Source organism: Roseibium sp. ROS1 (assembly GCF_054658215.1).
The window spans coordinates 913980-970246 of sequence record NZ_BAAGIG010000001.1; the positions used below are offsets into that span (position 1 = coordinate 913980).

52 protein-coding genes and 3 tRNA genes (2 of these 55 cut by a window edge) are annotated in these 56267 nt (G+C 59.4%); 28 read left to right on the forward strand and 27 right to left on the reverse strand.

The genetic code is table 11. The annotated features are described in order from the left end of the window. Both carB and ACYQ6M_RS04050 read right to left on the reverse strand, forming a co-directional pair. A protein-coding gene (gene carB, locus ACYQ6M_RS04045; RefSeq protein WP_055655706.1) for a carbamoyl-phosphate synthase large subunit crosses the window boundary here: on the reverse strand, positions 1-258 show its start. It extends 3105 nt beyond the left edge of the window; only the first 258 of its 3363 coding nucleotides appear in the window; the start codon lies at positions 256-258; its stop codon lies off the left edge, out of view. A 171-nt stretch (positions 259-429) separates the two neighbouring features. Beyond that, positions 430-708: a helix-turn-helix domain-containing protein gene (locus ACYQ6M_RS04050; protein WP_022997958.1), complete on the reverse strand. Its 279-nt coding sequence runs from the start codon at positions 706-708 to the stop codon at positions 430-432. 870 nt (positions 709-1578) lie between these two features. Between ACYQ6M_RS04050 and ACYQ6M_RS04055 the strand changes: the two genes are divergently transcribed. Continuing rightward, on the forward strand, positions 1579-2016 hold the full coding sequence (locus ACYQ6M_RS04055; RefSeq protein ID WP_022997956.1) for a MerR family transcriptional regulator: 438 nt from the start codon (positions 1579-1581) through the stop codon (positions 2014-2016). 151 nt (positions 2017-2167) lie between these two features. Here ACYQ6M_RS04055 and carA read toward each other — a convergent pair whose 3' ends face one another. Continuing rightward, complete coding sequence (gene carA, locus ACYQ6M_RS04060; RefSeq protein ID WP_031268189.1) at positions 2168-3352, reverse strand: glutamine-hydrolyzing carbamoyl-phosphate synthase small subunit; 1185 nt, start codon at positions 3350-3352, stop codon at positions 2168-2170. A 245-nt stretch (positions 3353-3597) separates the two neighbouring features. Between carA and ACYQ6M_RS04065 the strand changes: the two genes are divergently transcribed. From ACYQ6M_RS04065 to ACYQ6M_RS04080, 4 genes are all read left to right on the forward strand, one after another. Continuing rightward, positions 3598-4092 carry a GatB/YqeY domain-containing protein gene (locus ACYQ6M_RS04065; RefSeq protein WP_051990208.1) on the forward strand — a complete coding sequence of 165 codons (495 nt, stop codon included), beginning with the start codon at positions 3598-3600 and terminating at the stop codon, positions 4090-4092. Positions 4093-4266: 174 nt separating this feature from the next. Continuing rightward, positions 4267-6213: a DNA primase gene (gene dnaG, locus ACYQ6M_RS04070; RefSeq protein WP_460072276.1), complete on the forward strand. Its 1947-nt coding sequence runs from the start codon at positions 4267-4269 to the stop codon at positions 6211-6213. A 536-nt stretch (positions 6214-6749) separates the two neighbouring features. Further along, entirely contained in the window at positions 6750-8738 is a 1989-nt protein-coding gene (gene rpoD / locus ACYQ6M_RS04075) for an RNA polymerase sigma factor RpoD (protein ID WP_031268185.1), read from the forward strand. A 106-nt stretch (positions 8739-8844) separates the two neighbouring features. After that, positions 8845-10131, forward strand: a complete 1287-nt coding sequence (locus tag ACYQ6M_RS04080) for a DUF930 domain-containing protein (RefSeq protein ID WP_460072278.1) — start codon at positions 8845-8847, stop codon at positions 10129-10131. Between the two features lie 20 nt (positions 10132-10151). Here the strand turns inward: ACYQ6M_RS04080 and ACYQ6M_RS04085 are convergent, their stop codons facing one another. Together ACYQ6M_RS04085 and ACYQ6M_RS04090 are read right to left on the reverse strand one after the other, a co-directional pair. Beyond that, positions 10152-11135: a hypothetical protein gene (locus ACYQ6M_RS04085; RefSeq protein WP_460072280.1), complete on the reverse strand. Its 984-nt coding sequence runs from the start codon at positions 11133-11135 to the stop codon at positions 10152-10154. Between the two features lie 56 nt (positions 11136-11191). Then, the gene (locus ACYQ6M_RS04090) at positions 11192-12292 is read right to left on the reverse strand and encodes a PAAR domain-containing protein (protein WP_460072282.1); all 1101 of its coding nucleotides are present in this window, start codon (positions 12290-12292) and stop codon (positions 11192-11194) included. A gap of 250 nt (positions 12293-12542) precedes the next feature. Here ACYQ6M_RS04090 and ACYQ6M_RS04095 point away from each other — a divergent pair, with 250 nt between their 5' ends. Further along, complete coding sequence (locus tag ACYQ6M_RS04095; RefSeq protein WP_022997948.1) at positions 12543-14018, forward strand: MFS transporter; 1476 nt, start codon at positions 12543-12545, stop codon at positions 14016-14018. Between the two features lie 9 nt (positions 14019-14027). Here the strand turns inward: ACYQ6M_RS04095 and ACYQ6M_RS04100 are convergent, their stop codons facing one another. The 5 genes from ACYQ6M_RS04100 to ACYQ6M_RS04120 form a co-directional block, all read right to left on the reverse strand. Further along, positions 14028-15497, reverse strand: a complete 1470-nt coding sequence (locus ACYQ6M_RS04100; protein ID WP_460072284.1) for an MFS transporter — start codon at positions 15495-15497, stop codon at positions 14028-14030. 170 nt (positions 15498-15667) lie between these two features. Then, a complete protein-coding gene (locus ACYQ6M_RS04105) occupies positions 15668-16222 on the reverse strand; it encodes an RNA 2'-phosphotransferase (RefSeq protein WP_460072286.1) in 555 nt (184 codons plus the stop codon). Between the two features lie 164 nt (positions 16223-16386). Further along, on the reverse strand, positions 16387-17541 hold the full coding sequence (locus ACYQ6M_RS04110; RefSeq protein WP_152505854.1) for a slipin family protein: 1155 nt from the start codon (positions 17539-17541) through the stop codon (positions 16387-16389). A gap of 393 nt (positions 17542-17934) precedes the next feature. Continuing rightward, positions 17935-17998, reverse strand: a tRNA-Lys gene (locus tag ACYQ6M_RS04115). Between the two features lies 1 nt (position 17999). Continuing rightward, a tRNA-Thr gene (locus ACYQ6M_RS04120) sits at positions 18000-18074 on the reverse strand. Positions 18075-18444: 370 nt separating this feature from the next. On the opposite strand from ACYQ6M_RS04120, the gene ACYQ6M_RS04125 reads away from it, so the two are divergent. From ACYQ6M_RS04125 to ACYQ6M_RS04140, 4 genes are all read left to right on the forward strand, one after another. After that, a complete protein-coding gene (locus tag ACYQ6M_RS04125) occupies positions 18445-18885 on the forward strand; it encodes a ketosteroid isomerase-related protein (RefSeq protein WP_022997944.1) in 441 nt (146 codons plus the stop codon). Positions 18886-19148: 263 nt separating this feature from the next. Beyond that, positions 19149-19751, forward strand: coding sequence for a TetR/AcrR family transcriptional regulator (locus ACYQ6M_RS04130; protein WP_055655691.1), 603 nt, complete (start codon positions 19149-19151; stop codon positions 19749-19751). A 2-nt stretch (positions 19752-19753) separates the two neighbouring features. Next, positions 19754-20635 (forward strand): SDR family oxidoreductase, encoded by an 882-nt coding sequence (locus tag ACYQ6M_RS04135; RefSeq protein WP_460072289.1) that lies wholly within the window; start codon positions 19754-19756, stop codon positions 20633-20635. After that, the gene (locus ACYQ6M_RS04140) at positions 20632-21321 is read left to right on the forward strand and encodes an SDR family NAD(P)-dependent oxidoreductase (RefSeq protein ID WP_460072291.1); all 690 of its coding nucleotides are present in this window, start codon (positions 20632-20634) and stop codon (positions 21319-21321) included. Before ACYQ6M_RS04135 ends, ACYQ6M_RS04140 begins: the two co-directional genes overlap by 4 nt. A 57-nt stretch (positions 21322-21378) precedes the next feature. Here the strand turns inward: ACYQ6M_RS04140 and metK are convergent, their stop codons facing one another. The 3 genes from metK to ACYQ6M_RS04155 form a co-directional block, all read right to left on the reverse strand. Beyond that, positions 21379-22566 carry a methionine adenosyltransferase gene (metK, locus tag ACYQ6M_RS04145; RefSeq protein WP_062487810.1) on the reverse strand — a complete coding sequence of 396 codons (1188 nt, stop codon included), beginning with the start codon at positions 22564-22566 and terminating at the stop codon, positions 21379-21381. An 85-nt stretch (positions 22567-22651) separates the two neighbouring features. After that, positions 22652-24343, reverse strand: a complete 1692-nt coding sequence (locus tag ACYQ6M_RS04150; protein WP_460072293.1) for a glycine/sarcosine N-methyltransferase — start codon at positions 24341-24343, stop codon at positions 22652-22654. A 477-nt stretch (positions 24344-24820) separates the two neighbouring features. Further along, on the reverse strand, positions 24821-25612 hold the full coding sequence (locus ACYQ6M_RS04155) for a crotonase/enoyl-CoA hydratase family protein (protein ID WP_460072295.1): 792 nt from the start codon (positions 25610-25612) through the stop codon (positions 24821-24823). A gap of 86 nt (positions 25613-25698) precedes the next feature. On the opposite strand from ACYQ6M_RS04155, the gene ACYQ6M_RS04160 reads away from it, so the two are divergent. Then, entirely contained in the window at positions 25699-26286 is a 588-nt protein-coding gene (locus ACYQ6M_RS04160; RefSeq protein ID WP_460072297.1) for a TetR/AcrR family transcriptional regulator, read from the forward strand. Between the two features lie 91 nt (positions 26287-26377). Here the strand turns inward: ACYQ6M_RS04160 and ACYQ6M_RS04165 are convergent, their stop codons facing one another. After that, positions 26378-27103 (reverse strand): GntR family transcriptional regulator, encoded by a 726-nt coding sequence (locus ACYQ6M_RS04165; protein ID WP_055655682.1) that lies wholly within the window; start codon positions 27101-27103, stop codon positions 26378-26380. A gap of 132 nt (positions 27104-27235) precedes the next feature. On the opposite strand from ACYQ6M_RS04165, the gene dctP (ACYQ6M_RS04170) reads away from it, so the two are divergent. The 6 genes from dctP (ACYQ6M_RS04170) to ACYQ6M_RS04195 all read left to right on the forward strand — a co-directional run bounded on the left by dctP (ACYQ6M_RS04170) (position 27236) and on the right by ACYQ6M_RS04195 (position 32889). Then, positions 27236-28258: a TRAP transporter substrate-binding protein DctP gene (dctP, locus tag ACYQ6M_RS04170; protein ID WP_022997935.1), complete on the forward strand. Its 1023-nt coding sequence runs from the start codon at positions 27236-27238 to the stop codon at positions 28256-28258. Between the two features lie 157 nt (positions 28259-28415). Then, the gene (locus ACYQ6M_RS04175; protein WP_031268181.1) at positions 28416-28937 is read left to right on the forward strand and encodes a TRAP transporter small permease subunit; all 522 of its coding nucleotides are present in this window, start codon (positions 28416-28418) and stop codon (positions 28935-28937) included. Further along, positions 28927-30243, forward strand: coding sequence for a TRAP transporter large permease (locus ACYQ6M_RS04180; protein ID WP_460072300.1), 1317 nt, complete (start codon positions 28927-28929; stop codon positions 30241-30243). Before ACYQ6M_RS04175 ends, ACYQ6M_RS04180 begins: the two co-directional genes overlap by 11 nt. Positions 30244-30253: 10 nt before the next feature. Beyond that, positions 30254-30418: a hypothetical protein gene (locus ACYQ6M_RS04185; protein ID WP_460072302.1), complete on the forward strand. Its 165-nt coding sequence runs from the start codon at positions 30254-30256 to the stop codon at positions 30416-30418. 4 nt (positions 30419-30422) lie between these two features. Next, positions 30423-32156: an L-arabinonate dehydratase gene (gene araD / locus ACYQ6M_RS04190; RefSeq protein WP_460072304.1), complete on the forward strand. Its 1734-nt coding sequence runs from the start codon at positions 30423-30425 to the stop codon at positions 32154-32156. A gap of 7 nt (positions 32157-32163) precedes the next feature. Then, the gene (locus ACYQ6M_RS04195) at positions 32164-32889 is read left to right on the forward strand and encodes a ribonuclease activity regulator RraA (RefSeq protein ID WP_460072306.1); all 726 of its coding nucleotides are present in this window, start codon (positions 32164-32166) and stop codon (positions 32887-32889) included. A gap of 274 nt (positions 32890-33163) precedes the next feature. Here the strand turns inward: ACYQ6M_RS04195 and ACYQ6M_RS04200 are convergent, their stop codons facing one another. From ACYQ6M_RS04200 to ACYQ6M_RS04220, 5 genes are all read right to left on the reverse strand, one after another. Next, positions 33164-35056, reverse strand: coding sequence for a bifunctional sugar phosphate isomerase/epimerase/4-hydroxyphenylpyruvate dioxygenase family protein (locus ACYQ6M_RS04200; protein WP_460072308.1), 1893 nt, complete (start codon positions 35054-35056; stop codon positions 33164-33166). Between the two features lie 17 nt (positions 35057-35073). Beyond that, the gene (locus tag ACYQ6M_RS04205) at positions 35074-36348 is read right to left on the reverse strand and encodes a TRAP transporter large permease (protein ID WP_460072310.1); all 1275 of its coding nucleotides are present in this window, start codon (positions 36346-36348) and stop codon (positions 35074-35076) included. After that, positions 36345-36878: a TRAP transporter small permease gene (locus ACYQ6M_RS04210; protein ID WP_075284281.1), complete on the reverse strand. Its 534-nt coding sequence runs from the start codon at positions 36876-36878 to the stop codon at positions 36345-36347. The genes ACYQ6M_RS04205 and ACYQ6M_RS04210 overlap by 4 nt, the downstream gene beginning before the upstream one ends. A 121-nt stretch (positions 36879-36999) precedes the next feature. Continuing rightward, the gene (gene dctP, locus ACYQ6M_RS04215; protein WP_031268177.1) at positions 37000-38007 is read right to left on the reverse strand and encodes a TRAP transporter substrate-binding protein DctP; all 1008 of its coding nucleotides are present in this window, start codon (positions 38005-38007) and stop codon (positions 37000-37002) included. 73 nt (positions 38008-38080) lie between these two features. Beyond that, on the reverse strand, positions 38081-38989 hold the full coding sequence (locus ACYQ6M_RS04220) for a shikimate dehydrogenase (protein ID WP_228929728.1): 909 nt from the start codon (positions 38987-38989) through the stop codon (positions 38081-38083). A 147-nt stretch (positions 38990-39136) separates the two neighbouring features. Between ACYQ6M_RS04220 and ACYQ6M_RS04225 the strand changes: the two genes are divergently transcribed. The 4 genes from ACYQ6M_RS04225 to ACYQ6M_RS04240 all read left to right on the forward strand — a co-directional run bounded on the left by ACYQ6M_RS04225 (position 39137) and on the right by ACYQ6M_RS04240 (position 42216). Continuing rightward, complete coding sequence (locus ACYQ6M_RS04225; protein WP_022997922.1) at positions 39137-39802, forward strand: TetR/AcrR family transcriptional regulator; 666 nt, start codon at positions 39137-39139, stop codon at positions 39800-39802. Positions 39803-39946: 144 nt separating this feature from the next. After that, on the forward strand, positions 39947-40279 hold the full coding sequence (locus tag ACYQ6M_RS04230) for an ArsR/SmtB family transcription factor (RefSeq protein WP_075284283.1): 333 nt from the start codon (positions 39947-39949) through the stop codon (positions 40277-40279). Continuing rightward, positions 40272-41381, forward strand: coding sequence for a permease (locus ACYQ6M_RS04235; RefSeq protein ID WP_460072313.1), 1110 nt, complete (start codon positions 40272-40274; stop codon positions 41379-41381). The genes ACYQ6M_RS04230 and ACYQ6M_RS04235 overlap by 8 nt, the downstream gene beginning before the upstream one ends. Before the next feature lie 10 nt (positions 41382-41391). Beyond that, positions 41392-42216, forward strand: coding sequence for a transglutaminase-like domain-containing protein (locus ACYQ6M_RS04240; RefSeq protein ID WP_460072315.1), 825 nt, complete (start codon positions 41392-41394; stop codon positions 42214-42216). A 22-nt stretch (positions 42217-42238) separates the two neighbouring features. Here the strand turns inward: ACYQ6M_RS04240 and ACYQ6M_RS04245 are convergent, their stop codons facing one another. Beyond that, positions 42239-42913, reverse strand: coding sequence for a dimethylsulfonioproprionate lyase family protein (locus ACYQ6M_RS04245; RefSeq protein ID WP_031268172.1), 675 nt, complete (start codon positions 42911-42913; stop codon positions 42239-42241). A 194-nt stretch (positions 42914-43107) separates the two neighbouring features. On the opposite strand from ACYQ6M_RS04245, the gene ACYQ6M_RS04250 reads away from it, so the two are divergent. Then, positions 43108-44205, forward strand: a complete 1098-nt coding sequence (locus ACYQ6M_RS04250; RefSeq protein ID WP_229004564.1) for an NAD(P)/FAD-dependent oxidoreductase — start codon at positions 43108-43110, stop codon at positions 44203-44205. Positions 44206-44267: 62 nt separating this feature from the next. Here the strand turns inward: ACYQ6M_RS04250 and ACYQ6M_RS04255 are convergent, their stop codons facing one another. Then, positions 44268-44768 (reverse strand): cytochrome b, encoded by a 501-nt coding sequence (locus ACYQ6M_RS04255; RefSeq protein WP_460072318.1) that lies wholly within the window; start codon positions 44766-44768, stop codon positions 44268-44270. Positions 44769-44944: 176 nt separating this feature from the next. Between ACYQ6M_RS04255 and ACYQ6M_RS04260 the strand changes: the two genes are divergently transcribed. Then, entirely contained in the window at positions 44945-45532 is a 588-nt protein-coding gene (locus ACYQ6M_RS04260) for a GNAT family N-acetyltransferase (RefSeq protein ID WP_460072320.1), read from the forward strand. 97 nt (positions 45533-45629) lie between these two features. Here the strand turns inward: ACYQ6M_RS04260 and ACYQ6M_RS04265 are convergent, their stop codons facing one another. Continuing rightward, positions 45630-46367, reverse strand: coding sequence for an SIMPL domain-containing protein (locus ACYQ6M_RS04265; protein ID WP_460072322.1), 738 nt, complete (start codon positions 46365-46367; stop codon positions 45630-45632). Positions 46368-46517: 150 nt separating this feature from the next. Continuing rightward, on the reverse strand, positions 46518-47585 hold the full coding sequence (locus ACYQ6M_RS04270; protein ID WP_296601101.1) for an AI-2E family transporter: 1068 nt from the start codon (positions 47583-47585) through the stop codon (positions 46518-46520). Positions 47586-47842: 257 nt separating this feature from the next. On the opposite strand from ACYQ6M_RS04270, the gene ACYQ6M_RS04275 reads away from it, so the two are divergent. The 5 genes from ACYQ6M_RS04275 (at position 47843) to ACYQ6M_RS04295 (ending at position 51336) form a co-directional block, all read left to right on the forward strand. Further along, positions 47843-47919: transfer RNA gene (locus tag ACYQ6M_RS04275), tRNA-Ile, on the forward strand. A gap of 73 nt (positions 47920-47992) precedes the next feature. Continuing rightward, positions 47993-48262 carry an autotransporter outer membrane beta-barrel domain-containing protein gene (locus tag ACYQ6M_RS04280; protein ID WP_460072324.1) on the forward strand — a complete coding sequence of 90 codons (270 nt, stop codon included), beginning with the start codon at positions 47993-47995 and terminating at the stop codon, positions 48260-48262. A gap of 193 nt (positions 48263-48455) precedes the next feature. Next, positions 48456-49319, forward strand: coding sequence for a glycosyltransferase family 2 protein (locus ACYQ6M_RS04285; protein WP_460072326.1), 864 nt, complete (start codon positions 48456-48458; stop codon positions 49317-49319). A gap of 62 nt (positions 49320-49381) precedes the next feature. After that, positions 49382-50509 (forward strand): hypothetical protein, encoded by a 1128-nt coding sequence (locus tag ACYQ6M_RS04290; RefSeq protein ID WP_460072328.1) that lies wholly within the window; start codon positions 49382-49384, stop codon positions 50507-50509. A gap of 5 nt (positions 50510-50514) precedes the next feature. Then, positions 50515-51336 carry a hypothetical protein gene (locus ACYQ6M_RS04295; RefSeq protein ID WP_460072329.1) on the forward strand — a complete coding sequence of 274 codons (822 nt, stop codon included), beginning with the start codon at positions 50515-50517 and terminating at the stop codon, positions 51334-51336. Here ACYQ6M_RS04295 and ACYQ6M_RS04300 read toward each other — a convergent pair. The 4 genes in view from ACYQ6M_RS04300 to ACYQ6M_RS04315 are tightly spaced (at most 47 nt apart) and all read right to left on the reverse strand, a layout consistent with a single transcriptional unit that may run on beyond the window. Next, positions 51327-51776: a hypothetical protein gene (locus ACYQ6M_RS04300; protein ID WP_460072331.1), complete on the reverse strand. Its 450-nt coding sequence runs from the start codon at positions 51774-51776 to the stop codon at positions 51327-51329. The genes ACYQ6M_RS04295 and ACYQ6M_RS04300 overlap by 10 nt on opposite strands. Positions 51777-51779: 3 nt before the next feature. Beyond that, positions 51780-53963, reverse strand: a complete 2184-nt coding sequence (locus tag ACYQ6M_RS04305; protein WP_460072333.1) for a glycosyltransferase family protein — start codon at positions 53961-53963, stop codon at positions 51780-51782. Between the two features lie 47 nt (positions 53964-54010). Further along, the gene (locus tag ACYQ6M_RS04310) at positions 54011-55987 is read right to left on the reverse strand and encodes a caspase family protein (protein WP_206906949.1); all 1977 of its coding nucleotides are present in this window, start codon (positions 55985-55987) and stop codon (positions 54011-54013) included. A gap of 20 nt (positions 55988-56007) precedes the next feature. Next, positions 56008-56267: the 3' end of a hypothetical protein gene (locus ACYQ6M_RS04315; protein WP_077292291.1), read on the reverse strand. 334 nt of this gene lie beyond the right edge of the window; 260 of the gene's 594 nt are visible here — the last part of the coding sequence; the start codon falls outside the window, past its right edge — the gene reads right to left on this strand; its stop codon occupies positions 56008-56010.

Below are 56267 nucleotides of genomic sequence, written 5' to 3' on the forward strand. Positions count from 1 at the left end.
AAGCGCATCCGGGCGTTCCTTCTCGATGATCTTGGCCACCAGCTCGGGAGTGATCGGCTCGATGTAGGTCGCGTCAGCCAGGTCCGGGTCGGTCATGATCGTCGCCGGATTCGAGTTGACCAGGATGATGCGATACCCTTCCTCGCGCAGCGCCTTGCAGGCCTGGGTGCCCGAATAATCGAATTCACATGCCTGGCCGATGACAATCGGACCGGCACCAATAATCAGGATGGAAGAGATATCTGTGCGTTTTGGCATCTCGGCTCGCAGCTCGCAGCGGCCTTTCCGGACAGCGGGCTCGCTATTCGGTCTGGCTCGGACATGAGGGTATGACTATGTTGGCTGAGCGCGTCTTATAGGGAAAAGCTGCGCAGGAGGGAACCCCGCCAGGGCGTGAAAGTCGACCTTTTGCGAGCTAAAATCACGACTTTATTCCGGCTTGGCAATTTCGGCGGGTAACGGGATCGTTGTCTGGCCGTCAAAGTCGCCGATCCCTTCCGACAATGCATAGCAGGCAAGGCGGATGGATTTGGGAATTTCAACGGGTCGCCCGTCGCGATTTCCCTTTTCGTAATACTGGATCATGCGCTTCTTCAGGCCCAGACGGTCTGCCGCATCCTTCTGCTTGAGCCCGAGTGCTCGCCGCCAATGGCGGAATTGCTGCGGGGTCATGCCGGGCATGGTGTCTTTGGATTTTGAATCGGCCATTTCGTCTTATTCCAGAATACCTTGGTTGCGGGCATCCCCTTGCGGGTTCGCTCGTCCGGTACTTCTGACAAAAATAACCTTGCTCATCGCTTGTCAATCGAGAAGTGCACAATGTGCTCTTTTGCGTCGATGGAGGTGGTTGAATTTGATGGTAAAATTGACCGTGTGGACAAAAAATTGATATACTTGTTCGGTGCCGTAACGGTTGGTCAAATAAGTGATAAGCTTAGATTTTTCCTTATCTTTTCATGAGGAGTAAGGCGGAATTGATATTCGCGCATAGCGGGTATTGTTGCGTATGTAGCGTTCATTTTCGTCTCGCGGATCACGATTCGTGAACTTTTTTGCCTACATAGTATCTAAGGGAATTTCACTAATTGTAATAATCCTCAGGGTTAGGAGTAAGCGAACTAAGTAATTTTCCCTTGGTCGTTGCCGTGAGGTAAAGAAAATTTATTGTGGATTTATATATTCAAGAAAAGTCTAGTTCTTATATTCAGATTATCGATAATTAATATTTGTTCGTGTTTTGGCTAAAGTGCCCCTGAATAAACATTCGTAGTTGCGTGTCCTTTCTCGTAGGTTTTTAGTTTTAGTTTTCGCATAACTGAAACTTCCGTAAAAACTGGGCAATATTCCTAAATTTGGCGTAGATTTTAACTGTCGATCCGGTGTATTAGACTACTGCTTAGTCTCCTATGAGTTTGGCGTTGGGAGCTTCTGAAGCGAAGAGCATTGCGCTTCAAGCTGCGGGGGCTGTAATTGCGGTGCTAGTGGGACCTGATGAACCGGAGGTGGGACCGGCGAGTCGGGAGCGCAGCAAGACCCAGCCAGACTTGGAACAAAAAAGACAAGATCGGGCTTAAAAGTATGAACAATGTAGCAACCAAGATGGTCGTGGTGCCGGATATTGCCGGGCCAGGACAAGAAGTGATGCTTGACGATCGCGCTCTCGCGATCTCGGAAATGTCCGAGCGGTTCGACGTAACCCTCAGGACGCTTCGTTTCTACGAAGAAAAGGGTCTTCTCAATCCGGTTCGCAAGGGCGCACGCCGTTTCTACGGTCCACGTGACGTTTCGCGGATGCGGGTAATCCTGCAGGCCAAGAAGATCGGCCTCACGCTTGCCGAAATCCGCCGGGTGATCAAGCTGGTGGAAGGCAACGGCAAACGGGAAGACCAGTTCAAGGAACTTCAGGAAATCTGCTTAGCGCAACAGGAAATCCTGGTGGAGCAGAAGCAGATGCTTGACGAGCAGATCGCAGAAGTCGGTCAGATCCTGACGGCATTTGACGAACTGATCGGATAAAGCTTCCGGCATCAGTTATCAAAAAACCCCGGTGTGCACTGCACGCCGGGGTTTTTTATTTGAGACAATGCTGCATTCCGGTGGCGGAGTGGCGTTGGCCGGCTGGTTCGTCAGCCAAACGCTTGTCTGCATTTCCCGGGGCCCGAGTAGGTCAGGCTGCCGATTTCGCGCTTTCCATCAGGTCGGTGAACCGCTTGAACAGGTAGTGGCTATCACGCGGGCCGGGGGATGCTTCCGGGTGATACTGGACGGAAAACACGGGTTTGTCCTTCATCGCCAACCCACAGTTGGATCCGTCGAACAGGGACACATGGGTCTGCTGAACGTTGTCCGGCAGACTGTCCGCATCCACCGCGAAACCATGGTTCATCGACGTGATTTCAACCTTGCCGGTGGTATGGTCGAATACCGGATGATTGGCGCCATGGTGCCCCTGGTGCATCTTGAGGGTCTTGCCGCCAAGCGCCAGAGCGAGCATCTGGTGGCCAAGGCAGATCCCGAACGTGGGAACGCCCGCATCGACAATCTTCCTGATCATCGGCACTGCGTAGTCGCCCGTTGCGGCCGGATCACCAGGGCCGTTTGACAGGAACACGCCATCGGGCGCTTGCGCCAGGACGTCATCCGCCGTCGCGGTCGCAGGGAGAACCGTGACCTCGCAGCCGGCGTCAGCCAGAAGGCGCAGGATGTTGCGCTTGATGCCGTAGTCAATGGCAACGACCTTGAACTTGCCGGCCTTTGCCTCGCCGTAGCCCTCGTCCCATTTCCAGGTCGTCTGGTGCCACTGGTGCGACTGGGTGGTGGAAGCGTCCTTGGCAAGGTCCATACCCACCAGGCCGGGCCAGTTTCTGGCGGCCGTTTTCAGGGCATCGACATCGAATTTGCCGTCCGGCGAATGGGCGATCACGCCGTTGGGCACGCCTTTTTCCCGGATCAGTGCGGTCAGCGCGCGGGTGTCGATGCCGCTGATGCCGATCAGGTTGCGGCTCTTCAGCCACGCATCGAGATGTTTTGCCGCCCTGTAGTTGGCCGGATCGGTGATGGCGGCTGCCAGCACAACGCCGCGGATGCCGCTGTCTGCGGCCATGTTGACCGTCTCGATGTCTTCATCGTTGGTGCCGACATTGCCAATATGCGGAAATGTGAAGGTGATGATCTGACCGGAATAGGATGGGTCGGTCAGGATCTCCTGGTAACCGGTCATTGCCGTATTAAAGCAAATCTCACCAACGGCTTGGCCGGTTGCGCCGAGGCCCTGTCCCTCGATTACACTGCCGTCGGAGAGCACAAGCAAGGCGGTCGCCGGGGTCTCGGACCATGCGTCTGCAGTCGTCATGTCTTGTTTCCAGATCTTGTTGGTGACATCATGCGCTGCAGGAAGGGCGTCTGCGGCGGGCTGGAAAGCCCGCAAAAGGCCGCCTGCATTAAGCGCGGGACTCTATGGGAAGCGGCTTGGATCGTCAATATTGATCCTCTGAAAAAAGATCTTTAAAATTCAATGGCTTGGCTGAGAAAATGGAATGGCGCCCCTGAGCGCCGGGCCTCAGCGCGGCAGGGGTGGGGTGAACCATGCGCGATGTGATGCGCGAAAGAATCAACGCTGCCCTGAAAGCGGCACAGGACGAAGGCGACAAGCGCAGGTGCGCCACGTTGCGTCTGGTGCAGACCGCTGTGAAGGACCGTGAGGCTGCTGCCCGTGAAAACGGCAAGGACGGCGTCAACGAAACCGAAGTGATTGAGATCCTTCAAAAAATGATCCGTCAGCGGGAAACTTCCGCGGAAGAGTTCGAAAGCAGCGGACAGCTCGACCTGGCCGAGCAGGAGCGCGAAGAGCAGGAAATCATCCGTGAATTTCTGCCCGTTCAGCTCAGCGACGAGGAAATGCAGAAGATCTGCGAAGAGACGGTCAAGGATATCGACGCGCATGGTCTGCGTGACATCGGCCGCTGCATGAACGAACTGAAGAGCCGTTATCCCGGGAAAATGGACTTCGTGCAGGCGTCCTGCCTGGTGAAGGACATGTTGCGAGCTGACGGTGGTGAACAGGGCAGCACCGGGACTGGTAAACAGGACTGAGCCGCTGTTGCAGCCGGTGAGGCTGATGCAAAAATCTTCCAGAAGCCGGGCATGAGGCCCGGCACCACTGGAAACGACCTTCAAGACATTCTATTTTGGCGGACTGACCGGCGGCGCCCGAATGTGCCGATGGCAGGATGCCGTTTTCTGTAATCCGGACCCGTACACTGTTCCATGCGTTTCGAACCGCGCCTACTCGATGAAATTCGTGCCCGTCTGACCTTGTCGGATGTTGTTGGGCGGCGTGTGACCTGGGACAGGCGCAAGACGCAGCCGGGCAAGGGCGACTATTGGGCGTGCTGCCCGTTTCATCAGGAAAAGAGTCCAAGTTTTCACGTCGACGATCGCCGTAACCGCTACAAATGTTTTGGCTGCGGTGCGTCCGGTGATCATTTTACGTTCCTGTGTGAAACCGAAGGGCTGAGCTTTCCGGAGGCTGTCGAACGCCTTGCCGAACAGTCAGGCGTCGGTCTGCCTGCGCCCGATCCCCAGGCGGCGCGGCGCGAGAAGAAGCGGGCCGGGCTTGCCGATATCTGCGAAATGGCGGCGCAGTTCTTTCAGGCCGAGTTCGTGGGCCCTCGTGGCGACACCGCCCGCGCCTACACGCAAAAACGCGGCCTGACGCCCGACACCCTGCGCGAGTTCCGGTTCGGGTTTGCGCCTGAAAGCCGCGATGCGCTGAAGGGATATCTTGCAGCGCGCGAGATCCCGGAAGCTGCAATGATCGAGGCAGGGCTCATCATCAAGCCGGAAGACGGGCGCCCGTCCTACGACCGGTTCCGCGGACGTTTGATGATCCCGATCCAGGATGATCGTGGCCGGGTGGTCGCCTTTGGCGGGCGAACCCTGTCTCCGGACGGACAGCCGAAATATCTGAACTCGCCGGAAACACCCCTGTTTCACAAGGGTGTCATGCTGTTCAACGCCCATCGCGCACGCGAACCCGCCTTCAAAAGCGGCGAGGCAGTGGTGGTGGAGGGCTATCTCGATGCAATCGCCCTCTGGCAGGCGGGCATCCACCATGTGGTCGCGTCCTTGGGCACGGCCTTTACCGAAGACCAAGTGGTGCGGCTCTGGAAATTCGCACCCGAACCGGTGATCTGCTTTGACGGCGATGCAGCAGGTGTTTCGGCAGCGCATCGCGCCATCGACCGGATCTTTCCGGTGCTCAAGAGCGGCTATTCGTTCCAGTTCTGCTTCCTGCCTGACGGCATGGACCCCGATGACCTCATCAAGCAGCGCGGGGTGGCAGGCTTTCACGACGAAGTCGAGCGGGCACAGTCCCTGTTCGATGTGGTCTGGGAGCGGGAGATTTCCGTTTCACGGCTCGATACGCCTGAACGCAAGGCGGCACTGGAAAAGCGGTTCGATGATCTGATTGCCACCATTCGCGACGAGCGGGTGCGTCGACGGTATCAGCTCGATCTCAAGTTCAAGCTGTCGAATCTGTTCTTCGAGCAGGCACGCCAGTCCCGGCAGGGGGGCAAGGGTGGCAAGGGTGGTGGTTCAGCCGATGCGGCGTCTCCGCTCGGCACGGCACGCGAACGGGTGGCTGCCAGCCACGATTTCGGCACCGAACGGCTGGTGCTCGGTTTGAGCATGCGCTTCCCGCATCTGCTCGACAGGAACTTCGAGCGGTTTTCCAGGTTGCCGTTTGCCAATGATCTCCACAGGCAATTGCGGGACATTTTGTGCCGGATCGTCGACGATCTGGAAGCGACGCCCATTTCCGACCTGACCAGCGCATTCGAGGAACCGCTTCGGAACATCATGGGCGAAATGATGCTCGAAACCATCGGCATGCAGCAGCAACGTGGTGCGGAGTTTTCCGCGCTGATCCATCGCTTCCCGCTTCTGAAATCCAACCCGCCGGAGGATTTCATCGAAGCGGCCTATCTGCACTTTCTCGATGTCCTGGAACTCAATGCGCTGGAAGACGAACTCTCCTCCGAGCTTGCTACCGCGGACGAGCAGCTCGATGAGCATTCCTGGATGCGCATCCAGGCCTTGACGCAGGACCTCAGCCGGAGGCGAGAGGAATGTGCGCGCGATGAAGCCGACCTTGCCGAGCGTGCCAAAAAGATCCGCACGGCACCTCCTGTGGCCGTGGCAGCTCATTGACGGAATGGCTTGCCGGTGGCTTAAACGAGGATGTGTGGACCTTCAGTTCCGGAAAAGGAAAAGGGAACTTTTGGAGCAGCGACCCGTTTTCTGGCGACGAACCGGCATTGGGCCTGAAAATGCCCTCTTTGGTGTGCGCAGGAGCACAAAAATGGCATTTTCCAATTGACCGGTGACGAATCACACTTGCGAATCGCGTGAGCCGAGCTAAATAGAACCTTTGCAGCCCTCAAGCGCCGGAGCTTTCAAGCCTGCTCGCGGCAAAAGTCTTAATATAGCTGCAACCCGAACGAACACCTTTTACGCATCCGTTTCCGGATGCCGACAGAAAAGGCCGTGTGCTGCGTCGATGCTGAAATATGCCAATGTCGAAAAGTGTACGGTTAATTGGGACTTAAGGGACACGGCTTACAAACCTAACCGCAGTGATTCTTTCAGACGCCGCCGCACCACATGCTGGCGCGCTGGGGGTGAATTGGGTTGAAGCCAAACAAAGGGCGCGGCGTGGCCGGACCGGCCGCGAACTGGAGCACGATATGGTAGCCAAAGCGACACAAGCAGACGACACACAGGAGCAGAGCACGGACGGCCCTGACGGCCCTCTGCTGGACCTGTCGGATGCCGCTGTCAAAAAGATGATCAAAGCCGCCAAGAAACGCGGCTATGTCACCTATGATGAACTGAACGAGGTTCTGCCCTCGGAGCAGGTGTCTTCGGAAAAGATCGAAGACACCATGTCCATGCTTTCCGATATGGGCATCAATGTGATCGATTCCGACGAAGCCGAAGAAGGCCCGGAAGAAGTCGATGGCGGCGATCTGGTTGCCGCAAGCACGACGGCGCTTGCCAAGAGCACCACGAAAGAGCCCGCCGACCGCACCGACGATCCCGTGCGCATGTATCTGCGCGAGATGGGTTCGGTCGAGCTGCTGTCGCGTGAAGGCGAAATCGCGATTGCCAAGCGCATCGAGGCTGGCCGCGAGGCGATGATTGCGGGTCTTTGCGAAAGCCCGCTGACCTTCCAGGCCATCATCATCTGGCGTGACGAGTTGAACGAAGCCCAGGTTCTTCTGCGCGACATTATCGATCTGGAAGCAACCTATGCCGGCCCTGATGCCAAGGCCGGCCCGGCCGTTGCCAATGACGATGTGGCGCCGGGCGAAGGCAATTCGGAAAACTCCGGCGGTGCGTCTGAAGATACCGAAAACGAAAGCGAAGACGGTGACGGCGAGGATGACGACGACGAGTTCGAATCCAACGTTTCCCTGTCCGCGATGGAAGCCGAGCTGAAGCCGGGCGTCCTGGAAACCTTCGACAACATCGCCGACAACTACAAGAAGCTTCGCCGCCTGCAGGATCAGCTGGTGGAAAACAAGCTGGCCAACAAGACCCTGTCGCCAAGCCAGGAGCGCCGCTACAAGAAGCTGAAAGAAGACATCATCGTTGATGTGAAGAGCCTGTCGCTCAACCAGAACCGTATCGACGCCCTGGTTGCCCAGCTCTATGACATCAACAAGCGCCTGATGGGCTATGAAGGCCGTCTGCTGCGTTTGGCCGACAGCTACAATGTCGACCGCACGGACTTCCTGAAGCAGTATCAGGGTGCCGAGCTCGACCCGAACTGGCTGCGCAAGGTTGCCAATCTTTCCACACGTGGCTGGAAAAACTTCATCGCGAAGGAAAAGGAAACCGTTCGCGAGCTGCGTCAGGACATCCAGACACTAGCCACCGAAACCGGGCTCGAAATCACCGAATTCCGCCGCATCGTAGCAATGGTGCAGAAGGGCGAACGCGAGGCACGTATCGCGAAGAAGGAAATGGTCGAGGCGAACCTGCGTCTCGTGATCTCCATCGCGAAGAAATACACCAACCGCGGCCTGCAATTCCTGGATCTGATCCAGGAAGGCAACATCGGCCTGATGAAGGCGGTGGACAAGTTCGAATACCGGCGCGGCTACAAGTTCTCCACCTATGCAACATGGTGGATCCGGCAGGCGATCACCCGTTCGATTGCCGACCAGGCCCGTACCATCCGTATTCCGGTGCACATGATCGAAACGATCAACAAGATCGTGCGTACGTCGCGCCAGATGCTGCATGAAATCGGACGCGAGCCGACCCCGGAAGAGCTGGCTGAAAAGCTGCAGATGCCGCTGGAGAAGGTTCGCAAGGTTCTGAAGATCGCCAAGGAACCGATCTCGCTCGAAACACCGATTGGTGACGAGGAAGATTCGCATCTGGGCGACTTCATCGAGGACAAGAACGCGGTTCTGCCCATCGATGCGGCCATCCAGTCGAACCTGCGCGAAACGACGACCCGCGTGCTCGCCTCGCTCACTCCGCGTGAGGAACGCGTGCTGCGCATGCGTTTCGGTATCGGCATGAACACCGACCACACTCTGGAAGAAGTCGGGCAGCAGTTCTCGGTTACCCGTGAACGTATCCGCCAGATCGAAGCGAAGGCACTGCGCAAGCTGAAGCACCCGAGCCGGTCTCGCAAGCTGCGGTCGTTCCTGGACAGCTAAGCTGCCGGGAAGAGCTTGAAACATCAAAGAACCCGGCGGAAACGCCGGGTTTTTTTGAAACTTCGAACCTGAATTCAACCGGCAACTTTGCTTTAAGGGCGCTCTATTGGCCATCACCGCCGACATGGACCGGAACATGGTCGGGATCGAGCCTGGGGACCGGCGGCTTTTCCTGTGGGGGCTTGTGGTCTCCGCCGTGCTGCACGCGCTTGTGGCCTTGATGCTGCTGGAAGGCGTATCCGGCTATACGACGCAGCCCCTGCAGGACGTGGTCGAAGTCGAGCTGCTGCCCCCGCCGCCGCAGGAGGAAGAGACGCCACCTGTGGAACTTGAGCAACCTGAACCGGAGCAACCGGAGCAGGAAGAGGTGGAAACACCCGATCAACCCGAGCCGCCGGAACAGGAGCAGGCCGAGGAAGCCCCGCCGCCGCCGCCTCCACCGCCAGCGTCCGCTCGCGAAGACCTTGCCGAGACGCCCGAACAACCGCCAGAGCCGTCCGTTCTGCAGGAAGTGACCGAGTTCGGCGAAGAAGACACGGGGCTGCAAGGGGAAGAGGAAACGCCGCCGGCATCCGCGGAAAGCGCATCCTCGGAGAGTGAGCAGCAGGCGGAAACCGACGCGCAGACGGATGAGGCCCAGGCGGGCGAAACGGACGCCGGCGAAGGGGAAGGTGAGGGCGAAGGTCAGGAGACCGAGGCTGCCGAAACCGAAGCGCCGCAGGAGGATGCTTCGGAAGAGGCACAGGATACCGCCGCTGAAGACGCCGCTGATGATAGTGAATCTCCTGAGGAGGCCTCAGACGTTGCCGAAACACCCGAACAGCCGGAGGCCCTGCCAGAGGAGACCGTTGGAACCGGCGCGGAAACGGACACCGCTGAAACCGGAGAGCAGCCCGCCGAAGACTTCGGAATTGTCGGACCGATCGCAACGAACAAGACACCCGCTCCCAAACCACCGAAACCGGTGGCTTCGCCTCAACGCGACCAGGCAGGAGGAGGGAGGGCATCAGGCGGCTCGGAAGGACCTCCAGCCGGAATGATTGCAGCTCGGGAACTTTATTCCCGCGATATTCTGGATGATCCGCAGGCGCGCACGGCCATGCGCGGCATGACCGAGGGCCAGCGGCTGAACCTTTTGTGCATGACCGAGTTGAGAGAGCAGATTGCTTCCGTCAGTTCCTTGCCGCCCGAACTGCTGCCGTCTTTCCGGCCTCGGGGCGGCAACGTTCTGCAGCCGCGTATCGCCGCTTTCCGCAGTCTTGGCCGCTGGTTCGACGTGGCTTTCCGCTGCGAGACGGACAGCGGCGTGACGCGTGTGGAGCGGTTCTCCTTCAAGATCGGCAAGGAGATCCCGCAAAGCCAGTGGCTGGAACGGGGACTGACGGGGTTCTGACCCCGCCAGTTTGACTGACCTCAGGGCTGACTCTTGAATTGCAGCGACGCGTTGGCGATTTCGTGCGCACGCATGTTCACCGCCCAATTGTAGAACGACGTCTTGCGAGAGGGGCCGAGTATGGAGCTGATGATCACGTGCGACGGGGTCTTCATCGCCAGCGCGGTGAATTCCAGCGGATCATCGCTTTCAATCGTCCGGGCACCGACGGTCACTTCGGTGGCTTCGATAAACGGCGGGTCGAGCGCCACCGCTTTCGACGTCGCACCCGCGTCGAAAATGATGTCGGAACCTTCGAACTCCCGTCGGGTCTTGCCCAGTTCCTGAACAAGGTCTACCGGCTGCTGTGCGCTGATCGCCTTCAGTCTGGCGAACCCGAGGATCTCGCCGTTGGAGCCCGTGCGGGCAAAGTCGATGGCCATGCGATCGGCCAGACCGGATTGCGGCTGGTTGACATGCCAGGACGCCGGGAAGAAGAAGCCGATGTCCTGGAACAGGGAAAAGTTGCTCCAGTCCTCGATCACGTTCGGCTGCCTGACCTGTTCGGTGCGGAAGGACCTGACGGCCATGTTGACGATGTCCGAAAGGGCAGCAAACTCGCTGGAAGGAACAAAGGCCTGGATCAGGATCAGCGTATTGCCATTGACCGTGACGGTGACGAGGCCGCGCAGTTCGTGCCCTTCGGCCCTGACGAAGCAGCTTGCGCGTGCGCGGCGAGCATCGATCGGTTGCAGGGTGTCGACATGCCAGGACGACAGGGAGCAGTAGTATTCGAGCCAGTGTGCGGCCGAGATCTCGTTGTTGAGGAGAATGCCGATCACCTGAACGGAGATATTCGTCGCCTGGGGAGGCTCGAAAACCGCAATGATGGTGGGACTGTCCACCGTGAGGGGCTGCTCGTTGACCTGCTTCACCTCCCAGCTTCCGGGAAGCAGAAGCTGGAACGCAAACGGGGCCGGGCTGATTGCGGTCAGTTCGGCGGCGACATAGTCCTCAGTGGTCATTCCGATTATCACCCTTGGGTGTTCCTGCCGGCGGTCTCGAGTGCAAAACCACCTGTCTAATAAACTCCGACAAAGACCTTGAAGCCCGCCATCGGACCGGCCCCTGCCTTGGCTTCAGCAGTCACGCCATAGGCGCCACCGATTTTTCCTGCCTGCGCGCTGGCCCCGGCTGCAGCCCCGACACCGGCTTCTCCGCGGCCTCCGATTCGAAGGCCGTGGTCATAGGCACTGTCGAGCGTTCGTTTCGCCGGATCTCCGCTCACCCAGCTCAAAAACGGGCCAAGGGTGTTGTCGTACAGCGTTTTGGGACTGATGTTAATGGTGCCTTCGGCGCTGGCCTGTACCAGAACGAGTTCACCTCCGATTTTGCCTTCCACTCCCGCAAAATCTTCGGATTTTCTGAAGCCGACACCCCCTTCGGCTGAAGCGGACAAGGCTTCGCCTTCCACCTTGCCACCGACAAGCCCGTTAAGCGTCTTGCCTTCGGCCTTTCCGGTAATGGCGGCAACCTTTGCATTTGCATAAGCTCCAGCGGCAAAGTCCCCGTTTATATCGCCCGATATGCCGAGCTTTGCCTCCGCGCTCGCCTCGGTCTTGAAATGACCGCCTTCCGATTCCCAGAAGGTCTTTTCCTTGCTGAACAGCTCATACTCGTATTCGGCACTGATCTCGGCGTCGTCCTTAAGCTGGTCCTTGAGCGACCGCTTCTCGGTATCCGGCTTCTTGATGCCTTTCGAGTTGTATCGTTCCTTGTAGGGCTTCTCGATACCCGTCTCCGCGCTGGCGGAGAACTTGTGCGGACTTTTTGCCGGAGGCGCAGCGCCGCCTGCTCCTCCGCCACCGCCTCCACCACCACCGCCTTGCGTTCCGATCAGAACCGTTGGCAGGCCGGTTATGATTGTTCCGGCCTTTGCGGTCAGATCTGTCATTCGCGCTGCAGGGCTGCCTTCGACCAGAACCGTCCACGCACCTGTAATGATGGGGTCACCACCGGCTGGAGGCGGCGGGCCGACGCAAACGCACATGTCGCCAACACGTGCCTGCGGCAGCTTGCCGGTAAGCACGGTATAGGCGCCTTTCCATACGATTGGCGCGGGAACCCCCATGCACATGGGGCAGGTATGCAGGTCGGTGAGACGAGCGGCAGGAAAACCCATAAATGAACCGGTCTTAATAAAAACTGCCGGATCATCGGAAAGTTGTTTCACACTGTCAATACTGCTTATCGCGACCAGGAGACGGATCGGGCATGAAGAAGACCTTCGTTGCTGCAGAACAGGCAAAGGTCACCCGAGTTGAGGCGGCAGTTTTCTTGGAATGAAAGTTTACGTAACGACTATCACCAGAATTTCATAACCGTCAGTCTATCCTTCTCCTGCTTTCCCGATTGGCAAACGGAGGGATTATATGAGCGACGTTCGGCAGACCTTCTCCACCGCATCAGTTGCAAGCCTCGATAGTCCGCAGGCCTACATCGAGGAGACACCGATCTGGCGCGATGGTACGGATGTCGACAGTTCCATCCTGACCGGCATGCAGTGGCGAATCTGGTGGCTGGCCTGTGCCGGCAAGTTCTTTGAAGGCATGGTTGTCTTCATGACCGGCATCGCCCTGCCGCTGATCGGGCGGGAATTCAAATTGACAGCAGTGGAGCACGGGCTTGTCAGTTCGGCGATCCTGTTCGGCATCCTGATCGGGGCGACAGCACTGGGCGGGCTTGCGGACCGGTTCGGACGACGGGCGATGTTCATCGTCGAGATGGCGCTCTTCATCGCCTTTCTGCTGATGCTTTCGATAGCGCCGAACCTTTCGATTACCCTGATAGCGCTCTTCGGTGTCGGCCTGGCGCTCGGCTGTGACTATCCGACGGCGCATATGGTGATCTCGGAGAACATTCCGGCGCGGGCACGGGGACGGATGGTTCTGGGAGCCTTCAGTTTTCAGGCAGTCGGGGCATTGTCGGGTACAGGGCTTGCCTTTCTGACGCTCACCTGGTTTCCGGATCCCGAAGCCTGGCGCTGGATGTATCTGACGGCCGTTCCGCCTGCTCTTCTGATCCTGGCCGGCCGCTTCTTTGTTCCGGAAAGCTCCAACTGGCTGATCGTGAGGGGACGGGTAGCAGAAGCGGAAACCGCGCTGCTGAGATTGCTGAACCGGCGCCCCAGATATCCAAGCGAGATTTCGCTGAAGGCTGAAACAGCCGCTTCGCCGCATGCGCACAAGGTCAAGTGGAGCCGGTTCCTGACAGACCGGAAACTGTGCAAGGCGACGATCTTTGCGTCGGTTCCCTGGTTCCTGCAGGATCTCGGGACATATGGCATCGGCATTTTCACGCCGGTCATCCTGGCCAGTTCAATTGGCAGCAAGCGCGAGCACGCACAGTCGCTCTCTGATCTGGTCTACAATGATCTGCTTGCGGCGAAAGGTGCCGCCCTGATCGACGTCCTGCTGATTGTCGGCATTGTCTTTGCGGTGATGTTCACTGACCGGATCGGCCGTGTCCGCCTTCAGGTGATCGGTTTCATTGGCTGCGCCGTTGGTCTGGCGATTGCGGCTTCAGGCAACCATGCAGGACCCGGATGGGACGTCCCCCTGATCTTTGCAGGCTTCATGCTGTTCAACTTCATGACCAACATGGGTCCGAATGCGCAGACCTACCTGATTGCCGGCGAGGTGTTTCCTGTCGCCTATCGCGGCACGGGGGCGGGCCTTGCGGCGTCCTTCGCCAAGATCGGCGCCGTTCTGACTGCCTTCCTGTTTCCAATTCTACTCAAGGACCTGGGAACGGACGTGCTGCTGGCTGGCCTCGTGGTTACCTCGCTGCTGGGGGCGGTGGTGACGTGGGTCTACCGGATCGAGACGCGCGGTGCCGGCCTTGGGTGAGGAGGGCGGCTATTCGTTTGCGATGGCGTTTTCCCGCGCAGTCAATCTGTGACGTAGCACCAGCATCGCCAGGGCTGGAACCAATGTCAGGCCCGCATTGATGTAGAAGACGGAGGCGCCGGACCGCGCGACGGCCTCCCGGGTGAGCAGTTCTTCCGATCCCGGTGCAACAAGACCGGTGACAATTGCGATCAGTCCGGTAAGGCCGCCGCCGATGGCAATACCGGCAGAGGAAATGGTCGGCAGGATGCTGGAGACCAGGTTCTGGTCTTCTCCCTCGGCGGTGTACATCAGCGAACGCATCAGGATCTGGTTGCACAGCCCGTGGCCGGCACCGGCAACCACGGCAGCGAGCGCAAACAGAGGCAACGATGCGGTCGTGATCGCAAGAGCAGTGAGGGTCAAGCCGCCGGCGATCAGGAACGGACCGGTCGTCAGATAGGTCAGCTCGCGCTGCCGCGACGGTGCACGGGAAGAGATGACGGCGAAGATCGACCAGGAGAAGGCGAGCCCGGCGGCAACATAACTTGCCTGCGTCACGCTGAGACCCCAGTAGACCTGGCCGACCGTCGTCACGAAAACCGCCCGCACCGCAGCGGCAGCGGAAATGAGGAACACGATCCAGGTGCCGAGGCCGATCAGGGTCTGCGCCCGGAAGGCATCGCGCGGGAAAAGGCGATGCGGGCTTGCGGCGTCAAAGGTCAGCAGCAGCGCTGCGGTTGCCAGACCGGCTGCAATCGTCAGCGCAAGCGGCAGGGGCGCATGCAGCTCGCCTATCACGGTCAGGAGAAAGATGCTTGCTGCCAGCAGGGCAAGGCGAACCAGCAAACGGACCGGCAAACTTCTGGCCGTGGGGCCGCTGGCCGTGGCCGGACGCACTGCGCGCGCAGGCAAGGCCGTGTTCATCAGGACGAACAGCAGCAGCACGAAGGGTATGTTGACCAGGAAGGCGGCGCGCCACGACCAGAGTGCGGACAGCAAGCCGGCCGAAACCGGCCCGATACCCGCTGCAACGGCCCAGACCCCTGCCAGCAAGGCAAAGACACGCGGGGCGATGTTGCTGGGGAAGAGATCCGGGATCAGCGAATAGCACAGCGCGATGATCATGCCTTCGCCGAAGCCCTGCAAGGCGCGTCCGGCAATCAGCCCTTCCAGAGATGTCGAGAGACCCGCGAGCACCGATCCACCCGCAAGCAGGAGGGACGCCAGCAGGAAGGGACTGCGGGCACCGAAACGGACCTTTGCTGCGCCAGTGAGGCAGCCCGCCAGGATTGCCATCATTTCAAAGGAGGAAAATACCCAGAATGCACGGTCCTGCCCGCCAAGATCGCGGATGATGTCCGGCAGCACAGCGGTGGTAACAAAGCCGTTGATGGCGTGAGACCCGATCCCGAGTACCAGCGCCAGTGTGCCGGCCGCACGTTCCGGTGAAAAGAGTGACGGGCTGACGGGCGGGAGCGCTGGCGAGCTGATGGACATGGCAACCTCGATAAAGAAAGTATTTTCTTTATATATTGAGCTTCTGAAATAAAGAAAGAAATTTATTTTTTTATTTCAGCGCCGGTATGCGTGAGGGGGGAGTCATTGAAGGCCCTTGGTTCATGCCAGCCCGGACCATGTAACCAGGGATGCCGATTTCTCGAAGAGACCTACTTTGGACAGGTTTCTGTCAGTGTCAGGAAATGTGCGGGAACTGCATCCGTCAGCCAGACGCCGTTCTCCGTTCTGTAAAACGTGTGCCCCTCCGCCTGCATTGCGCTGGCCGCGACCCGAAGAATTGCAGGTTTGCCGTGTCGGCTTCCGACCTTGTGCGCGGTGTCGCGATCCGGTGACAGATGCACATGGTGCCGGGCCATAGGTTTCAGTCCTTCGACCAGAATGGGCGGCAGAAAGCGTGTTGCCGTTCCGTGGAACAGGAACTCCGGAGGCTGTAAAGCCGTGAGGCCCAGTTCAATGTCAATCGAATGCCCCTGACGTGCGCGAATGTGTTTGCCGTCTTCGGAGAACTCGAAGCGTTTCTTGTCGTTGGTCGCGACCACTCTTTCCAGCTGATCCCTTTTGCAATCAAGGCCGAGGGCTCTGAAGGCGCCAAGCACATCAGCTACGGCAGCCCAACCGCCGTCTGACAGCATCAAACCGGCGTCTTCCGGTTTGTGTCTTAGCCAGAAAGACAGGCGTTTCGAGATCTTTGTGTCTGTTTTCATTGTCTTTTTCTTTAAATTATACTGTTTTCAAATTCTGCGATCCCTGCGAAAGCGGGCGAGCGCACCCTCAATCGAAGTGACCTGGTGACAGGACCTGGACAGCCATGGTCTGGAAGGGCCGCGCTGAAACAGAAACGGCGCAGGTTGCCCCGCGCCGTTCTGGCTCATGCCGCGTTGTCGTCCCGAAGCCGGACGAGGTCGTTCATGAGGCCTCCGGTTCCGTTGTGGACCGTGAGCCGGTCGACCTTGCCGGCAATGGCTTCGAGCGCTTCGAGCTCCTTGAGCCGAAGCATGACCGGGTTTTCAGCCATGACCTTGGCCGTGTTGAGAAGCGAACGGGTTGCGTTCGTTTCTTCACGGCGCCGGATCACGTTGGCTTCGGCTTCCTTTTCAGCTGCCACCACCTTGTTGAGGATCTCGCGCATTTCGCCCGGAAGGATCACGTCCTTGAGGACGATGTCGGAGACCTCGACACCGATTTCAGCCATGTCGGCCTTGATCTTGGCGGCCGCTTCCGCGTTGACCTCCCCCTTCTTTTCAAGGATCTGGTCGAGCTTGAGCGCGCCGAGCTGCTTGCGGAACACAAGCTGCAAGGCCCGGTAGAGTGTGTCGGTGAAATCCTTCACCTCGGTTGCGGCCTTCACCGGGTCAACCACACGGTAATCCGCGGAGAGGTTGATCCGGATGGTAACGCGGTCGAGGGTCAAGACTTCCTGACCGGTGACGTCGAGAGCCTGACGCTTGAGGTCGATGACCTTCTGCGTCACGGTTCGGCCTGCCTTCCAGAAGGCATGCACCCCGGCTTCAAGCACCTTGGTGAGCACGCCATCCATGAAGAGGAGGGCGACACTACCGTCGGTCACCGGCACGATCACGAACTGCTGCGTCTGACGGGCATCCCCGAGCCGGCGCATGAGCTTCTGCGTGAGGGCCGGGTCGGCAGCCGTGTCGATGACCTCGAAGGTCCACGGGCCGGCATCCGTCCACAGGACAAGCCGCTCGTCCGGACCAAGCACGGTGTGGATACGGTTGTCCCGTTCCACAATCGCCACTTCACCCGGTCCGGTCCGGATAACGGTCAAGTGCTCTTCGGCAACTTGCGGAAGCTTATCGAAGAGCGCCTTCTCGTAGGCCGACCGGAACTGGGGCATTGCCATCGACTGGCGCTCGATCACCAGGGTGCCACGGCCATTTTCGAGGCTGTGTTCACCGGGGCCGAGAATACCCTGGAGCTCTCCCTTGCAGATGTGGAGGGCCCGTTCCGTTTCAGAAATCACTACGCGGGTCCGCCCGCGGATCTTGTCGAGAAAAGTCGTCATTTCGATAATCCTTCCAATGCGCTAAGGCACGTGGTTGTCCTTTCCGGTGTTGAAGATGGTTGGAGGTTGAGGAAACCGGTCGCTCGTGATGAGGCGTCCGGGGTGAAACGATGAGACCCGAAGAGAGCACGAGGTCTCCCGGCGGGCCCTTGGCCAGAGGGCGTAGCAGCGGCAATGCGTGTTCCGCCCGTCCGAAAACAGGCGGTTCCGGCAAAGCGGCGGCAGAGCCTTTGCCAAAGGCCGGGCGAAGCGACCTGGCGTCGGCGGTCAGGGCACTTTCATCCGAAGGCAAAAGGGCCAGTCCGCGTTCGCAAGACCTCTCCGGGTCCCCAAAGGAACAGCTTGCATAGCTGCTGGCGTGACAGGCCAGTTCGGCGTTGGAGGCCGTGTTTTTGGAGCGAGAGTTGAACTCGCGACAGTCGGATTAAAGGTCCGATGCTCTACCACTGAGCTATCCATGGAGCACATCACAGGAGTCGAACCTGTTGCTTCCGGGGTACACTCCCGGCGTTCAACCGTTAAACTTCATGCGCGATTGTCCGATCCACCAGAACAGCATCCGTACATGAGTGGGCAGGGCCTGATCATGCGGGTGGCGAAAAATGGCCGAACCGTTGATGTCTGTGCCAGTATGGTGACCGGTGACGAGTTGATACTTCGAGAGCGGGTGCCAATGCAACCGGCAATTTCAAGAGAGGCGATGTTTGTTGCTAATATGAAACAGTATGTTGTATTTTTATCACTTTTGCCCAGAGTGCCAGCTGTCGCCCTGGGCGGGGACTTTGGTTGGTTTGAAGCGGTTTCGGTGAAGAACCGTAAACCGCAATCTCCTCGACCTCTTGCGCCGGGAAGGCGGCGAAGGCAAACTCCCGGCCAGATTGTGTTTCCGCCCTGCGAGGACCTATGGCCAACAAACAGTCCCGGTTTCTGATCGATACCTATTTTGCCGCCTTCAATGCAGGCGATACCAAGAAAATGGAAAGCCTGGTTGCCGACGACCTGATCCATGACGTCAACCAGGGTGAGCGCCGTGTCGGCAAGGACAAGTTCTGGTCCTTCAACGTTCACATGACGCGCTGCTACAAGGAACGCCTCAGCGACATCGTGCTGTTCGTCAGTGAAGACGGGACACGGGCTGCTGCCGAGTTCATCGTCCATGGCAGCTATATCGGCACCGACAGCGGATTGCCGCCCGCGAACGGCCAGACCTACAAGCTGCCGGCGGGCAGCTTTTTCGAGATCCGCAATGGTCAAATCGCCCGCATCACCACCTATTACAACCTTCAGGACTGGATCGACCAGGTGACGGAAGGTGCGGGTGAAAAAGTGCCGGAAGAGGCCTGAGCCAAAACCCTGCTTCTGCGTGAGCAGAGCCGGACAGGCAAATTTCATTTGATCGATCAGCTCTCCGTGGTCATCCGCGGGGAGCTTTTTTGTTTCTGAGAAGGGCGACCTCCTCGTTGATTGTTGCACACACGCAACCGTGAAGTTCGTTTTATTGACGATAATAATTAGACCGGTCTATTTCTAATTCACTGAACACCGCTGACAAGGCGCTGCATCAGCCGGATTAGTGGTGTCAGAAGTCCCTGACGAAAGGAAACTCCTTGGCCAGAATACGCAACGAAGCTGCCTACGAGACCGCGAAAACCCGTCTTCTGGATGTCGGTATGACGCTTATCCGGGAAAACAGCTTCGACGGGATCGGGATCAATGACGTGTTGCGGGAAAGTGGTGTGCCGAAGGGGTCTTTCTACCACTACTTCGACACCAAGGAAGACTTCGGTCTTGAAGTGGCGCGTCACTATCACCGGGATCAGCTCGCTTTTGCAAAGGCCTGCCTTTCGGACCGCAAACGCTCGCCGGTGGAACGTCTGGAAGCATTTTTCTCCGGTGCCCGGGAAGGGATGAAGGACCGTGGCTACGCCCAGGGATGCCTGATGTGCAACCTGTCGACGGAGCTGGCCGACCAGAAACCGGTCTTTCAGGCGGAACTGGACCGTCATTGGCAGGCACTGACCGGTGAACTGGAAATCTGCCTGCGGGAGACGGATCTCTCCCGGATCGGACTGTCTCATCTCTCCCCGGCACAGGCTGCCGACTGGTTGATGAATTCGTGGAGCGGCGCGCTGACGAGAATGAAGGCAAGCCGCAGCGACGAACCCCTGGCGCTGTTCATGCGCACAATCTTCAAGAAAGAAGGGAAATGAAAATGACCACCCAAAAGACAATCCTGATTACCGGTGCAAGCCGGGGTATCGGGTTTCTGACCGCCCAGAAACTCGTGCAGGAAGGCCATATCGTTTATGCGGGCATGCGGGATCTGGACGGCAGAAACGCGGAAGCGGCAAAGGCGCTCAAGCTTTTTGCCGAAGGTCTTCCGGGCAAGCTTGTTCCGGTCGACCTGGATGTTGCTGACGAGAAAGGTGTCGAACGGACCGTCGCAGCCATCGAGGCAGAGCAGCCGATCGATGTTCTGGTCAATAACGCAGGCGTCATGCCCGTTGGTCTGACGGAAGGCTTCACCATGGAGCAGGCAAAGGATCTGTTCGACGTCAATGTCTATGGTGTCATGCATCTGACGCGGGCGGTGCTTCCAGCGATGCGGGCGCGGAAGTCCGGTCTCGTGATCAGTCTCAGTTCGGTTGCAGGCCGGTTCGGCATGCCTTTCTTCGGCCTTTACTGCGCCAGCAAGTGGGCGATGGAGGCTTACTGCGAGTCGTTGCATTACGAGCTGGAGCCGTTCGGGGTCGAGTCCGTGCTGGTTGAGCCGAGTGGCCATGGCACTGACCTGGTGACCTCCGCCCCGGCTCCGGGGGATGCGGTGCGGGTCGGGCAATATGGCGATTATTCCAAGGGGCGCGACAGGTTGCTTGGCATGTTCCAGGGCATGTTCGATCAGGGTGAAGCCATCACCGATGCGGGCAACGTCGCAACCAAGATCCTTGAGCTGATCACAATGGATGGATCGCGGCCGATCCGCACTCAGGTCGGGCAGGATATGGGTGTCACCGCCATCAACGAGGCAACCGCACCGATCCAGGCGCAGCTGGTGAGCGGATTGAAGCCGGTCTATCTGGGAGCCGCATCGTGAGCGGCAATGCCCTGATCGTCGGTGCCGGGCCGGGCCTCAGCGCGTCTCTGGCACGGACGTTCGCCAAGGAAGGCTACAGGGTGTCACTGGCTGCCAGATCTCCTGGAAAGCTGGAAGGGCTTTGCGCTGAAACCGGAGCAAAAGCCCATGCCTGCAATGCTGCCGACGCGGCCAGTGTGGCGCGCCTGTTCCAGGGCCTGGACGAGGCGGGGGCAACGCCGGACCTTGTCGTCTACAACGCCAGTGGCCGCGTTCGCGGACCGGTTGCCGAACTCGATCTTGAGGATGTGCATGCCGCACTGGATGTGACCGCCTTCGGTGCGCTGGCCGTCGCACATGAAGCGGCAAAGCGGATGGTGCCAAAGGGGAAGGGCGTGATGCTGTTCACCGGTGCTTCCGCCGGCATCAAGGGCTTCCCGCGATCAGCGCCCTTTGCCATGGGCAAGTTCGCCTTGCGTGGCTTGTGCCAGTCACTTGCCCGGGAACTGTCGCCGCAAAACATCCACGTGGTTCATTTCGTCATCGACGGGGTGATCTACAATCCGGATCGTGGTGCGCCTTACGACGACCCGGACAAGACCCTTCATCCGGATGCAATTGCACGAACGTATCTGGAGATCTCGCGTCAGGACAAAAGCGCCTGGACATCCGAGTTGGAACTGCGACCGAGCGTCGAAAAGTTCTGATCCGGTAAACCGAAAGCCCCGGCGCGGCGGATGCCGTGCCGGGGCTTCGCTGTTTTCTTACTCTGCCGCATCCGCACGAGCGCCGAAGTGCCGTGCAAGTTCGTCGGCGAGATCGGTTCTCTCCCAGCCGAAACCGCCGTCTTCTTCCGGTGCGCGGCCGAAGTGGCCGTAAGCAGCAGTGCGCGCGTAGATCGGCTTCGAAAGTCCGAGACGCTCGCGAATTCCCCGCGGTGTCAGACGTACCATTTCGCGCAAGGTCTTGCCGAGAGCGACTTCATCCACCTTGCCGGTTCCCTGCGTGTCGACATAAACGGCGACCGGCTCCGGCATGCCGATGGCATAGGCGAGCTGGATCAGGCATTTGTCGGCAAGGCCGGCAGCGACCACGTTCTTGGCGAGATAGCGCGAGGCATAGGCAGCCGACCGGTCGACCTTGGTAGGGTCCTTGCCGGAAAAGGCGCCGCCACCATGGGGAGCTGCACCGCCGTAGGTGTCGACGATGATCTTGCGACCCGTGAGGCCGGCATCCCCATCAGGTCCGCCAATCACGAAGCGGCCAGTCGGGTTGATGTAGATCCGGTTATCGGGAACGGTCCAGCCGACGGGCAAGGCATGCAGGATGAACGGCAACACCGCTTCGCGCACTTCTTCCTGGCTGACATTTTCGCCGTGCTGAGTGGAAACGACCACGGCATCGATGCCGGTCGGACGCCCGTTTTCATAGCGGAGCGTCACCTGGCTCTTGGAGTCCGGGCCAAGGCGCGGTTCGCGCCCGGATTTCCGGGCTTCAGCCATGGTGCGCAGGATCTTGTGTGACAACAGGATCGGCGCTGGCATCAGCTCCTCGGTCTCGTTGCAGGCATAGCCGAACATGATGCCCTGGTCGCCGGCCCCTTCCTCGCCCTTGTCGCCTTCATCGACACCCATGGCGATGTCGGCCGACTGACGGTGCAGGCGGTTGACCACTTCCAGCGTCTGCCAGTGGAAACCTTCCTGTTCATAGCCGATGTCGCGGACGGCTTCACGCACCAGGCTCTCGACCGTATCGAGGACCTGGTCGGGGCCACGAACTTCCCCCGCGATGGTGACGTGATTGGTGGTGGTCAGCGTTTCGCAGGCAACGCGGGCGTCAGGGTCCTGTTCCAGGAAAGCGTCCAGAATGGTGTCGGATATCCGGTCGCAGACCTTGTCCGGGTGTCCCTCGGAAACGGATTCACTGGTGAATAGCCAGGATCTTTGCGTCATTGCGCGCTCCTTGTTGTTTTGGAAAGGATAGTCCTGCCCGGGGCGGTGTATGGCGCCCGGGCAGGGAGATCGGGAAGGAAGGGGATCAGACAGGCTTGCGGAACAGCTGGATGCCCCAGGCCAGCTGGCCGGCGTCCGCGGCATCGACCCAGTTCATGAGCCCAAGCGCCATCTTGTCGAGATAGTCGGCGGAAGCGCCTTCGTTGCGCAGCTTGTCGTAGTTGGCGAGAAGCTCCTCGCGTACCCGGAAATAGTGATTGCGCAACTGCTGCGTCATGTCCCGCTGTTCGACGGTTTCAAAGCCCAGTGCTTCTGCCGTCTCGCGGTAGAAGCGCATCGACCCGAGGCTGTTGAGCTGCAGGCGGTCATAAACCGGCTGGAGAGCTTTCGGGTTGGCATCATCGGCCTGCATCGGGTCAGTGAAGATGAAATAGCCGCCCGGCTTCAGCACCCGGTGGACTTCCTGCAGCACCTTGTGGCGCTGATCGGAGTGCAGGATCGCATCCTGGCTCCAGACAATGTCGAAGCTTTCCGGCTGTTCCGGAATATCCTCGAAGACGCCGTGCTCGACGCGGATCCTGTCCTTGAAACCCTGCTGGATGTTGCGGTGCCGGTTGGTGTCGTTCTGGACATCGGAAATGTTCAGGCAGACCGCGCTGCAGCCACTGGCCTTGACCAGCTTGCGCATCGCGCCGCCATAACCGGAGCCGATGTCGAGAACCTTGGCATCCGCACCCAGGTTGGGCAGCATGCCGGCCATCTCGTCGATGGTGAGGTCCGACGCTTCGCGAATGTTGCTGGTGTCGTCGTAAAGGCCGATGTGAAGGTCCTGGCCGCCCCAGACAAGGCTGTAGAAAGTGTCGGCGTCGTCACTGTCGTAGTAGCTTTCGGCAACTTCGCGGATATCCGTTTTGCCGTCTTCAGGGCGCGCGCCACCCCAGCGAACCAGGTGCAGGCTGGATTTTTCGGCAATGTGAATGAAGAAGTCCGGATCGTTTTCCGCAAAGGTCTCCTGGAAGTCACCATAGGTGCGGACCCGCTCGAAGCCTGCCTCCGACAGGAGACGGCGCATGTAGTTCTTGCGGATAGGGCACATGTTGAGCGTGTACTCGGCCCCATCGGGAAAGCTGTATTTGAAGCGGGCGAGGCCTTCGTCCATATGCACCGGTTCGGCCTTCACCTTCTTTCCGGCATAATAGTATTTGTGCTTGTTGGAATAGCCCTGATCTAGCATCGCATCGTAGTTGCGCTGATCGATGATCAGGATGCCGTCGTGTTTGAGCGCGGCATAGAATTCGGCAAGCGCCCGGCGGCGGTCCAGTTCGTCGTGCAAGTGGGTGAAGGAATTGCCGAGGCAGATGATGGCGTCGTATTTGCCCTGAATGTCCCGGTTCAGCCAACGCCAATCAGCCTGTACCGTCTTCAGGATCATGCCGCGTTTCTGTCCGTTCTGGAACGCCTTTGCCAGCATGGCAGCGGAGCCGTCGGCCGAAGTCACGTTAAAGCCTGCGCGGGTCAGCCGCACGGAGTGGAAGCCGGTTCCGGTTGCGACATCGAGCACGGTTTCCTTGCCGCGGGCGCGCAGCACGTCCATGAAGAACTGTCCCTCGCTGTCGGCGCGCGCGTCCCAGTCGATCAACTCGTCCCACTTTTCCACGAACGACATGATGTATTCGCCGCGGTAGAGATCCGTTTCCCGGTCTGCGATCGGATCCCGGCCATAAGCCTGCTCGTCCAGTTGCAATTCGGCATTGGCGGACAGCTGTTGAGCCTGCATGGATAGCGTCTCCTTTTTAAGGCGCGCGATGCCGCACGGAACAGGCCGCAGCGTGCACGCGCTCATGCACCGCCCGGAGGTCGGGCAGCGAGCGTCGGAATGGTTCTGTTACAAGCCCGGCGGGAGGTGCATAGGTGCACTGGGCGGAATTTAGCCGACCCTTTGCGCGAAGGGTCGAGTGCCGGACTTTTCAGGAAGGCGCACAAGGCAGCGAATGGGTGCTGCAGGTGCGGAAGATGGGCTGTTGGAAGCCCTGTACATCCGCTGGTGAAGCGGTGTGCGCCTTTCACTCATTGGGTGCCGGGACCTTAACAAACACCGGTTTCATTACAACAGCCGGTCTCGGAAAAATCGGGAATGAACCGAAAAGCCCTGGTTAAGTCTTTGTAATTAAATAAATCTTTTTTTGTAAAACTTTTCTGACACATTCGTGGGCAGCACACTCCAGGCGTGCTGCCCACTGTTTTCCGGCTGTGTTCATGCGCCCTGATAGTCCGGCATGCGCCGCTCGATCCATCCGGTGAGGCCCTCGTGAACGTCCCGTGTGGCTGCCATACGTGCAAACTGCTCCTGTTCGATCCGCAGGCCTTCGGAAATGGTCGTGTTGAGCCCGCGCGTGACGGCAGTCAGGATCCTGGAAGCAGCCAGCGGCGAGTGACGCAGGATGCGCTCTGCGAGGGCAAAGGCCGCCTCCAGTTCGCTGCCGTCGGTGACGACCTGGTTGACCAGTCCGAGCTCATGAGCTTTGTGCGCGGAAAAGCTGTCACCGGTGAGAAGCAGTTCCAGGGCCCGTTTGCGGCCTGCAAGGCGCGGCAGACGCTGCGTGCCGCCGAAGGTCGGCGGGATGCCGATATTGATTTCCGGTTTGGCAAAGAGTGCGCTTTCGCAGGCGACGGCAAGATGAACCGCTTCGGTGATCTCGCAACCGCCGCCGTAGGCCAGACCATTGACAGCGGCGATGACCGGCTTGGGAAAGTTTTCCAGGCGCGCAGTCATGCGCTGGCCCCGCTGGCAAAATTCGCGTACCGCGACGTCGATGCCCTCCGCGATGGTGCGCGAAAACTCGTGAATGTCGCCACCTGCCGAAAAGGCGCGCCTGCCTGCGCCGGTGATGACGACAGCACGAGTGCCGTCGTCCGCTTCCAGTTCGTTCAGATGAGCCAGGATGAGGTCGTTCGTAGCGTAGTTGAGCGCGTTCAGCTTCTCGGGCCTGTTGAGGGTAAGCAGCGCAATGGGGCCGTGGCGGTCCAGAAGAACAGGGGCAGTCATGGGCTTTGTCCTTGGTTGAAAGTCGATGGCAGGACGCTAGCGACGACGCGCATTGAAGTATATTCACTGGTGAGTATACTTGATCGATGATCAAACCTGCCGAAACAGCCAGAGAGCGGATCCTGACCGCTGCCAACAAGCTCTTCTATGCGGAGGGAATCCGTGCCGTCAGTCTCGACACGATCGCGGAGAAGGCAGGTATCACCAAGAAGACGGTTTATTACCATTTCAAGAGCAAGGACGACCTGATCGAAGCTTATCTGGCGTCTCGAGATCAGCCCAACCTCAATCAGTTCCGGAAGTGGTTTGGGGAAGCCGAAGGTGATCTGCCGGACAAGGTGGAGGCAATCTTCCGCCAGATAGCGCTTTCTGCAAGGCACCCGAAATGGAAAGGCTGCGGTTTCCTGCGAACGGCGGCGGAACTTGCCAATATGCCCGGACATCCCGCAATGAAGGTTGGAGCCGGTCACAAGAAGAAATTCGAGGCGTGGATGGCGGAAGAATTCGAGGCTGCAGGTGTCGGCGGAGCGCCGCACCTGGCCCGCCATATCGTGCTGCTTCTGGATGGCGCGTTTTCAACCATCCTGGTTCACCGCGATCCTGCTTATGCAGAAGCTGCAGGAGAGGCAGCGCGGGCACTGGTAGCATCGGCGACGCTCAATCAGGCAGGCTGACGATCAGTTCCGTCCCCATGAAAGCCTGGCTCCGCCAGTCTTGCTGGGGCACTGGGCTTTCACTCGATCTCTTGCCTTACTGAGCCTCGGCCTAGAAGAACGCAGGATTGCGGGCGACGATCTGATCGACCTGCTGCAACGTGCCTGACAGATGTTCGCGGACAGCGGTTTCCGTGGCCGTTTCGTCACTTGCCTCGATACCAGCCAGGATGAGCCCGTGATATCGCAGGATGCTGGCGGGTTTACCGGGGTCGGGTAGGTTGAGATTGCGCAACCGGTCGATATGGCCGGAGCGCGACGCTACGAGCTGACACAGGCTGGCAAGCCCGACCGCCTTGAACAGCGACAGGTGAAAGCGTTTGTCGAAGGTAGCAAAGAGGCCAAGATCGCCCTCGGCATGTGCCGTTTCCTGAAGCTTGAGGATCTGACGGGCAGGGGCGATGGAGGACTTGTCTTCCTGTCTGGCCAGGGTGCGTGTCACCTCCAGTTCCAGCGACAGGCGCAGAAACTGGGTTTCGCGGGCATGGTCGACATCAATCTTGGAGACTTCGGTCTTGGATTGCGGATAGATGGTCAGCAACCCTTCTTCTTCCAGCTTCATCATCGCATCGCGCACAGGGGTCTGGCTGACGCCGTAATGGGTAGCCAGATCCGTCCGCGACAGGCTGAGCCCGGGCTTGAGGTCCAGCGAAATGATCCGCGCGCGCAGCGATTCCTGGATCTGCTGGCTGACGGAGATCCGCCGGATCCTTTCACCGCTGCCGGCGTCTGCCGCTCTGTTCGGGTCGTCCAGCAACCGAGCCAGTTCAACCGTCATCGCCGATCCTCTCATTCAAACGCACGATTCTTCTCGGGAGAAGATAGAACAGACTTGCAAGAAATGCACTAATATATTAATGCATCAGATAGCGGGAGGAGGAGCTCCCCGCGCAATCGAGTGGAGGACACCATGAAATTCACCGCCGCTGCCCTGGCAGCTTCGGTCTCCGTCATCGCAACAATGGCGCAGGCAGAGACCTTCAGCATTCAGACCTCTTTCAATGCAGGGGACTTTTCGACCCAGTATCTGACGGAAACCTGGCTTCCGAAAATCAAGGAAATGACTGATGGCCGCGTCGAGATCCAGCTGACGCCGAACGGATCCGTGGTGCCGGCAAGAGAAACGCCTGATGCTGTCGCAGCCGGCGTTTTGGATGGCGACTTCACCTCCGTGAACTACTTTGCAGGCCGCGAGCCGGCCTACGCCATCATGGGCGACCTCATCTCCGGCTACGACACGCCGCAGCAGATGATCGGTTTCTGCAAGGATGGCGGCGGCGAAGCCGTGATGCAGAAGGCAGCCGATGCCGTGACCGGGGGAGAAGTGCAGGTCGTTGCCTGCGGGCCTTATTCTCGCGAAGCATTGCCGGCCCGCGTGCCGATCCGCACGTTCGAAGATCTGGAAGGCAAGAAGATCCGCTCTCCGGAAGGTCTTGCCGCCGCGGTCTTCCAGGCTGCCGGTGCGTCGCCGGTATCCATTCCTTTCTCCGAAGTCTATGGCGCTCTGGAAAAGGGCATTGTCGATGCAGCAGACGCCTCGGCCTACGTCAACAACGACGCGACCGGTCTGCATGACGTTGCCCCTTACCCGCTTTATCCCGGCATTCACTCCATGCCGTCAATGCAGTTCACCATCAACAAGGCGAAGTGGGATGCCTTGAGCCCGGAAGACCAGAAAGCCCTGCGCGACTGGTGGTACGAAGCCATGTTCGCAATGGCGGCTGAAGTCGACAAGAAGGACCAGGAACTGGCCGCACGAGATGGGGCTGGCGAGAAGATCGAAGTGATCAACTGGGCCCAGGAAGATCGCGACCAACTGCGCGAGATCGCCCGGAAGGAATGGGAGAACTACGCCCAGAAGTCAGACCTTGCCAAGGAAGCGCTTGACGCGAACCTCTCCTACATGACCGAAATCGGTCTCTTCAAAAACTAGGACCCGGCCAGTGACGCGTGCCCTTGCTTTCCACCTTGCAAGGTGAGGGCACGCAGCTTTCTTGCCAAAGCTCCTGCGCGCGCACAGTCTCGATGACCTGGCCTTGTGCCCGGCCGGATTTGCCTGTCCGCTTCAGGTCTGCATTCAGGGAGAGATGATGAAACGCCTATTCGCGCGTTATGCCGATGTCATGGACAGTGTCAGTGTGTTCATCGGTCATGGTTGTTCCGTGCTGTTTTTCGCCTGTATCGCGGTTTCCGCGCTCGAGGTGGTGATGCGGTACGGGTTCGACAGCCCGACTGTCTGGTCGACGGAACTTGCCATGACGCTCTGTGCTTCGGCCTGGGTGCTTGCCGTTGGTTATGTCACCCAGCGGCACCGCCATATTTCCATCACCATGATCGAAACGCTGGTCAGTCCACGGGTCTGGCGCGTAATGCGCCTGTTGCAGATGGTGATTGCGGCTGGTGCGGTAATTGTCCTGACCATGGCCCTGTGGGATCCGATGCTGAAAGTTCTGAAGCGCACCGAGCACTCGGGAACCGCGCTGAACTCGATCCAGCCGACCTATCTCAAGATCCTGCTTGTTGCTGGTTGCGTTCTCTACATCCTCCAGCTTGCCGCCAACATCATTCGCTGGTGCCAACGCACCGAAGGGGAGATCGCCGGTGGGCATTGAACTCATTACCCTTCTGATCGTCGTCGCGCTGCTGGCGCTGATGGCGCTGGGCGTTCCGCTCGGCATCACCACACTGACGGTGTCTCTGGCAACGGCGATCCTCTATTTCGGCGAGCGTGCCGGTTTCTTCATCGTTGCTGCCAATGTCGGCGAGGTCCTGCACAAGTACGAGCTGATCGCCGTTCCCTTCTTTGTCTTCATGGCCAACGTCCTCGAGCGATCGGGGATCGCACAGTCACTGTTCGACAGCATGGCGATCCTGGGCGGGCGCTTCCGCGGTTCGGTCGCGGTACAGACCTGTGTCGTCGCGGTGGTGCTGGCGGCAATGTCCGGCATCATGGGCGGCGAGATTGTCATGCTCGGCCTGATCGCGCTGCCGCAGATGCTGCGGCTCGGGTATGACCGCAAGCTGTCCATCGGCATCATCTGCGCTGCCGGCGCCTTGGCAACGCTGATCCCGCCCTCGGTCGTTCTGATCGTCTACGGTCTTGCGGCCCAGGTTTCGATCACCAAGCTCTTCGCCGCCTCCGCCGTGCCGGGGCTGATCCTCGCCAGCCTGTTCATCATCTACATTCTGATCCGGGTTCGCTTCAATCCGGCACTGGCACCGATCTACGACATTCCCGAAACCGGTTTGCCGCTGTTCCAGCGCGTCAAGTTCCTGAAAGGGGTTGTTCTGCCAGGGCTTCTGATCGGTGCCGTGCTCGGGGTCATTTATTCCGGCATCGCCACCGTCACGGAGGCAGCGGCTGTCGGAGCCGTGGGTGCTCTCGTGGTTGCCGCCGTCCGCAATGAGCTTACGTGGAAGATGGCACGTGATGCCATGCGGCAGACGGTGCTGACGGTTGGGTCCATCATCTGGCTGGTGCTGGGGGCCGTCTCGCTGATCGGCATCTACAACCGGATCGGCGGCGGCGAATTCCTGCGCGGCCTGCTGACATCCCTTGATATCGCACCGATCCTGGTCATCGTCGTCATGATGCTGATCGTCATGGTGCTCGGCACGTTCCTGGAATGGATCGCGATCATCTTCATCACCGTACCGATCTTTGCACCGGTGGTGGTGGATCTCGGCTTTGATCCGGTCTGGTTCGGGGTGCTCTTTGCCATGAACATCCAGATCTACTACCTGTCGCCACCTTTCGGGCCAGCCTGTTTCTTCCTGAAATCCGTGGCGCCAAAAGATATCCAGCTGCAGGAAATCTTCGCCGCCGTGCTGCCGTTCATCGCCCTGCAAGCTGTCGGCCTGTTCCTGGTGCTGTTATTCCCCGATCTGGCCCTGTGGCTGCCGAACCTGCTGGACTGAGGAGGTTGAGATGAAAATCACCGACAAGGATCTCACCCGTCAGGATGAGGATATCGCACCGGGAGAATTCGCGGACGAAGAACGCCGCGAAGACCGGTTCGGCAACTGGCCGGAGGTTGCCGGCCTCGTCTTCACCCTCATCGTCATCTGGCTGACCTTTGCCTTCACCGGATAAAATCATGACGCACAAAGCCCCAAAAGACTTACGTTCCGCGCGCTGGTTCGCTCCTGACGATCTGCGCAGCTTCGGTCATCGCTCGCGGATGATGCAGCTCGGCTACTCGGAAGAGGACTTCCGTGACAAGCCGGTCATTGGCGTGCTCAACACATGGTCGGAGCTGAACACCTGTCATTCCCACTTCAAGGAGCGGGTGCAGGACGTGAAGCGCGGCGTCTTCCAGGCGGGAGGCTTTCCCGTCGAGATGCCGTCGCTCTCGGTCGACGAAAGCTTCACCAAGCCAACCTCGATGCTCTACCGCAACATGCTGGCCATGGAGACGGAGGAGATGATCCGTTCTCACCCGCTGGACGGCGTGGTGCTGATGGGGGGCTGTGACAAGACCACACCCGGTCTTGTCATGGGGGCGATCTCGGCAGGTGTTCCGATGGTCTATCTGCCGGCAGGCCCGATGTTGCGTGGCAACTACGCCGGCAAGATCCTGGGGTCGGGGTCCGATGCCTGGAAATACTGGGACGAGCGCCGGGCCGGCAACATTTCCGACGATGAATGGCTCGGGATCCAGGGTGGTATCGCCCGCTCGGCCGGCACCTGCATGACCATGGGGACGGCTTCGACCATGACGGCCATTGCCGATGCAATGGGGCTGACCCTTCCGGGCGCATCTTCCATCCCGGCGGTTGATGCGGGCCATCAACGCATGGGAGCCGATTGCGGCCGGCGCATCGTTGAGATGGTCTGGGAAGAACTGACACCGGACCGGATCATCACGGATGCCGCCTGCCGGAACGCCGCTGTCGTGGCGATGGCCACCGGCTGTTCAACCAATGCGGTCGTCCACCTTATCGCGATGGCGCGCCGGGCAGGTGTGGAGCTGTCACTCGACGATCTGGACGCCCTTGGCCGGGTGACACCGCTGATCGCCAATGTGCGACCTTCCGGCAGGGACTACCTGATGGAGGATTTCTTCTATGCGGGCGGCCTGCGCGCGCTGATGAAACAGATCGAGGACCGGCTGGATCTTTCCGCCCTGACCATCACGGGCAAGACGCTCGGTGAAAACCTGGAAGGCGCGGTCGTCTATAACGACGATGTCATCCGACCTCTCTCCAACCCGGTGTACGAGGAAGGTTCGCTCGCCGTTCTGCGCGGGAACCTCTGCCCTGACGGGGCCGTGATCAAACCGGCAGCCTGCGATCCGAAGTTCCATTTCCACGAAGGGCCGGCCCTTGTTTTCGACAGCTATCCGGAAATGAAGGCGGCCATCGATGACGAGACCCTGGAGGTCACGCCAGACCACGTCCTGGTGCTTCGCAATGCCGGGCCTCAGGGCGGGCCCGGTTTTCCTGAATGGGGCATGCTGCCGATCCCCAAGGCGCTGATCAAGCAGGGCTATCGCGACATGCTGCGGATCTCCGATGCGCGCATGTCCGGCACCTCCTATGGTGCCTGCGTGCTGCATGTCGCGCCGGAAAGCTATGTCGGCGGACCGCTGGCGCTGCTGAAGACCGGTGACATCGTCCGGCTGGATCTCGCCAACCGCCGCCTCGACATGCTGGTGGAGGAGGTGGAACTGGAGGCTCGCAGGGCCGCCTGGCAGGCCCCCGTGCCACGGTTTGAGCGCGGCTACGGTTATCTCTTCCAGCGACACGTCACCCAGGCCGACAAGGGCTGCGACTTCGACTTCCTGCAATCCGACTTCGGCCGCACCGCCGGCGAACCCGATATCTACTGAGGACATCATGAGCGACTACACACTTTCCGACGACACCCGCGCGAAACTGAAAAAGGTCTCGACGGCTTCCGTCGCGACGGCGCTCTACAAGCGCGGCCTGCGCAACCAGTTCATTCAGGGTGTGGTGCCGGTAGCTCCGAAAGACGAAAACATGGTCGGTCAGGCTTTCACGCTGCGCTACATCCCGGCTCGGGAAGACCGCAATCCGATCACGGTTTTTCGCAATCCGGACCATCCGCAGCGGGTTGCGATGGAAACCTGCCCGCCAGGCCACGTTCTGGTGATGGATGCGCGCAAGGATGCGCGTGCGGCAACGGCCGGTTCCATCTTGATCACCCGGCTGGCGCTACGCGGCGCTGCCGGTGTTGTCTCCGACGGTGGTTTCCGGGACGCGCAAGGTATCGGCGCACTCGACATGCCTGCCTATTACGCCAAGCCGTCAGCTCCGACCAACCTGACCCTGCATGAGGCGCTGGACATCAACGTCCCGATATCCTGCGGCGATGCTCCGGTCTTCCCCGGGGACGTTCTGGTCGGCGACAAGGATGGCGTCATGGTGATCCCTGCACATCTGGCCGACGAGCTTGCGGACGAATGCACCGGCATGGAGAGCTTTGAGGATTTCGTGCTGGAAGAAGTAAAGGCCGGAACGCCGATCATCGGTCTCTATCCGCCGACGAAGGAAGAAAACGTGCAGAAATACGCGGCCTGGCGACAGAAAACCGGGCGGTAAGGGGGGCTCGCGAGCCGCAATGAAGCCGTCGCGGGTCGAATGGGCCGATGCGTTGTTTGGCGCTCTCGTTACCCAGACCCACGCTACACTCACATCCTCATCCTGAGGAAGCGCGAAGCGCTGTCTCGAAGGATGGGCTGCTTGCTCAGAGTGTGTCGCCCATCCTTCGAGACGCCGCGTGGCGGCTCCTCAGGATGAGGGCGTGGTGAAGGATAGGTCTTGACTGACTGTCACTCCTGTCGCTGCATCAGCCCCGCGTTCTTTGCGGGCAAGTCTACCTTGCCGGCATGCCCTTCGCGCGGAAATGGCGTTTCTGGGCGGCGATGCGGAACTGGGCATTGGCGGCGCCATAGCCCTTGTAGCCGCCGCGGCGTTCGACAATCTCGAAGAAGAATCCTTCGCCGTAGGTCGGGCTGTACAGCTGGAAATATTCGCCGTTCTCGTCTCGGTCATAGAGAATGCCCGAGTTTTTCAGGTCGTTGAGGAAGTCTTCTTCCAGCCCGAAACGGGCATCCAGATCGTCGTAGTAGTTCGGCGATATCACCAGCGGGGTGAAACCGTTGGCTTGCAGTGCCTTCACCGTCTTGAAGATGTCGGCGGTTTCGAACGCGATATGCTGCACACCCGATCCGAAACCTTCCGAGATGAAATGCCCGGCTAGGGTCCTTCGGTTCTCCGCCCCGTTCAGCGTGATCCGCAGGCTGCCGTCATCATTTTCGATGGCCTGGCTGCGGACGAGGCCTGCCGGGTCGATGACATCCACCATGGCAGTCTTCTCCGTGTCGAAGATAGACCGGTAAAACAGAAGCCAGGTGAGCATCTCGTCATAGTTCATCGTCTCGGCGAGGTGGTCGATGCGGATAAGGCCGGCATCGCCTGTCGCCCCACCGTGACCAACCGGTTCGAACTCGATTTCCCACACCCGTGACAGATCCTTGCTGTCGTCGACGAAATGAATGACACTGCCACCGAGAGCGCGGATCGCAGGGATCTTCAATTCGCCCGGCCCGACCGGTTGTTCGAAGGTTTTGGCCCCCAGGGTCTCGGCACGGGCAACAGTTGCCGAAGCGTCCGCAACCTTAAGGCCGATGTCACAGACATTGGTGCCATGCGAGATGTAGGATGCATGGGCGAAGCCGCGCGGGTCGGTGTTGATGACGATGTTGATGCCGCCTTGCCGCCAGAGTTCGACCTCCTTGGAGACGTGCTTGCCGGCCTTGTCGAAGCCGAGCGTTGTCAGCATGGCCGACAAGTCGTTTGCTTCCTTGCGGTCGGCGGCAAATTCAACGAACTCGATACCTGCAACCGGTACCCTGTCGGGCATTTCGGGAACGGGGATCCGGATGCCGGGTTCGGTTCGCCGGACCTGGTCCATCAGGTAGAGCAGGGAGCGATAGCCATCGACCGCAATGGATTTCGGCGAACCGCCACGGAACTGGTCGTTGAAGATTTCCAGCGACAGCACGCCGTCATAACCTGTTGCCGCAACGGCCCGCATGAAGCCGGTCACGTCCAGATCGCCTTCGCCGGGCATGTTGCGGAAATGGCGGCTCCAGTAGAGCAGGTCCATGTTGAAGTTCGGCGCGTCGGCCAGCTGGACGAAGAAGATCTTGTCGCCGGGAATGGCCCGGATCGAATCTGGGTCTATCTTGCGCGACAGGGTGTGGAAGGAATCCAGGATCAGGCCCACGTTGGGGTGGTCGGCCCTGCGCACGATTTCCCAGGCATCGCGGTGATCGTTGACGAAACGGCCCCAGGCGAGGGCCTCATAGCCGATGCGGATACCGCTCCTGGCGGCAAGGTCACCCAGCTCTGCAAGATCATCGGCGGCACGATCGATGCCACCAAGCGCGATGGGAGATACGTTGGAGCAGATCAGCACAAGATCCGCGCCCATTTCCTGCATGAGGTCGAACTTGCGTTCGGCGCGGGCGAAGGTTCGGCTGCGCTGCGGTTCGGGCATGCCTTCAAAGTCGCGGAAAGGCTGAAACAGCGAGATCTCCAGGCCATGGTCGCGGACCATCTGGCCGACGTCCTTCGGACTGCGGTCAAACGCCAGGAAGTCGTTTTCGAAGATCTCGACGCCATCGAAGCCTGCAGCCGCGATTGCGCTGAGCTTTTCGGCTAGGTCGCCTGCGATGGAGACTGTGGCGATGGCGGTTTTCATGGGGACCTTCCGGGGGTTCAGTAGCCCATAATGCGGGGCAGCCAGATGACCGTTTCCGGTACAAATGTGAGGAGGAGCAGCACCAGCACTTCGACGAAGAAGAACGGCAGGATGGCCATGGTCAGCCGGGCCATGCCGACCTGGGCGATGCCTTCGGCGACGAACAGACATAGGCCGAGTGGCGGGGTGATCAGGCCGATCATCAGGTTGAAGATGACAAGGATGCCGAAGTGGACCGGGTCCACGCCCATGCCGACCGCAATCGGATGCAAGATGGGCACCAGCACCAGCATGGCGGCGATGCCTTCCAGAAACAGTCCGACGAACAGGAACAGGAGAATGGTGGCAATCAGGAACGTGGTCTTGCTGTCCACATTCAACAGAACCCAGTCGGTCAGCATGTTCGGAACGCGGTTGTAGGTCAGCAGCCAGTTGGCGGCAGAGACCGCAGCAATGATGATCAGGATGACCGCGCTGTCGCGCATGGCTTCGGAGAAAAGTCGTGGCAGGGCAGACAGCTTGATGTTTCGATAGACGAAGATGCCGAGGAAAAGCGCGTAGGCGACAGCGAAACTTGCCGCCTCTGTTGGCGTCACGATACCGAGCAGGATGGAGCCGACCACGAACACCGGCATCAGCAATGGCAGTATCCCGCCGAGAATGGCCTTGCTGGCCGGTTCCGCGGTCAGCCCTATTGCCTGATCGCCGTGATCGACCTTCACGGTCAGCATTACGAAGACGGAGAGGAAAATCGCCAGCAGAATGCCGGGAATGATGCCGGCAAGGAACAGAGCCGGCACCGAAACGCCGGAGACGATCAGCGCGTAGATGATCACCGGGATGGATGGCGGGATGATGGGCCCGATCACGGATGAGGCCGCCGTCAATGCTGCCGCGAAGGGGCGGGAATAGCCGTGTTTTTCCATCTCGGGAATGAAGACCCGGCCGATGGCGGATGTGTCGGCAACCGCGGACCCGGAAAGACCGGCAAAGATCACCGATGCCCAGATGTTGACGAGCGCCAGACCGGCGCGCAGCCGGCCGACCAGCACATTGGCGAAGGCGATGATGCGGCTTGTGATGCCGCTTTCGTTCATGACCTCGCCTGCCAGCACGAACAACGGAATGGCAAGCAGGGGGAAGGAGTTCATGCCCTTGAACATTTCCGTTGCGACCACGCGCAGGGAATAGGGTGCTTCGCCATAGCCCATGAACACCAGCAAGGCTGCAATGATGGCAAGAGCGATTGGAACGCCGGTGGCGAGCGCGATGAGAAGGATTGCGTAGATCATGCCTGCACCGCCTTGATGGCAGAGATGCGTTCAAAGAACTTGAGAGCGGCGGCCACGGCCAGCAATGCGCCGCCGATGGCGATCGCATACTGCCAGGTGCCGACCTTGGCGACCCAGACCAACGCGTCGATGCCTGTGGTTTCCGCAAGCCAGTTGCCGGCTGATTTCAGGCCCGAAGCGTCAAGGTTGCCTCGGCGAACGGCGAAGGCATGTCCGGAGAAGGCGAGGGCAACACCGGTTGCGAAACTGACCAGGTCGACGGCCGCGAAGAGTTTTTCACGAACGGAGACGGAGAGAAAATCGGTCAGCACCGTGAAGCGGATGTGCCTGTCCTGCAGATAGGCAAGCGCGAGACCGAACATGACACCGTAGATGGTCAGATAGATCGGCAGTTCCTCGCCCCAGGATACCGACTGGCCGACCGTGTAACGGCGAAGCGAATTGACGAAGATGATGGCAAAGACGAGGGCCATCGACAGGCCGGCTCCGAGCGCAAAGAGGCGCCGGGCAAATTCGTTGACCGTTTTCATGTTCCAGGTCCTGCTTGTTCAGCTTTTGGCTATTCAACTGACTTTGATTGAACAGCCAAAAGCTGATCTTTTCCAACATTCCAGAACCCCGGGCGGCAAACCGCCCGGGGTCTTGACCGGATTACTGGCTCGCAGCAGCAACGGATTCCTGCAGGCGGTCGATCCAGACCGCATCCTCACCCAGTTCGCCGCGCAGATATTCGACAACCGCCGGCTGTGCCTTTTCGGCAAAGGCTGCAATTTCGTCGGCGGTCGGAGAATAGACCTGCATGCCTTCTGCCTGAACCTTGTTGACGCCTTCAGCCGTGCTCCACTGCTGGATGGAACGGCCCATGTTGCCGGCAATGCGCGCCGCACGGGCAACCACGGCCTGCTGGGCCGGAGTGAGCGACTGGTAGAATTCGTCGGAGATCAGGATGAAGTCGGCGGCATAGACGTGGCCGTCGAGGGTCATGTATTTCTGCAGCTTGTGCAGACCGTTGTTGTAGATCACGCCGACCGGGTTTTCCTGGCCGTCAACGACACCGGTGGAAAGCGCGTTGGGCAGTTCGGTCCAGGCGATCGGGGTCGGCTCGCCGCCGAGGCCTTTCACCATTTCCACGTAAAGCGGGATCGGCTGCACACGGAATTTCAGGCCTTCCATGTCCGCAGGCGTTCGGATCTCGCGAGTGCCGTTGGTGAAGTTCCGGAAGCCGGTTTCGCCATAAGCCAGCGTGCGCAGGCCAGTCTGTGCAAGGCAGTGTTCGGCAAGGGCATCGCCGAAATCACCATCCAGCACGTCCCAGGCAATGGTTGCGGAAGAGAAGGTGTAGGGAATGTCCAGAACGGACGCGGCCGGGCAAGCCTTGGACATGGCACCGGACACCAGCACGACCTGGGTCAGGTTGTCCTGGGCCTGGGCGACCAGCTCGTCTTCGTTGCCCAGCGCACCGGCCGGGAACAGTTCCACCGTCAGATCGGTTTCACCTTCAACGATGTTCTTGAAGATATGAGCGGCAGCACCTTTCTTGGAGGCGGTCCATTCGTCCGGGTCGACATGGGCCAGACGGATTGTCTGAGCCTGGGCCGCCGCGGCGAGGCCGACTGTGAGAAGGGCAGTAGCTGCCAGGGATGAGAATTTGAAACGCATGACTTCCTCCCGTTTGCGTAACATTTTCAAAATGACCATTTCCGCTTTCGTGATGATGTGAAACCGGAAGGGGTTAAGCGTCCGCGGTTTCCCGCGGCATTTCATCGAAGGCGTCGAACGCCGCCTTCATCCGGACCGGATCGGCACGCCGACCGGTAAAGAGTTCAAAGGCCCGTACAGCCTGGAACACCGCCATGCCGGACCCGGGCAGCACCCGGCAGCCGAGCCGTCTCGCGCCAGCCAGAAGTTCCGTTTCGAGCGGGAAATAGACGATGTCCGCAACCCACATGTCGGGCTTGAGCAGCGCGAGCGGGAACGGTGTTCCTGGTGTCTTGGCCATGCCGACCGGGCTTGCGTTGACGATGCCGGACAGGTTGGCGCAGCTTGCTGCATCAAGGGTCGTGACCGGTTCCACGGTCAGTCCCTGACGATTTGAGCGAACCTGCCGGGCAAGTTGCTCCACGCGCACGGTGTCGACGTCGAAGATCTTCAGGTGTTGGACACCGCAATCCGCCAGCGCGTGGGCAACTGCAACGCCGGCTCCACCAGCGCCGATGAGAAGCACCGTCTTCAGGGACACGCCGATCATGTTCTGGCGAAAACTCTCGGCAAATCCCCACAGGTCGGTGTTGTGGCCAATACGCTTTCCATCCCGGAACACGATGGTGTTGACCGAGCCGACAGCCGCCGCGTTGGGCGATAGCTGGTCGAGCAGCGGGATCACTTCCATCTTGAACGGGTAGGTCACGTTGAGACCGTTGAAACCGGTCACTTCGGCCGCGTGCACAATAGCTTTCAGGTTCTGTTCGTCCTCGGGAAGCGTATCGACATCGATAATGCGATAGACGCCGCGCAGGCTCTGGGCTGCTGCTTCGGCCATGTGCATTTCCGGCGTCCTGGAACGGGCAATACCCCTTCCGATCAGGCCGGCCAGTACGATGTTGCTTGCTGCTTCCACCCAGGTTCCTCCCAGAAACCTCATTTGGCAGCCCCATTTTCGGGGTCTGTATGCCTGGAGACCGCATCTCCTGATTTTCAAAATGTACTAACCAGTTAATTCAGTCAAGCGAAATGTACTGCCCGGTTAATTTGGACTGGTAACCCGGCTCGGGCTGGTTTAGAAAAAGGCATGTCGATCAATGAGTCTGAGCTGCCGGAAAAAAATTCTTCGCGGGGTCGCTGGAAGCAGGACCCGGAGGGAGTGCGTGCGAATATCCTGGCCGTCGCCCTGGAGGAATTCTCCGCGAACGGTCTTTCCGGTGCGCGCATGGATGAAATCGCGGCCAAGACGCGCTCATCCAAGCGCATGATCTATTATTATTTCGGCGACAAGGAGAGCCTCTACCTCAAGGCTCTGGAAGCGGCCTACAAGAAGGTGCGCAAAGGCGAAGAACAGCTGGAGCTGAACCATTTGCCGCCAAGGGATGCACTGTCGAGGCTTGTAGCCTTCACTTTCGATCACCATCGCGAAAGCCCTGCGTTCATCCGTCTGGTCATGATCGAAAACATTCATCATGGCCGCTATCTCGAGCAGTCGGACGAGATCAAAAGCCTGAACGAAGCGGCGATTTCCCAAATTGCCGGCATTTATGCAAAAGGGGTGGCCGAAGGCGTCTTCCGCGATGGCCTGACGCCTTTGAGGATCCATTGGCTGATCTCGGCCATGAGCTTTTTCAACGTCTCCAATGCAACGACCTTCTCCATGCTGTTCGGTCCGGAATTGCAGTCGGCATCCGGTCAGGTTTCCCTCAAGGGCGATGTCTGCGAAACGGTAATGCGTTTCGTCGCTGCCTGATGTTCGAGCGCCAGCAAGGCTCTTCTTCTGTACCCACCTTCTCGTTTCCTCCCCCGATCCGGAGGCTGCTCAACCTGTGGCGGCAATTGACAGCGCTAAAGAAACTATATAACTAGAAATATAGTTATATTAAATGAGGCGCAGATGGATCTGGAAATTGCAGCGCAAGGGTTTGCGGCACTGGGCTCGGAAGCCCGGTTGCAGGTGGTGTTGACCCTGGTGAAAGCCGGGCAGGGTGGTTTGACGGTCGGCGATATTCAGACCCGCACGGGCATGCCTGCGTCAACGCTTGCGCATCATCTGAAGTTTCTCGCCTCGGCAGGCCTGGTGTCCCAGGAAAAGGACGGCCGCTCGGTCATCAACCGGGCAGCCTATGGCCATCTGGAAAACCTTGCCGGTTACATCCTGAAAGAGTGCTGCGTGGACGAAAAGGGTTGTGAGTGCCCATCCTCGCAAAAGGAGCCCGCCGATGTCTGATGCGATGAACAACCTTCAGCCGAGTGGCGGCGGCGCAAGCTGTTGCGCTCCGAAGACCGCCTGCTGCAGCACGCCGGCTTCGAAATGGTCCCTGAAGTCTCTCGCCGTTTCGAAATACCTTCTGTCGACCTGGACGATTGTCGTCGGCGGTCCGTTGCTTGTGCTGGTACTGGACCAGCCGCACTTCGTCGCTTTCGTAACCTTCGCGCTCTCCGCCTTCGCGGGCACATTGCCGTATATTGCTTTTGCCGTTGCTTTGATCGCCTGGCTCAAGGCGGCCGGCGCAGAGGCGTTCGTCGGACGTGCGTTCGAGGGACGCGAGACACAGGCAATCTTTCTCGCAGCCCTGTTTGGTGGTCTCGCACCGTTCTGTTCCTGCGAAGTCATCCCGTTCATTGCCGGTCTTCTGGCGGTTGGTGCGCCGTTGTCAGCCACCATGGCGTTCTGGCTGTCCTCTCCCTTGATTGACCCGCCGACATTGCTGATCACTGCCGGTGCACTGGGATGGCCCTTTGCCGTCGGCAAGGCGGTCTTTGCGGTGGCGCTGGGTCTTTTTGGCGGTTTTTCCGTCGCACTTGCGCTGCGTAGCGGCTTTCTGGCCAATCCGGTGAAAATCGGGGCGGCGACCGGTGGCTGCGACTGTGGCGCTTCTGCGAAGACAGGGCGGCCGGTCTGGCAAATCTGGAAAGAGACTGAGCGCACCGACAAGTTCCGGGTCGAACTGAAAGCCAATGCACTGTTTCTGATCAAGTGGCTGGCACTGGCGTATGTGCTGGAAGCAGCTCTCGTCACCTATGTCCCCGCAGACCTGATTGCGCAGGCTGTTGGCGGCGACGGGCTGGGGGCAATTCTTCTGTCCGCTTTGATCGGCATGCCTGCCTATCTCAACAGCTACGTGGCGCCGCCACTTCTGGCTGGTCTGATGGACCAGGGCATGAGCGCCGGTGCCGCGATGGCGTTCATGATTGCGGGCGCTGTCAGCTCGATCCCGGCAATGGCTGCCGTCTGGTCACTGGTCAGGCCGCAGGTCTTTGCCGCTTACATCGGTCTGGGATTTGCGGGTGCGGTGCTGTCCGGTCTTGTTTTCCAGCTGATCTTTTGAGGGAGTGACAATGCGTACGAACGTTTCTGTCACGGTCAGAGCGGATGAGGCTCGCCACAAACTGCTGGTGCCGGTCGGCTTGCCGACGCCACACCAGATGCCGGTCGGTTTCGAGATCAGGGGCGGAAAGCTGGGCCTGGCCGGAGAAATCACTACCGGCCAGATGGTGGCCGTGGTGTCGGTGGAACCCGGGGCAGACGTTGTGGTGAATTACGAATACCGCGACGAAGGGTCGGGCTATCCTGATGCAGTGTTTGCGCCACTGCGCAACCGTTTTACCCGGGCAGCTCAAGATCTCGTCTATGATGCGATCAACATTGCCGACAGTCAGCCCGACGGTCACGCCGCCATTCAGGCGCTCGTCAACGCGGCGGCCGAAAAGTTCCGCTATGCCCATCCTCAGGTTCGTTTCAACGAGGGGCATGAAGAAGTGCCCTATTTGTCGTGCGGGCTGACCGAAGGGTCCTGCGTCGACATCAACACCTACCTGATCGCCAGCCTGCGTGCCGCCGGCTTCGAAGCCGGTTACGTGACCGGATACTTTTTCCCGCAAGAAAAGAACGGCAGCTGCGACGACATGCACTGCTGGGTGGTGACACGGCATCAGGGTGTGGTGCTGGAGTGGGACATTGCCCATCACCTGAAGATGGGCACACGGGAGATCTGTTGCGGTCTCAACCCGAAGCCGGGTGACCGGGTCGCGCTGGCCCATTCCATGGGGCTGACATTTCCCGAACTGGGGATCTTCTGCGAAAAACTGATTGCAGAGCCCGTCTGGCTTTCGCCGGACGGGCTGGAAAAGGCGGAGATCACGATCCGACGGGATATCGTCTGACGTCGCCAGGGGAGGAGGTCTCTCACCCCTTCTTGCGGCTGAAGACCATCTTCTGGTTGGCGAGGCGTTCCGGCGGGCCGATCCAGGCCCAGGCCAGAAGTGCCGGCTCCAGTTTGGACACGGTGATCCGGTGCATATGCTCCGGCGGGTTGAAGATCATCGACCCGGGGGCATAGACCCCCTGGTGATTTTCCGAAACCGCTCCTGAAACGCAGATATAGCTTTCCGATATGCCGCTGTGCGCGTGGGCCGGATATGTACAGCCCGGTGCGAACAGGACCAGGCCCAGAATGACGTCCGTCGTCAGAACCGGTCCATTCGGTCCGCAGATTTCCGCGTAGGCATACGTCTTGTCGAGGCCGCGCGGCACTTTCTCGTAGCCATACTGCCAGATGAGATGGTCCCGGACACTTTCGATGGCGCGCACCAGCGGAGCGGTTCGCTCCTGCTTGCCCTCGTCAAGGGCACGCCGGAGATGTGCCGTCACGGGTTTGTGGGCCGGGGCATCGAAGCGCATTTCCGGATCGGATTTCAGCACCCGCCCAATTGCCTCGCGCACCGCGCGCTGATGTGCCCGGATCTTGTCGCTGCCACCGGACGAGAGGAACCGGTAGGCCTCGTAGAATTCCCGCAAAAGATAGCCCCAGTCCGGGAACTCGGCGAGGCGGCGGCTGGCCAGAGGCTGTTCTTCCGACATGTTATTTTCCAGCACGGCTTGTCCTCCCGCACTCTGATCACGATCGGCCTGAGCCTATCGGAACGGAGCGTAGCGGCTTCTCTCTTTACGGCAACCGAAAATACATAACCGTCATGCGCGGTTTGCGTCAGAACGTCTCTTGCGCTCGCCGGACAGGCAGATAATCTGGCCCTCCATTCCGCAGGACAGAATTCATGACAGTTGTGATTGTTGGAGCCGGTGTTTCCGGACTTTCCACCGCTTGGGCCCTGACAAAACGAGGCGTGCCCGTCACGCTTCTGGAACAGGGGCCAATCCCCAACCCGCTTTCGGCATCCGGTGACCAGCACCGTATCATCCGCCGGGCCTATGGCGGCCAGGGCGGCTATCAGCGCCGCATCGGCGATGCCTACGCTGCATGGGACGAAATGTGGGACGACCTGGGTGAGAAGCACCTCGCCGAAACGGGATTCATGCTGTTGTCGCAGGAACCGGGCGATGGCGGCGAGGTCTATCGGGACGGTCTGGTCGAGGGCGGTTATCCGTTCGAGGACCTGACACCGGAAGAAACGGCGAAACGGTTTCCCTTCGTTGATCCGGCGACGATCCGTTACGGCGCTGTCAGCGACGAGGGCGGCGTTCTGCTGTGCCAGAAAATTGCCGCCGGGGTGCGCGACTGGCTGATCGCCAAAGGAGCTGATGTGCGCGAAAACGCACAGGTGACTGCCGTCGACACATCCGCGGGCACGGTGACCCTTGCCGATGGCAGCACGGTCTCCGGAGAGCATGTGATCGTGACGGCCGGTGCCTGGACGCTGGGGCTTTTTCCGAAGCTGGACATCAGCCTGACGACTTACCGGACAGCGGTTGTCTATCTGACGCCGCCTGAAGATCTGCGCGAGGCCTGGGAACGATCGCCGGCGATTCTCGATCCGGGCGGGCCGATCGACGGTTACATCCTGCCTCCGGTCGCCGGAACCGGCCTCAAGTTCGGGGCGGGTATTCACAAGTACAAGGCTCCGCCGAACCAGGATCGGACGCCGGTTGCAGGCGAAGGCGAGACCCTGCGCGACTATTTCTCTCCGCCGTTCGGCCGGATCAAGGAATACCGCGTCGATGACGTCGTCACCTGTGCCTACACCTTCACCTCAGACGAGCATTTCTTCGCAATGAGCGAAGGCAAGACCACTGTGGTCTCGGCCTGTTCCGGACATGGCTACAAGTTTGGTGCCGTCGTGGGGCAGAAACTGGCGGAAGGCTTTACAGGCAACGACATGGACGCTGCGCGCGTGTGGCTGGAAGCACGCGATTAAGTCATCCGGCGTAAAAAAGAAGGCTCCGGCTTGCGAGATTGCCGGAGCCTTTTCTGTTTCGGCTAGTGCCGGGAAGATACCATCCGCATCATGATGCCATCCTTCAGGGCAATATGATGGTAGAGCGCTCCCAGCACATGCAGTGCGATCAGCACGATGAAGAACGGCTTGCTCAATTCGTGGATTTCTTCCGCAGTGTGGATGCCGCCGTACCAGGCCAGAAGTCCGGTGATCGGTGCCAGCAACATCAGCAGATAGAGCAGGCCGTGGACACCCCTGGCGGCCAGTTCCTGGACTCTTGAAGTGGGGAGCGGGGCAGGGACGCCGAATTTTGCTCGCACCAGAAGACGGATGACAGTCAAGGCCAGAACGGCAATGCCAACCCAGATGTGGGCATTGGCCAGAAAGGCGGTTGCTGCATCCGGCACGCCGCCGTCGCGCAGCACGTGCTTCAGATCGCCCATGCTTTCGCCGAAGATCAGCTGAAACAGAATCAGGGCGGCGATCACCCAGTGCAGAATGATATGGATCGGACTGTAGGACGCTGGCTGTGTCGTGGACATGGCGCGCTTTGGCTCCTCGCAAAGAAAAGAAATGCCAAATATTAGTGCCATGCCAGGGCAGGCAGAGGTATCGGGGATTTGTACTATTTGGTAACAGGTCCAGGCGGATTTGCGACAATTGAAACAAACGGACCTGTGCCCAGCGGTCAGGCGGTTTTTGAAGGACGGGAGGCATCATGCCAGCTGAGATCAGAACGCTGACGGGCGAGGAGTTGACAGCTGCGCTGAACGATCTTGCGCGCCTGAGGATATCCGTCTTCCGCAGCTGGCCATATCTCTATGAGGGGTCTCTGGAGTACGAAGCCGGATACCTGCAACGCTATGCCCGGACGGAGGGCGCGGTGATTGTCGGTGCATATGACGGCAGCCGGCTGGTTGGCGCGGCGACAGGTGAGCCTCTCGGAGCCGAACTGGAGGCTTTCAAGACCCCTTTCCTCAAGCAGGGACTGGATCCGGAAAACGTCTTCTACATGGCCGAATCCGTTCTGGATCCTGCCTTCCGCGGCCAGGGCATCGGCCATCGCTTTTTTGACGAGCGCGAAGCGCACGCCAGGCGGCTCGGTTTCGGTGAAGCAGCCTTCTGTGCGGTGATCCGCCCGGACACGCACCCGCTGAAGCCGGTAGACTACGCCCCGCTCGATCCGTTCTGGCGCAAGCGCGGTTACGAAAAGCTGGAGGGTGTCGTCGTGACGTTTCCCTGGCGCGATGTCGGCGAGAACGAAGAAACCGACAAGCCGATGCAGGTTTGGCACCGGAACCTTTGAGGGAACCCGGCAGCCCGCTGACCGGTGAACGAAGTTTTGGACAAAAGAAAACCGGGGCCTGGAAACCAGCCCCCGGTTTTTTGTTTCCCGCGCGTGGTTACTTCAGCGTCCAGCGGATGGTGACATTCGCGCTGATGGTTTCCTCGATCGGCACATCGGCGGATTTGGCCATCATCATGCCCTCGGCGCGCATCATGTACGGGCGCGGCATTTCGGTGCCGGTTTCCGTGATGTCGGCAATGGTGCCGAGATCGACACCGGCAGCGGCTGCAAAGATGCCTGCTTTGTGCCGAGCGTCCTCGACGGCCTTCTTGCGGGCTTCATCCAGTATCTCGTCGGCATTGCTGACTTCAAAGCGGATGGAATCGACCGAGTTTGCACCGCTTTCGACGACAAGCGTCAACAGCCCGCCAAGCTTGGCCAGATCGCGGATCTTGACCTCAACGCCGTTGCGAACCTCATAACCGGCAATATCCGGCTGGCTGCTGGAATTCTTGGAGTGATCGTAGCGCGGATAGATGCCGAACCCCTTGGTCTGGATATCCTTGGCTTCGATGCCGTTTGCTTTCACCGCTTCAATGACCTTGGCGATTGCGGCGCTGTTTTCAGCCAGAACGTCGGCAGTGGATTTGCCGGTGGTGACGACGCTTGCGGAAATGACGGCCATGTCGGGGGCAACGGAAACTGCACCGCGGCCCTGCATGGTGATCGTGCCGGCCGGCGCCGGGGAATCCTGCGCGACAGCCGGTGCGGCACTCACGAGCGCGGCACTGAGGCCAGCGGCCAGAACAGCCTTGCGCAGCAGGGAGACGGAGGGGAAAAGAGGGGCATTCATATGAACTTATCCTTGATGGAAACAGTTTGTTCGATGGCCGGACACTCGCTTGTGATTGCGGCGGCGTAATGACGGTTGTGTTCATCTGCCGTTCATCGGCAAAACCCGGCAGATGTCCTCGAAGGTCGTTTGAAAATCTTTCCCGGAGGCCTAACCCGTGCTGCCGGTCTTGCCCGACAGGCCGCCGACCTCGCCGGTCTGCGACAACAGAATCGCAATCGGCCTGGAACCTTCGAAACGGGCGCAGACGATCACGATCATCACCGTCAGCGGGACGCACAGAACCATGCCGACAACACCCCAGATCGCCCCCCAGAAGGCCAGCGACAACATGATGACAAGGCCTGACAGATTGAGGTTGGATCCCATCAGGCGCGGTTCGACCAGATTGCCGATGGTGAACTGGATGAGGCCGAGGCCCGTCGCAATCGCGATGAAGGGACCCAGCGTGTCGTAATAGACCACCGCCAGGAGGCTGGGAAAGATCACGCCGATCAGCGAACCGATGGTTGGAATGTAGTTGAGCAGAAAGGCGATGAAGCCGAACAAGGCCGCGTAAGGCAGGCCGATGGCGATCAGAACAAGGCTGGTCAAAACGCCCGTGGCAACGGAGACGGCGGTTTTGATCGAGAAATAATGCATGATCGAGCGGTTGATCTCGGCCCGCATGGCAAACGCGGCTTCCGCCCGCTCGGGCGAAGGAAACAGGCGTTCGAACTTGCGGTCGAATGTCGACTGCTCGAGCACCAGGAACAGGACGTAGATGAACACAAGACTGGCCGACCCGGCCAGCGTCGTCACCAGACTCGCCCCCGCGGTCACCATGCGCGGCACGATGGAATCGGGCAGAAGGTCCTTCAACTCGATTGGATCATTAAGGTGCAGTTGGGTGGATGCCTGGGTGAAGAGTTCTTCCAGCCGCCGCTGATAGGTTGGTGCGTCCAGTGCAAGCTGGGTGAGATTGACGGTCACGATGTCGAGCACCACGGTGCTGGCAAAGAAGATCGTCAGCAGCGCCAGTGAAAACGACACCAAACGGGGCAGGCGCCAGCGGCCAAGCGGAATATGCGCAAAGACATGTGCCAGCGAGTTGATCATGTACCAGACGATCAGCGCGATCACGAACGGCAGGATGAGGGACCGCCCGACCACCAGCAGCCAGCCGATCATGCACACAAGCAGGACACTCAGCGTGGCAGTGAGAAGCGGTGATCGCATGGTGGCTCCGGCGGGCGAGTTTGGCAGGTCTGTTCCCCGGGCGACTCGTCAAAGGCCCGGCTGCCTCATTTAGACCCGATGGCGCAGGCGAACGGAACCGCTTTTTCCATCAAGGCGATCCAGACCTCCTGAGAAACGCTTCCACCGCGCCAGTTTCCCAACCTTTTTCACCCTGCCGTTGCAAAGCACTTGCCCCGGAGATTGGCCATGGTATAGGGAACCAGACGCAGGGCCTTGCAAAGGCTTCGCCCTGCCGTGGGCCTGTAGCTCAATTGGTTAGAGCCGTCCGCTCATAACGGATTGGTTGGGGGTTCGAGTCCCTCCGGGCCCACCATTTTTCTTTTCTCCCACTCGTATTTGGCAGCCGAAGAAAGCTGGTGCTCTTCTGCTGATGTGAAGTCCCGGATTTGCTCAATCGCCGGCGTCTGCCTGGCACTGTTGCGGCATTGGGGAGGACCGGCAGTTCGCCGTTCTCGATCACCGGTGCGGCGCTGGACCGGGATGTGGCGCTTGTTGATGCGGGGCTGAATTTCGGTGTGACTGACAACCTCAACATCACTGCCGACTACACCGGCTCCTTCGGTGAGCGCCAGCAGGACCAGACTTTCGCGGCGAAACTCAGGGCAAGGTTCCAAGGAGGCAGGCATGGGTTTATGCGGTCTTGTCGATCCCGTTAGAAATGGCTACCGGGAACGAAAGATGCCCCGCGATGCTGGACGAGGCCATGTTAGGCGCTTAGCTTTATTCGGACGGCCTGAGGGAGCCCTACGTGGGCCACATCGTCGATCAAGTCAGCCACGTGCTGCAACGATGAACGGATGTGTACACACTCGACGGGCTTCATGATCGGGCATGAACGGGAACGTGAGTTTGGCTTCCTACACGCAGGCAACAGGGCATTTCGAGAACGGCGAATTTGCAAAGGCGCAGCATGCCGTTTCCGCCTGCCTGCAGGAGATCTACGCGAATATTCATCGCTTCGTCCTGACAGAAAACCTTCAAAACATATATGGCACGAAGGTTTCGGTGATTGTCGTTTCCCATCGGAGCAGCCTTGAGGCCTGCGAGGTTGGCCGGGGTATCGAAGATTTCATCCGCCGTCCGGACGTTGAATTGGTTTTCGTCGGCAATGGGCCCGGAGCCGCTGAGAGGGCATCCGGCCCGTATGCGGACAAGGCTCGGGTGTTCGGCTTGCCGGAGAATATCGGCTGTTCGGCGGCGCGAAACGTCGGTGCCTATGTCGCGCGGGGGAGCTGCCTTCTGTTTCTGGACGATGATGCATCGACGGGCGCGGCAGATCTTGATCTGCTTGCCGGCACCTGTATCGAGCGCGGGGCCAAGGCTGTGCGCGGACGCATTGCGCCGAAGTCCGGTGCCGGATTGACGGGTAACCACTACAATCTCGGTGACAGTCTGAAACCGGCACCGCCCACAACGGAGGGGTTTTCCGCCTGGCAGGCGTCAGCCTTCGAAAAATACGGCGGATTTGATCCGCTTCTGGCAGGCCACGAAGGCATGGATCTTTGTTGCCGGATGCTGGGCGAGACGGATGCGAAGCAGTTCCTGTATCAGCCCGGCGCAGTGATGCGTCACGACTATGCCGGAGACGACCGGCAGCGGTTGCAGAAGGTGGAGAAGCTTCAGCTTTCGGACAGGTATCTTGCGTTCAAGGGGATAGACAAGGACCGGGTTGCCGTCGCCTTCAAGGAGGTTGAGAAGGCGGATGCTGTCTGAATTGTCAATGAAAGCACCGTTCGCACGCGGGAACGCGTTCAAGACCTTTCCGGGCAAACTGCATGGATAGGCCTGACGACACCTGGCTGAGCCAGCGCTTCTGTTCCAATCCGTTCGAGCGGATTGAAACCCAGCCGAACCAGGACATTCACTTCTGTCCCGCAACCTGGCAACCGGCTGCAATCGGCAGTCTGTCTGACGATCCTGAAACCGCCTGGAACTCGCCCAAAGCCCAGGACATACGACGGTCGATCCTTGCGGGTGACTTCTCGCATTGCTGCCATTTGAAATGCCCGCGTATCACAGGGCGCGATCTTCCGGCGCGCGAGGAGATCCTGTCGGAAAAAGACCCGTCTCCTGCGGTGGCCTACTATCGGGAGATCATCAAGACTGGCAGGACCCGACTGGACAAGCCTCCAGCGTGCGCCAGCCTCTGTCACGACTTGAGCAGCAACACCGCCTGTCCTTCCCGGGCGACAAAACCGGTTCAACTGAAAAAATACGATACCGACCGGCTCGACTGGATTGTCAATGAACCGTATGCGCGCTTTCTGGCGAAAGCAGACCGGATAACCATCGGCCGTGAAGGCGAACCTTTTGCCAGCCGGCACTTTCTGAACTTCCTGAAGACCTATTGCGCGGAGATGGAGCCGAGAAAGGCGCTGGACCTCCACACCAATGGCCTGCTGCTGACGGAAGCTGTCTGGAACCGGCTCGATCTTTGGGGGCATGTCGGCAGCGTTCATGTGTCTGTCGATGCCGCGACCCCGGAAACCTATAATGAACTGCGGCCAGGCAGGCAGTTGGTTCAGCTCATGCCCAATCTGTCTTTTCTCGGCCATTTGCGCAGGCTGAAAGCCATAGACACCTTCCAAATGAATTTTGTCGTCCGGCAGGAAAACTACACCGAGATGCCGGACTTTGTCCGTCTTGCGCGCCGGGTCGGGGCAACAGGTGTTCTGTTCCAACGGGTTCGCGATCAGCAGGTTCGGGAGGAAGGTGAATGTCCTGCGGTCGACGTTGCGGACCCTCGCCATTCTGATCATGAAGCGTTGCAGTTGATCCTCGAAGACCCGGTTCTGAAGGCACAGGACGTCGAATTTGTTGATCTGAAACTTGCCCCACGGCACAGGGACGTTTCCGGGGCAGCGTGCTCAGGCGCAACGCCTGATCAGGTTCGGCAAGGCTGAAGTCCATGGTGCATCATCTCATCCTGCTTTCATCGGGAAGAAGCGGCACGCATCTGCACCAGACCATGATGCGGAACGGACTTGAAAAGGCTGTCGTTCTTGGCGAGCTGTTCAACCCGTCGTCTCCGTTTGGTCTTGAAGCCCAGACGCCGGACTTCATCGCAATGCTGGAAGAAGAAAGCGGCATTGAGGTCGATCCGGGCAAGGCAAGAGCGCTGGCCAACTTTTTCAGGGACGATCCGGTCTTCATGCTGAGTGCCCTCGCCAGGGTTTGCGACCGCCTTGGACAGGACTATCTGTGCTATTCGATCCTGCCGAAGCAATTGGCCGGCAGGTCGATCGAAGACATTCTGTTCCGGTTTGACTGCTCCTGCACCTTTCTCACAAGGCAGAGGTTTGCCAGATATGTCTCTCTCGTAAAGGCGCGGCAACTCGGGGCCTGGAAGTGGGTCGATACGACGTCCCTGAAACCGGAAATAACGATGGAAGGGTTCCTGGAAGACGCCCGTTCCACTGACGACTGGTTTCAGTTCCTGTCGGAAAGGGTGCTGTCCGCGGGGCTGGACGTTCGGCATCTTTCCTATGGCGCTGATCTCAACCAACCGGCCCGGACCGCCTTTTACAGCCTGCAGCGGAAGTATGAGGGCATCTGCGAACTGTCCGCCTTCGATTTCAGCCTGATCCCGGATTTCAAGCAGGAACGGGAGGCCGATCCTTTCCGGTCGATTGGCAACGGCGAGCACATGCGGGACGCTCTTCATCAAGCCTCCTTGCTCGATTATGCCTTTGCCGAGCCCGCCGTCTTTTCAGCGGATGGTTATGTCTGATCCCCTTTCGGCAGCGATTGAACATAGCCTTCCGGCGAAGTGCCGATGGTGAACTCGAAATCCGGCGACCAGCCCTCCCGGATGCGGGCTATCCGGCGTTCGAGATAGAGGTCCCAGTTGGCCGAGGCACCATAACGGGGAAGATCCGAAGACATCGGCAGGGTTTCGAAAAAGAGGCCTCTGCTTCTAAGTGCGGAGAAGTACCTGGGCGGGCACACGACGACGATCGTTTCAAACTCCGCGAGCTTCTCCAACTGGCTTTTCAGCGCGTTGGACAGGTGATCGTCTGCCTCATCGAGCGCCCAGACAAGCGCGACTGTTCCTTGTCTGCGGTGTTCCGACAAAAGGGCGGCGCTGTGCTTGGTGTTGGTTTCAAGTTTCCGGATGCTGCCGAGGGCAACCCGTAGTCCGATCTTGCGAAGGCTGCGTTTGAAAGACACGGTTCAACGCTCCTCCAGAGGATTTGCGGGAAGCTGAGCGACCGCCTGCAACAGATGCGCAGTCTGCTGCGCACCGTTCCACCAGTCGGACTTTCTGAGGCACGACCGAGCCAGCGATTGGCGGAAATCGGGATCGAGCATCTGCACAAGCTGCTCTCCGATTGCGTATGGATCCTCGGCAGGTGAGGTGAGGTTCCACCCTGCGCGAGCCCCATATTCGGCGCGGGCCTCCTGCACATCCATGATCGGGTTGCTGTTCGGAATGAAAATCGACGGCAGCGCTGCGGCGATGTTTTCGTGAAAGGTATTGTATCCGGCCGCGCAGACGGCAAAGTCGAAGGCTTTCAGATACTGCCCGAGCGGATAGACCTTCCGCATCATCAGGCGCTCATGGAAATCCGCGTGTTCCTCGAAATGAAGCGGGGACCTGACGTCGACCGCGATCACCTGCGGGTGCCTGTCCAGAAACTCCAGCAGACGTGCCCGGGGAAGGGACATGTCGAAATTTGCTTCCGAGCCAAGTTGCACGAGACAAAGGATCGCATCGTCCGGCAGGTTCACCGCCCGTCTTGCGGTGGTTCTGTCAAAGAGCTGATCTCTTGGCGTCATCAACACCGGGTCGACCCGGGTGACGCTGTTGGGGTTGGGGCGTGAATAGCCTTCGTCCAGAGGCGCGCAGAGTTCCCCGGGTTCGATGATCGCGTCGAAAAAGCCTTCTCGGGAGATGCTGTTGGGCTGGGGCGTGCGCCAGAGGCCGCGCCGGATCCAGACGCTGGTGGCGCGGCCGTAGCTTTCAACCGCGTCCACGAAACCTGCGTACGGCAAGTTGCCGTCAAACAGTGTGAGGCAAGGCTTGTAGTGGCTGAGCGCCTCGCGCATTTCCTGAAAGAAATAGCTGTTCCAGGCTTTGAAATCCAATTCCAGTCTCTGTCGGAAAGGCCGGAATTCGGCTAGGTATCCCATGGATCTTGCAATTTCGATTGCTTCGGAAAGCGAGAAGAAAACGACATTCGCACGCGGGCCGATCGCCCTGGCGATGGCAAGCTGCCGGGAGAGATGCCCGAGGCCGACGCCGTTGGAAGTGATCGTAAGCACGACCGGGGCAGTGGCAGGTCTGCGTGTTTTCGGGGCAGGCAGGGCGGCGATGGAGGGCTCGGCGATTTTTTCGAATTTCGCGGTGAACTGGTCCAGGCCAAACCGCTCCTCCACAAACGTGCGTGCCTTTCGGGAGGTCGTTTCATAAAGCTGAGGATCCGTTCGAAGCTGCTCATAGACCAGTGGTGCTTCGTCCGGCTCGGCATAAAGGCAGGCATCGGAAAAACTGGTTTCCATATAGCGTGGAACGACACAGGGCAGTCCGGTGGCAAGGGCTTCGAGCACACAATATCCGAACGACTCGATCAGCGCTTTGGAATGAAAATAGCAGTAGATGTCGAGCCCTTGAAGAAATCCGGAAATCGGTCCCTTCGAGAAGGGCAGAACCTGCCAGTTGGATGGCAGCTCCTCGAACTGGCCCACGAAGCTCTGCGGCACGCCCATCATGCGGAAGGCAAAGTCAGTGGATTGGGGATAGCAGGTCGTGGCGACCGATAGAGACGGCCATTTGTCGGCGCTGGGGCGACTGTGGCGGCCGATGACCATAGGGGATTTCGGTTCCCGGGATTGTTTCTCCGGATAGTCGGCCAGATCGATCAGATTGGCCCAGCTACCCTGGTGAGCGGCGTGGGACAGGCCGTTCATCACAAGGTCTTCGCGCACGATCTCGCTCACCGGCAGGAGTTTGAGCGAGTGGCCATACCAGTCGGAGATGAGCGCCGACCAGTGATCTGCCGGAAAGGCACGTTGTCCGTCCCGGTTTCGTATCGTTTGGTGCACGACAAGGTAACAGGCATCCGCATCGAAACGGGTGCGGCATTGCACCCGTTTGTCCAGCAAGGTCGGGTGATACAAAAGCGCGACCCTGGACCGCGGTCTTTCGTTCTGCGGAACAATGACGGTGCCAGTAGCCCTGATCTCGGCGAGCACGGATGCGTTCAAGGTCCGGTTTCGGGAAAAAAAGGGGGAACACAGCGGTATGATACCGGCTTTCAATCCGGCTTGCTTGCAGGCGCGAAGATCATATTTGAGCGATGTGGACGTCCCGCCGGGAAAGCGCAGGTCGGCCAGGTAAAGGACGTCAAATTCCATGTGCCGGTCGGCCCCCCAGGAAATCCATCAATCGATCTTGCCGGAAATCACGATGGGGAGCCACCATAGAGCCGCCAGGACTCCAGTCCGCGGTTGAACAGAGGGCCCGGAACACCATCCAGCGTGCCCTCGTAGTATCCGGCAGACTGCAATCTGGTCTGGATCTCAAGGATGGTATCGCGCGACCAGCTGCGGGCGTCGGAGGAAATCTTCGCAAGTGTTTCGCCGCTGTCCACCGTCAATGCGGACAGCAACAGTTCCGATGCCTTTTGTGGTGATTTGTCGGTGTGGAATCCTTCGTCGTAAATCGCAGCGGCGGCAAGGGCGCCTTCCGCGTATCCCTGCTGCGCGGCCAGTTCGAAATAGGCCGCTGCGTCTTCCGGGGTCTTGTAAATGCCTTCCTTGGCAAAGACGCCCAGATTGTAGGTCGCTCTGGCGGCGCCTTCCGATGAGGCATATTCCAGAAGGGTAATTGCACGCGGAACGTCGCGCGCGCCACCTGTGCCGTTATAGAGGGAAACTGCAAGATTGATGGCCCCGTCGGCGCTGCCGTTGGCATAGGCGCGTTCGAACAATTCGCGGGCTTTCAACAGGTCCTTGGGCAGCCCCTGGCCGAGTTCGTAGAGGAGGCCAAGGCTGACGAGTGCCCTTGTGTCGCCTGCAGCTGCTGCCTGCTGATAGAGATCGACGGCAATCTTGGTATCGCCGGCGGCTGCCCGCGCCCGCGCCAGCAGGGCCTTGTAGTGCGGCACATCCGGATAGTCCTTGACGGCCTGCTCGCAGGAATGAATGGCCGCCCCGGAGTTCTTTGCCAGAAGGTTGAGAGAGACGCCGCGGTAGATAACGGTTGAATCGTTCGGGTGTGTGGCGAACCGCCTGCACAGTTCGGATTGCGTCAGATTGTTCGGATTGTCGGGCATCATCTGGGTAACAAGCGTTTTGGCCTGTTCCAGATACTGCCCGTCCGGGAACCGCTCGATGTAATATTGCAGCAGGGCCCGGTTACGGGAGGCCAGGGCGTTGGACCAGATTTCCTCTTCCAGACTTGCGAGGCCGACCGATGGCGTCGGCAGGACGCCGTTCGTGTCCTTCAGCGCTCTTTCGAGGATCGTTTGCGCTTCATCGACAAACCTGCCTTCCGGATAGCGCTGCAGGTACAGCTGGATCAGCCTTGGATCTTCCTGCTGCACCGACAGCTTCCACAGGCCCGCTTCCAGGTCGCCGTCCGACTCCGGACCCGGCTTGAAATAGAAATCGGGTTTGACCGAGAACTGCACGTAAGGCACCTGGGCGCCACCGGTTTCCTTGCGTACGTTCTGGTTCACGTCCGCCAGCACGGACAGGACCTCGCGTCCGGAGGAGTGCATGTAGGACAGGAGCGCCGTCGCGTAGGGACTGTTGTCACCCGCGCCATCATAGGCAACCTTGCCCGGTTGTGTGGCGTAGCCGATCAGAAACCCGCTGACATCCGGCGGTGGTGCCAGGCCCACTTCCAGGCTCTTGATGCGATCCTGAAACGGGTTGTTCTGGCAGGCGTCCAGGAAGACCATCTTGAAGGCGCTGCTGCGCCCGACAAGCTTGAGAAGCTCATCGAAATGGATGCTGTCGCTGACAAGCGTATCGATGTCACTGATCCGTGAATCAACCGGAATGAGATAGTTTTTGCCCGCCAGTTGCACGCCATGCCCGGCGTAATAGACCAGCACGACGTTCGCGTTGCGCCGAATGGTTGCCTGGGAGAACTCTTCGGCCTTCTTCAGGAAGTCCTCCTGCGTTGCATCCAGGATCAAGGTGACGTCGAAGCGAAGGGTCTGCAGGGTTGCAGCGATACTCTCCGCATCATTGCGTGCATTGGGGAGTTTCTCGCCATTGTAGTTGGAATTGCCGACGATCAGCGCCATACGCGTGTCGGGTACAAGCTGCTGGGCTCGTGAGGTTTCAGGTAAGGAAACCGAGACAACGAGTATCAGGCCTGACAGAAGCAGGACCCTCTCGAGAAGTTGCCGGACCAAATGCAATTTCATGGTTTGGAACCGCATTCCGCTCAAATTGAAATCATGGACGCCAGATTGACTTCGACCGCCGCGATGGTCTCGGTCAGGACAGCTCGCTGTTGCTGCTGCAGGTTCGTGATGACAGTGTCCTGGGACCGGACGATCTGAATGCGCTGAACCTTGCTGATGCCTTCGCGAACCGCTTCAAGAGCTGCTTCGCCACTTTCGGCCTGCTCGACTTTGACGACCATTTCGCGAACAATCGGCAGGGCCGACTGTGCAACGGCGCTTCCGTTTTCCGCTTCCCGCG

What these genes read in the sequence shown, in the direction of transcription:
- ACYQ6M_RS04155 (WP_460072295.1), bottom strand. Translation starts at nt 25,612, where the DNA reads ATGACTGCCCCTGTTCTTCTGGACCGCCACGGCCCCATTGCGCTGCTT.
- ACYQ6M_RS04230 (WP_075284283.1), top strand. Translation starts at nt 39,947, where the DNA reads ATGGATCTGGAAATTGCAGCGCAAGGGTTTGCGGCACTGGGCTCGGAA.
- dctP (WP_022997935.1), top strand. Translation starts at nt 27,236, where the DNA reads ATGAAATTCACCGCCGCTGCCCTGGCAGCTTCGGTCTCCGTCATCGCA.
- ACYQ6M_RS04105 (WP_460072286.1), bottom strand. Translation starts at nt 16,222, where the DNA reads ATGAAAACAGACACAAAGATCTCGAAACGCCTGTCTTTCTGGCTAAGA.
- ACYQ6M_RS04100 (WP_460072284.1), bottom strand. Translation starts at nt 15,497, where the DNA reads ATGTCCATCAGCTCGCCAGCGCTCCCGCCCGTCAGCCCGTCACTCTTT.
- ACYQ6M_RS04310 (WP_206906949.1), bottom strand. Translation starts at nt 55,987, where the DNA reads ATGAAATTGCATTTGGTCCGGCAACTTCTCGAGAGGGTCCTGCTTCTG.
- ACYQ6M_RS04255 (WP_460072318.1), bottom strand. Translation starts at nt 44,768, where the DNA reads ATGTCCACGACACAGCCAGCGTCCTACAGTCCGATCCATATCATTCTG.
- ACYQ6M_RS04200 (WP_460072308.1), bottom strand. Translation starts at nt 35,056, where the DNA reads ATGAAAACCGCCATCGCCACAGTCTCCATCGCAGGCGACCTAGCCGAA.
- ACYQ6M_RS04135 (WP_460072289.1), top strand. Translation starts at nt 19,754, where the DNA reads ATGACCACCCAAAAGACAATCCTGATTACCGGTGCAAGCCGGGGTATC.
- ACYQ6M_RS04270 (WP_296601101.1), bottom strand. Translation starts at nt 47,585, where the DNA reads ATGCGATCACCGCTTCTCACTGCCACGCTGAGTGTCCTGCTTGTGTGC.
- ACYQ6M_RS04185 (WP_460072302.1), top strand. Translation starts at nt 30,254, where the DNA reads ATGAAAATCACCGACAAGGATCTCACCCGTCAGGATGAGGATATCGCA.
- ACYQ6M_RS04160 (WP_460072297.1), top strand. Translation starts at nt 25,699, where the DNA reads ATGATCAAACCTGCCGAAACAGCCAGAGAGCGGATCCTGACCGCTGCC.
- rpoD (WP_031268185.1), top strand. Translation starts at nt 6,750, where the DNA reads ATGGTAGCCAAAGCGACACAAGCAGACGACACACAGGAGCAGAGCACG.
- ACYQ6M_RS04110 (WP_152505854.1), bottom strand. Translation starts at nt 17,541, where the DNA reads ATGACGACTTTTCTCGACAAGATCCGCGGGCGGACCCGCGTAGTGATT.
- dnaG (WP_460072276.1), top strand. Translation starts at nt 4,267, where the DNA reads ATGCGTTTCGAACCGCGCCTACTCGATGAAATTCGTGCCCGTCTGACC.
- ACYQ6M_RS04265 (WP_460072322.1), bottom strand. Translation starts at nt 46,367, where the DNA reads ATGAATGCCCCTCTTTTCCCCTCCGTCTCCCTGCTGCGCAAGGCTGTT.
- ACYQ6M_RS04250 (WP_229004564.1), top strand. Translation starts at nt 43,108, where the DNA reads ATGACAGTTGTGATTGTTGGAGCCGGTGTTTCCGGACTTTCCACCGCT.
- ACYQ6M_RS04065 (WP_051990208.1), top strand. Translation starts at nt 3,598, where the DNA reads ATGCGCGAAAGAATCAACGCTGCCCTGAAAGCGGCACAGGACGAAGGC.
- ACYQ6M_RS04150 (WP_460072293.1), bottom strand. Translation starts at nt 24,343, where the DNA reads ATGCAGGCTCAACAGCTGTCCGCCAATGCCGAATTGCAACTGGACGAG.
- ACYQ6M_RS04240 (WP_460072315.1), top strand. Translation starts at nt 41,392, where the DNA reads ATGCGTACGAACGTTTCTGTCACGGTCAGAGCGGATGAGGCTCGCCAC.
- dctP (WP_031268177.1), bottom strand. Translation starts at nt 38,007, where the DNA reads ATGCGTTTCAAATTCTCATCCCTGGCAGCTACTGCCCTTCTCACAGTC.
- ACYQ6M_RS04090 (WP_460072282.1), bottom strand. Translation starts at nt 12,292, where the DNA reads ATGGGTTTTCCTGCCGCTCGTCTCACCGACCTGCATACCTGCCCCATG.
- ACYQ6M_RS04260 (WP_460072320.1), top strand. Translation starts at nt 44,945, where the DNA reads ATGCCAGCTGAGATCAGAACGCTGACGGGCGAGGAGTTGACAGCTGCG.
- ACYQ6M_RS04225 (WP_022997922.1), top strand. Translation starts at nt 39,137, where the DNA reads ATGTCGATCAATGAGTCTGAGCTGCCGGAAAAAAATTCTTCGCGGGGT.
- ACYQ6M_RS04165 (WP_055655682.1), bottom strand. Translation starts at nt 27,103, where the DNA reads ATGACGGTTGAACTGGCTCGGTTGCTGGACGACCCGAACAGAGCGGCA.
- ACYQ6M_RS04305 (WP_460072333.1), bottom strand. Translation starts at nt 53,963, where the DNA reads ATGGAATTTGACGTCCTTTACCTGGCCGACCTGCGCTTTCCCGGCGGG.
- ACYQ6M_RS04235 (WP_460072313.1), top strand. Translation starts at nt 40,272, where the DNA reads ATGTCTGATGCGATGAACAACCTTCAGCCGAGTGGCGGCGGCGCAAGC.
- ACYQ6M_RS04095 (WP_022997948.1), top strand. Translation starts at nt 12,543, where the DNA reads ATGAGCGACGTTCGGCAGACCTTCTCCACCGCATCAGTTGCAAGCCTC.
- metK (WP_062487810.1), bottom strand. Translation starts at nt 22,566, where the DNA reads ATGACGCAAAGATCCTGGCTATTCACCAGTGAATCCGTTTCCGAGGGA.
- ACYQ6M_RS04210 (WP_075284281.1), bottom strand. Translation starts at nt 36,878, where the DNA reads ATGAAAACGGTCAACGAATTTGCCCGGCGCCTCTTTGCGCTCGGAGCC.
- ACYQ6M_RS04295 (WP_460072329.1), top strand. Translation starts at nt 50,515, where the DNA reads ATGGTGCATCATCTCATCCTGCTTTCATCGGGAAGAAGCGGCACGCAT.
- ACYQ6M_RS04085 (WP_460072280.1), bottom strand. Translation starts at nt 11,135, where the DNA reads ATGACCACTGAGGACTATGTCGCCGCCGAACTGACCGCAATCAGCCCG.
- ACYQ6M_RS04175 (WP_031268181.1), top strand. Translation starts at nt 28,416, where the DNA reads ATGAAACGCCTATTCGCGCGTTATGCCGATGTCATGGACAGTGTCAGT.
- araD (WP_460072304.1), top strand. Translation starts at nt 30,423, where the DNA reads ATGACGCACAAAGCCCCAAAAGACTTACGTTCCGCGCGCTGGTTCGCT.
- ACYQ6M_RS04245 (WP_031268172.1), bottom strand. Translation starts at nt 42,913, where the DNA reads ATGTCGGAAGAACAGCCTCTGGCCAGCCGCCGCCTCGCCGAGTTCCCG.
- ACYQ6M_RS04205 (WP_460072310.1), bottom strand. Translation starts at nt 36,348, where the DNA reads ATGATCTACGCAATCCTTCTCATCGCGCTCGCCACCGGCGTTCCAATC.
- carA (WP_031268189.1), bottom strand. Translation starts at nt 3,352, where the DNA reads ATGACGACTGCAGACGCATGGTCCGAGACCCCGGCGACCGCCTTGCTT.
- ACYQ6M_RS04220 (WP_228929728.1), bottom strand. Translation starts at nt 38,989, where the DNA reads ATGAGGTTTCTGGGAGGAACCTGGGTGGAAGCAGCAAGCAACATCGTA.
- ACYQ6M_RS04125 (WP_022997944.1), top strand. Translation starts at nt 18,445, where the DNA reads ATGGCCAACAAACAGTCCCGGTTTCTGATCGATACCTATTTTGCCGCC.
- ACYQ6M_RS04050 (WP_022997958.1), bottom strand. Translation starts at nt 708, where the DNA reads ATGGCCGATTCAAAATCCAAAGACACCATGCCCGGCATGACCCCGCAG.
- ACYQ6M_RS04290 (WP_460072328.1), top strand. Translation starts at nt 49,382, where the DNA reads ATGGATAGGCCTGACGACACCTGGCTGAGCCAGCGCTTCTGTTCCAAT.
- ACYQ6M_RS04195 (WP_460072306.1), top strand. Translation starts at nt 32,164, where the DNA reads ATGAGCGACTACACACTTTCCGACGACACCCGCGCGAAACTGAAAAAG.
- ACYQ6M_RS04055 (WP_022997956.1), top strand. Translation starts at nt 1,579, where the DNA reads ATGAACAATGTAGCAACCAAGATGGTCGTGGTGCCGGATATTGCCGGG.